The organism is Staphylococcus sp. IVB6181 (assembly GCF_025561445.1).
GTDB lineage: Bacteria > Bacillota > Bacilli > Staphylococcales > Staphylococcaceae > Staphylococcus > Staphylococcus simulans_B.
Map to the genome: position 1 here is coordinate 2,076,170 of NZ_CP095096.1, position 57,671 is coordinate 2,133,840.

Sequence of the window (57,671 nt, forward strand, 5' to 3'; positions counted from 1 at the left end):
TTAGCATATCGGGTTTAGGTTATAGAAATAGATAATGCCTAACTTTAAATTTGCGATAAATGTTAAGATAGTATGAAAATATTTTTATAGTGTGTTAATAAGTGTTATAATTCAGTGATGTTAGCGTCAATACTATTTAATATAAATGCAACATACGTTAAACTGTAGGCAAAGCAGTTGTACTAAAACAATTGCGTTCAAATAGGTAACACTAAATCTACTAACTGGAGGGTGGCTGCTTTCATGGTTACTCAAAATAAGAAGATATTGATAATTACAGGTTCTTTCGGGAACGGCCATTTGCAGGTGACCAATAGCGTTGTGAATCAATTAAATGAAATGAATCTCAAGCATCTTTCTGTGATTGAGCATGATTTGTTTTTAGAAGCACATCCTATTTTGACTTCCATTTGCAAGAAGTATTATATCAATAGTTTTAAGTATTTCAGAAATTCATACAAGCGTTTTTATTATAGCCGCCCACAAGACATTGATAAATGCTTTTACAAATATTACGGTCTGAACAAACTGATTAATTTGTTGATAAAAGAAAAACCGGATTTGATACTGCTGACATTCCCGACACCGGTCATGTCAGTATTAACCGAACAATTTAATATGAACATTCCGATTGCGACGGTAATGACAGATTATCGCTTACATAAAAACTGGGTCACACCCCACTCTTCACGTTACTATGTCGCTACAGAAGATTTGAAGCAAGAATTTAAAACTATCGGCGTACCACAAGATATTATAAAAGTTACAGGCATTCCTATTTCAGAACAATTTGATGAAGATATTGATAAAGCAGCTTGGATGCGTAAAAATCATTTAGATCCTAACCGTCCGACTATATTAATGTCTGCAGGTGCTTTTGGTGTATCTAAAGGATTTGAAGCAATGATTTCAGATATTTTAGAACGCTCGCCTGAAACGCAAGTTGTCATGGTTTGCGGCAAAAACAAAGAATTAAGACGCAGCTTGAAATATCAATTCAAGACGAACAAAAATGTTTTAATCTTAGGTTACACACATCATATGAACGAATGGATGGCTTCTGCTGACTTAATGGTAACCAAACCAGGCGGTATCACAATTTCAGAAGCTTTAGCACGCAGAGTTCCTATGATTTTCTTAGACCCTGCACCTGGCCAAGAACTTGAAAATGCCTATTACTTTGAAGCTAAAGGTATGGGTAAAGTGGCTGATACGACAGAAGAAGCCATTGCTTTGATTACTTCACTGACACAAGATGAAACAGCGTTAAAAGCGATGTCAGCACGTATGCAAGAATTGAAAGTCAAGTACCCTACCTATAAATTATGCCGAGACCTTTTACATCTATTAGATGAATCTTCACAAGCTGAAGAAATTTATGGAAAGGTACCATTATATGCAAAGCTCTTCCTCAAGTAAATCCAACAATAACTATAAACGTAATTTCATAATTATGTTGTTTATCTTATTCTTTATGGAATTTGCACGCGGTATGTTTGTACTCGGCTACTTGCCTTTCTTGCCTACGGTATCCTCCGTAGCAGTCGGTGTAACGTCTGCGGCAGTTTCAATTCATTATATTTCTGATGCGGCAACGAACTTTGTTGTCGGTTTCTTATTGAAACGTTTTGGAGCGAAGCCGGTCTTAACACTCGGCTTCTTGCTTGCTTTCGGCAGTTTATTCTTAGTCATTTGGTTCCCATATAATCCTATCGTCTTGATTTTAAGTGCAATCTTATTAGGGGTTGCTTCAAGTCCGATTTGGGTCATTATGCTCTCTAGTGTCAGAGACGAATCACGCGGTAAACAAATGGGCCATGTCTATTTCTCATGGCTCTTTGGTTTACTTGCAGGGATGATCGGCATGCTGCTGATTGTGAAAGTCCATCCGACGCATTTCACATTCTTAATGGCACTTGTAGTGTTATTTGCATGGATACTTTACTACTTCGTAAAAATCCGTTTAACCAACTATAAAACACGCCGTCTAAAAGAACAGCTTGCACAAATTAAACGTGTAGCTCATTCCAACGGTGTACTCTTCCCGGGTATTATCTTGCAAGGTGCATCTATCAGTGCATTGGTCCCTATTTTGCCGACTTATGCAACAAAAGTAGTTAAAGTCAGCATGGTAGAATATACCGCTGCTTTAATTATCGGCGGTGTCGGTTGTGCCATTTCAATGCTGTTCTTATCTAAAATCATCGACCATCATGGCAGAAAATTCATGTACAGTGCAATCTTTACCGGCTTTATCCTGTACACACTTGCGATATTCAGCTTATCTATCATTACACAAATTTATATCGTATGGGGTGTAGCACTGTTCATCGGTTTAATGTATGGTTTCTTGCTGCCTGCTTGGAACACCTTTATGAGCAAGTTCATTAAGAAAGATGAACAAGAAGAAACATGGGGTGTTTTCAACAGCATCCAAGGTGTCGGTGCAATGATCGGACCATTAATCGGCGGTATGTTATACCAATTCACCAACAATTTGAATATGACTTTCTATTTCTCAGGCGGTGTCTTTGTTTTCCTAGCTGTATTCTACGGAATTTACTTCTTGCGAATTTCAAAACGAGAACAAACATAATCATAACGCATACAATAAATTAGGCAACCTATTCAATCAGAGCATTGGATAGCTTGCCTTTTTTAATTTCTATTTATAAATGCGTTGCTTTTAACAGTTGAATAATCGCATTCGATGGCATCCCCATGTGTGTCAAAATGAATGCTTTCAATAATTGTACAACGTATTCAACAATATGATCATCCGTATCTTGTTCATAGACGGGCTTTTGTTGACTAGGAAAATAATGCGAGTGATAGTTTCTATAATTTTTTAGGTCCTTATTTAATGAGGTATGATAATTGACGCAATTCCTTAAATAGTTTTGTAAGGGTTCATCTAATCTATAAAGCAGCTCTTTGTATCTTTGAACTAAAGTGGTACCCTTTTTACTTGTAAATCTGCGATGCATCCCTCTTGTTATGAAATCATTGCTAAAATTTGAATAATTAAATCTTTCATAAATTTATCTAGTAGTGGATTTCGAATCTCTTCATTCATCATAGGTAAACTCGTTATCATTAATTGAACTTCTTTATCTTTTAAGTAATTAACTGTTTGAATTATTTCAGCATAATTTCGTCCTAGTCTATCAATAGATTCAACAATTAAGCTCCCTTTCTTAAAAAATTTAATACTTCTTGAAAAACAGGTCTGTTTTCTATAGATTTACCTGATTGTTTTTCTGTGAAAATTTTTTCAGCACCAAAAGATTGCAAATGTCCAATTTGTCTATCTAAATTTTGGTCAATGGTCGAAACTCTTGCATAACCAACTATCATTTTTAACACCCTTTCTCATACACCCTAAATAACATAAATTAGTAACTTGCAAAAGTTGCATTAATAAGTTATAGTTAATACATCGAAAAAAGTTGATGTATTGTTTTAGTATTTTATAAAGGAGTTCGATTTTATGAGAATAAATCATGCAGGTACCCTATCTGTTGATTATTTTGTTAGTTACTTAAATCTAATTATGATATCAAGAGAAGTTTCTTTAAAAGAAGCTATTTCATATATGAAAAATGAGTTTTTTAAAGGAGAATCTGACATGTATGGTAAAATAACAGAATCTCATTTTAATAAAGCAATACAAGAACTCAAACAAAAATAGAAATATCTATATATAAGAGAGGTGATTATTCAATGGAAGTCATTAAGTCCAGTCCTAATAGAACTGAGGAAGAACAATTAGACTTTTATGAACAAATGTTTAATGCGCTCGCTGATAAAATCAGGCTTAAAATTCTACATTCAATACGCCAAAGCGATTCAAAATCTTTATGTGTTTGTGATTTAGAAGAATTATTAGCGTTAAAACAATCTAAACTTTCCTATCATTTAAAAAAATTAGTAGATGCAAATATTCTTATTCCTGAAAAACATGGCACATGGAATTATTATAAAATTAATGAGCAACAAATACAGGTGGTTTTAAATGAAGATACTTGCTGTAAGATACTTTAAGTATCTTCTTTTTAACATAGAATAAATCAACTTTTTTTGATTAATACATCAAGAAAAGTTGATTAAATAAATTCGGAGGCGTTATACTAATGGTAGATTCAATTATGGAATTCATAAAAACATTTCTGATGTTATTTTTTGAATTATTATTACTATTTATAGTAGTGAGTTTTATAGTAAGTCTGATTCAACAAGTTGTTTCAGAAGAAAAAATTAAAAAGCTTTTGAGCAAACCTAATAAAGCCGTCAATTATATATTTGGTATGATAATTGGTGCTGTTACACCATTTTGCTCTTGTTCAACTATTCCAATACTTGCAGGTCTATTAAATTCCAAAGTTCCTTTTGGTCCAGCAATGAGTTTCTTAATTGCTTCACCGTTAATGAATCCATTAAAGATATTTATGTTATGGGCATTATTAGGGTGGAAAGTAGCTGTTGTTTATTTTGCAGTACTAGCAATTTTCAGTATTTTAACAGGCTTAGTATTTTCAAAAATAAATTTAGCTGAAAGTTATAAAGGGGTCAATGTTAAAGGTGATGGATTTTTTGCTAATAAATCAGGATCTCGTTTTAAACAAGCATTAAACGATGCGTGGGCATTTTTATACCCAATGTTACCTTATCTACTTATTGGTGTATTTATTGGTGCCTTTATATACGGATTCATACCTGAAGAATTTATAACTAAGTATGCAAGTGGTACTGGTTTTATATCGGTCTTTATTGCTTCTGTTATAGGTGTCCCTATGTATATCAGACCAGAAACAATGTTACCTATAGCCGAAGCATTAGTATCAAAAGGTATGTCGCTAGGAACAGTAGTTGCATTAATAATTGGTGGTGCTGGCGCGAGTATTCCAGAGGTCGTATTGCTATCTAAGTTATTCAAGAAAAAATTTGTAATATCATTCGTTATCGCAATTTTAGTTGTAGCCATTGCTACAGGACTAATTGTTAATATGATTATTTAAATTTAAGGGGGATAAATTAATGAATCAAGAAACGTCAGTAATTAGCAGATATGGAAATGCTGCAAAAAATCATGAAGAAAACCTATGTTGTCCAGTAGAGTATGATACAAAATATTTGAAAATAATACCAGATGAAATCATAGAAAAAGATTATGGTTGTGGTGATCCCTTAGGCAAGATTAAAGAAGGTGATACTGTTTTAGATTTGGGATCTGGCGGAGGAAAAGTTCCTTATATAGTTTCTCAAATTGTTGGTGAAACAGGTGAAGTTATTGGAGTAGATATGAATGATGATATGTTACACCTTGCTAAAAAATATCAGAATCAAATGATTGAAAGAATAGGTTACGACAATGTTAGTTTTTATAAAGGTAAGATACAAAATTTAAAATTAAACTTAGAAGTACTAGATAGTTATTTACAAGAACACCCTGCTAGCGATTTAGATACTTATCAATCTATCAATCAATATATTGCTTACTTAGAAAATGAAATGACTATGATAAAAGATAATAGCATAGATGTGGTTATATCTAATTGTGTTCTAAACTTAGTTTCAACAGAAGAAAAAGAGTCTCTTTTCAAAGAAATTTATCGTGTTTTAAAAGATGGTGGTAAGGCTGTTATTTCAGATATCGTTTCTAATATGGAAGTGCCAGAGAAATTGAGGCAAGATAAAGACTTGTGGAGTGGTTGTTATTCAGGTGCTATTGAAGAAAAGTCTTTTGTTGAAGCTTTCGAAAATGTTGGCTTTTATGGTGTGGAAATAGATAAACGTGAAAGTACATGGACTACTATAGAAGATATTGATTTTAGAAGTATGACGGTTATAGCTAATAAAGGTAAAGAAGGTCCTTGTATTGATAAAGGACAATCAGTAATATATAAAGGGCCATTTAAACATATTGAAGATGATGATAATCATATATTTGAGCGTGGAGAAAGAACTTTTGTATGTGAAAAAACATTTAATATATTACAACAAAATCCATATAAAGATGTGTTTGAATTTATCAATGAAAATGAAGAAGCTATTGATATAGAAGAATGCTGTGACACATCATGTGGTTGCTAAAAAATAATTAAAGGAGGTGTTAAAATGAAAAAAAATGCATTTAAAAAAGCTATTTCTAAATTAAAACCTAAAGAGCAAGCTTGTTGTTCCGTCGAAATTGAAGAAAATAAAGAGAGCAACAAAGAGAGCAACAAAGAGAATACAAGTAACGATCAAAAGAATAATAAAAGCTGTTGTTAATGGCGTATCATTAACAATAAATTAGGGAGCATAAAAGTATGCTTCCTTTTTTAATGGAGGTGCTGAAATGATTCAAAATTTAGTTGGCTTTACAGAAGAAGAACGTAAAAAAGCTATGGAAAGATATCATGTCCTTGAACCTTATTTAAAAAACTTAAAATCAGTTAGGGCAGTTAGCAAATCAGAAAAATACCAAATCGTACGCTTTATAATTGGAATAATAGATACAAAAATGATGGATTAGCTGGCCTAATAGATGCAACGAGAAAAGATAAACATCGAATTAAGACAGATAAAGATACTATTAGTTTTATTCAAAATGAGTATTTCAGTAACAGAGGAATTTCTATAACTTCTATATATCGGAAAACAAAACAGTGGTGTAACAATAAGAGACTCCCTGAACTTAGCTATTACCAAGTTTATAATATTATTAAGCGAATACCTGAAAATTTAAAAGCTTATTCAAAAATGAACTCAAAAAAGTATGCTGAAAAATACGATGGTATATATAGACGTGAGTGCCAACGTCCTAATGAAATTTGGCAAGCTGATCATACCATGTTGGATATAAAAGTATTAAATGAAAAGAATGAAATTGAAAGACTTTGATTAACAATCATTTTAGATGATTATAGCAAATCAATCGCAGGTTTCAGAATAGCGTTTGGAGCACCAGACACCGAAAGAACAGCACTTGTTCTAAGACAAGCAATATGGAAAAAAGGAAATTCAAAATGGCCAATTTGTGGCATACCAGAAAAATTCTATACTGATCATGGCAAAGACTATACCTCAGAACATATGCGACAAGTATCAGCTAACCTTAAAATAGAACTGATATATTCCAAAATAGGTATACCAAATGGCAGAGGAAAAATAAAACGTTTTTTCAAACAGTTAATTTAATGTTTCTTAAATTACTTCTTAGTTATACCAAAAATAAAAAATCAAGAAAACATCTTACCTTAAAAAGAACTTAATAATAAGTTTAAATACTTTATATTAAACAAATATCATTATCGTCAACATGGAACAACAAAAGAAAACCGATGCAAAAATGGAATCAACCAGACTTTCTCCCCCCATTACCTGAATCTAGAGAATTATTAGATTTACTATTATTAACTACAAGTAAACACAGAAAAATATACGGTGAAAACTTCATGTCCTAACGACATGCTATGCTTTCACCTTGAATAAAATATGTATTTAAAAGCAAGAGGGTAAGACATTGAAGATAATGATAGTGAATACTTAGTCTATCGCTGCCCTCATATGCACAATGTCTCAGCCTCGTACTTTTCTTTTATGAACTACATCGCGTCTAATACGGATGCGTATTATTTAAAATTGAATGTGTCGATTTCCACCCATTTTTCTTCTTCATCGTCGTATTTCATCAATGTTAATGCACTGATTGTTTCTTCATAGTCAATACCTGCCAGTTTAACTTGGCCGAAGATATCTTCGAATTCTTGGCTTGTTAAACCTTGAGCAATTGTAAAATGCGGAACAAATGAATGTTCTGGTTGGCCATGGAAATCACCGTTGTTGAAACGATCATTCAATTCTTCTAATTCTGGTGTTTTTTCAACTTTGAAATAAATCACATTATTCACAGGCGCAAAGTTAGAAGCTTTTGTCGCATGAATGTATAGTGGTTCAATACCTTCGATACGTGATTTGATTTCTTCTTTTACTTTATCTAAATCTCCTTCTTCAACCTCAAATGAATCTTTGATTGTGATATGAGGCGGAATTTGTGCATAGCGTTCGTCATAGCGTTTACGATATGCATCAATTTTTTCACGGAACGTTTTTGATGGAATTAATGCTAACCCTAAAATCATTTGAATTCCTCCTTAATTGAACTATATGGCCATTATAGCAAATATTGAATGAAATCGTTACCAAAAACCGAAACTTTACAGAATTAACTGAATAATTTATTCTGCCAAGAAATATAATAATAAAGGTTCCATTAATTTTTTCCAGTATTTCCAGCGATGTCCCCCATCAAACTCTTCATAATGATGTGTGACTTGAAGCTGTTCGAATAATGCTTTAAGTTCCCTATTCGGTGTTAAGAAATCTGCACGTTCGCCTGTTGTCGGCAGCGCAAAATCAATTTCTTCTTTACCGACTGCATGCCATACATTCAATTGATCAATAAATTGGCAGCGGTTTGCGAGCAAATCCACTACTTCATTGAACATCGGACTGAACATGCCGACTTGATTAAACAAGCGCGGATAAGATAACGCAGTCATCAATGCAATCGAACCCGCTAGGCTGTCCCCTAATAAAATACGTCCGCTTGCGACTTTGAAAGTCGGGAAAGTTTTATCGATATAAGGCAAAATTTCTTGTCCCATTGCCTTCACTGTTAATGGCGAACGGCTGCCGTCAGGTGAAAATTCTTCTCTGCGTTTATCTACCGTTTCATAATGGAATCCGATAATAATGGCACGTTCGACTTCTTCATTTTTTCTTAAACGTTCATAGGCACGGTGGATTTGTCCGAAACGAAAGAAATCCAAGCCGTCAAAACAAAAAACAACTTTATATTTAAACAAAGGCGTGTAATTTTCAGGTAAATATATCGATAACGTAATATCACGTTCTAAGATATCACTGTGAAAAATAGTTTTATTAATAGTACCTGCTTTTAATTCTGTCACAATACTCTCTCCTCATTTTTGTCATATTTTCATTTTAACAATTTTTACACGGATTTGGTATTAACCCAGATTCCATCTAAGTTTATCGCGTTATTCCGATTAATCTAATGCGGTTTTCATTATTAATTTTAATCTTTAATTTTGTTAAAACTGTTGCACGGAATCTTTAGCCACAGTATAATTATAAAAAATCACTGTAACTAACGCATGTCGAAACACATACAGAAGTTGACTAGGACAGCTTATTTTTTAGGGGTAAAATGTAAGCGTTTTCTTTTGTTCGCTTCATAAGGGGGAAATCATTATGCTTGAAAGTTTTGTAGCTTGGTTTAATGAGGTTGTGTGGAGTAAACCGCTCGTTTATGGTTTATTGATTACTGGAATTTTATTTTCATTGATGATGAAATTCTTCCAAGTCAGGCATTTTAAAGAAATGATCCGACTGATGTTTCATGGGGAAAAATCACCTACTGGTATCTCAAGTTTCCAAGCCATTGCGCTCTCGTTAGCCGGGCGTGTCGGGACTGGTAACATTGTGGGTGTATCAACAGCTATCTTTATCGGGGGTCCCGGTGCAGTATTTTGGATGTGGATCACTGCATTCTTAGGGGCAAGCAGTGCATTTATCGAATCCACTTTAGGTCAAATCTTCAAACGTGAAGAAAAAGGCGAATACCGCGGCGGGCCTGCTTACTATATCGAATATGGTATTAAAGGCAAACTGGGTAAAATCTACGGCTTGGTCTTTGCGGTTGTAACAGTTATTTCCGTTGGTTTATTGTTACCGGGTGTACAGTCTAATGCGATTGCAAGCTCAATGAATAACGCTTTCCAAATTCCGAATTGGGTTATTGCGATTACCATCGCAGTTATCTTAGGTTTGATTATCTTCGGCGGTGTTAAATGGATCGCAAATGTAGCGACAGCTGTCGTACCATTTATGGCTATTCTTTATATCTTGATGGCAGTCTTTATTATTGTGATTAATATTCAAGCTGTCCCTGCCCTATTCGTTTTAATCTTCAAATCGGCTTTTGGGATGCAAGCCGCATTCGGCGGTATCTTCGGTGCGATGATTGAAATCGGTGTAAAACGTGGTTTATATTCTAACGAAGCTGGTCAAGGGACTGGACCGCACGCAGCTGCCGCTGCAGAAGTATCGCATCCGGCAAAACAAGGTTTGGTTCAAGCATTCTCAGTATATGTCGATACATTATTCGTATGTACTGCGACAGCTTTAATCATTTTAATCTCGGGTACTTACAACACAACTAATGGTGAAGTAGGACCTGGCGGTATTCCGAAATTAATTAAAGATAATGGTATTTTTGTGCAAAGCGCGGACGGTACAAAAGATTATTCAGGTACTGCCATGTATGCACAAGCAGGTATCGATAAAGCCCTTCAAGGCGGAAGCTATCATTTTGATCCTGCATTCTCAGGCTTTGGTTCTTACTTCATTGCGATTGCGTTATTCTTCTTTGCCTTTACAACAATACTTGCCTATTACTACATCGCAGAAACAAACATTGCCTATATGACACGAAACAGTTCTGTCTTCACTTCAAAAATCTGGATTAATGTTGCGCGAATTGCATTAATCTTTGCGGCATTCTATGGTTCGATTAAAACTGCAGATGTAGCTTGGAGTATGGGCGACTTAGGTGTAGGTATGATGGCATGGCTCAATATTATCGCAATCTGGATTCTGCATCGACCAGCAGTAGATGCCTTAAAAGACTATGAATTCCAAATGAAGAAAAAAGGTTCTGGGAACTTTGCGATTTATCATCCAGACCCTAAAAAATTACCAAACGCAACTTTCTGGCTCGAAGACTATCCGAAACGTTTGAAAGAAGCACATATCAGCGAAGATGATGAAGATACGTCTGATGATCCGTCTATTCCTGTAAAAGGAAAACTAGAAGAGGTTTAAAAAATGATCAGAGAAGGTACTAAATAAGGTACTTTCTCTTTTCTTTTATTTTCACAAATATAATACATAATCGACATTTCGTTAAAATTATTCCTTTTTCATCATTATGAAGTAAGCTATAATGATGTATAAGTCTATTTCTTTAGGAGGACGCTAACAATGCTGAATAAAGTATGGTTCCGAACGGGAATCATGTTAATTATATTATTTCTATTAATCAAATTGATAATGGAAGTACATGTAATATTTGAACCGTTCATTATTATTATTCAATCTGTGTTATTGCCATTTATCCTGAGCGGCTTCTTATTTTATGTCTTCTTACCGCTTCAAAAATTCTTAGAAAAACATAAAATACCGCGTTGGGGCAGTATTTCGATTATCTTCGTTATTTTAATCGGTTTGACTGCGACCGCAGTTACAGTGGTTGTGCCTTTAATCGCCAACCAAATCAATGGTTTAATCCAACAAGCACCGCAGCTTCAAAAAGAAGCACAAGGGATTGTAACCTATGCGCTTGATCAAATGGACAAATTGCCGAATGATGTTTCAGACCGTATCAATAAAGTCGTGAAATCATTTGGGGATAATGTGACAAATATCTTGTCTAACTCTATTTCGATCGTATCGCAAATTATCTCAACATTATTCTTATTAATCATGGTGCCGTTCTTCTTAATTTATATGTTGAAGGATCATGAAAAATTCATCCCTTCTATCGCAAAATTATTCAACGGCGACCGTAAAGTCTTTGTGACTAACCTTTTAAAAGATGTTAACAATACGCTGCAATCTTACATTCAAGGTCAAGTAACAGTCAGTATTATTTTAGGTATCATTCTTTATATCGGTTATACAATTATCGGTTTAGAATATACATTATTACTCGTCCTCTTTGCGGGTGTCGCAAACATGATTCCATTCTTAGGACCATGGATGGCCTTCTTACCGGCTGCAATTATCGGTATCATTCAAAGTCCCACAGCATTCATTTGGGTCTGTGTGGTCACTTTGATTGCACAACAATTAGAAGGTAATGTCATTACACCTAATGTCATGGGTAAATCATTAAGCATTCACCCATTAACTATCATCATTGTCATTTTAGCTGCAGGCAACTTAGGCGGTTTCGTCTTAATCTTAGTTGCAGTGCCATTGTACGCAGTGATTAAAACAGTAGTTCGCAATGTCTTTAAATATCGACAAGAGATTATGTTAAAAGCGAAAAGCGAAGTAAAAGATTAGTATGATAAATTATAAAAACGTTCTGTCCGCAAACTTTCATTTGCAGGCAGAACGTTTTTTGTGTTTTATATTCTTTTATGTCCTAAATAGATTTTCAAACTTATTGATGTGTCGCATGTCTGCCTCTCAGCGGCATATTTCTAAGCGATAACATCATCACAAGTGAAATCATGTATAAGCATGCCAAGAAGACCATGGTTGCTGTCATGCCGTATATGTCCATTAAGAAACCGATCGCAATCGGAGATAAGCCCCCTAATGCACGTCCAATATTAAAGATAACATTATTTGCGGTACTTCTGATATGTGTCGGATAATAACTGCTGATGACAGCGCCATAACCTGCAAACATACCGTTGACGAAGAAGCCGACAAGTGCACCGCCGATTAATAAAGCAATAGCACTTTGTGCAAATACATAGATAAAGACAGATGCTGCTGAAGCGATTAAGAAAATAGTATAAGAAAGTTTGGCACCGAAGCGGTCTAATATTTGTCCGAACGCAAACATGCCGATACTCATACCGATAATGGTACTGATAGTCCATAACGATGAGTTAGAGACACTTAAATTGTGCTGTTTCTGCAAAATCGAAGGCAGCCAGTTCATTAAGCCGAAGTAACCGGCTACTTGCACACTCGACATGATTGTAAGTGCAATGGTTGTATGTGCAATATGTTTTGTATTAAATAACAGCCCAATCGGCGAATGGTCTTTCTTTTCTAATGTATGGTTTGCTTTAGATTGTTTCCATGATTCTGTTTCGTCTAAATTACGACGGATATAAAATGCAAGTATCACAGGAATGACACCGATTAAGAATAAAACTCTCCAGCCTAAATGCGGTAAAATAGCGGCCGCTAAGAGTGCCGCAATCAAAGCCCCGATTTGTCCTCCGATCGCAACTACAGATGACACACGACCAAGTTTTTGTTTCTTAAATACTTCCGCTACCAAAGCCATTCCGATACCGAATTCACCGCCGCCGCCCATACCGGCGATAAAGCGTAAAATATATACCATGTATATATTATGTGCGACAGATAGCAGCGCTGTAGCTACCGCAAAGATAAAGATGGTGTACGTAAAGATGCGGATTCTGCCGTATTTATCCGCCAGTACGCCGAAAATAATGCCCCCGAATAACATTCCGAAGTTAGTAATTGATGCGATTAATCCCGCTTCAGCCGAAGAAATATGGAATTCATTAATAATACTAGACAATGCAAAGGCTAAAAACATAATATCCATATTTTCCAGACCAAAACCCAGCATAGAAGATGCTAAAATCTTATTTGAATAGGATTGATCTTTTTGATGAATTTTCTCTGACACAATGTCCACCCACTTTGTGTATTTTCATTTTTTCAAATTTCCTGTCCTCTATCATACACTTGATTGAGACAAATGAATAGATGCACTGTTCATTTATTTTTGACTTTGCTTCAAAAAATCCCTTGCTTAACAATTTTGCTAAACAAGGGATTATCAATCGTCGTATCTTATTTAATTGCGTGGAAACCAGCATCAACGTGCAGATTTTCACCTGTCACACCGCTTGCTAAATCACTAAGTAAGAAAGCAGCTGCTTTACCTACTTCTTGTTTATCTACATTGCGTTTTAATGGTGCGCGTTCTTCAACTTCTTTTAAGATTGTATTGAATCCGCCGACACCTTTTGCACTTAATGTACGGATAGGACCTGCAGAAATAGCATTCACACGAATGTTATCTTGGCCTAAATCTAATGCTAAGTAGCGGACATTCGCTTCTAAACTTGCTTTAGCTACGCCCATCACATTGTAGTTAGGTACAGCATATTCGCCGCCTAAGTATGTTGTAGTCACGATGCTGCCGCCTTCAGGCATTAATTTTTTCGCTTCTCTTGAAACGAGTGTTAAAGAATAAGAACTGATGTCTTGCGCTAATAAGAAACCTTCTCTTGATGTATCAGAGAAGCGGCCGCGCAATTCTTCTACATTCGCAAATGCGATTGAGTGGAAGACGCCGTCGATGTTGCCAACAGCTTCACCGATTGCTTTGAAACCATTCTCAACTTCTTCATCGCTTTGTACGTCGATTTGATAAGTTAAGTGTTCCTCTTGGTTTAATTGATCTACTAATTTATCTAATTCTTTTTTGCTGCGTTCTTTGCGGTATGTAAACACAAGTTTCGCGCCTAATTCATCTAATACTTGCGCTACACCAAAACCAATACTGCGTTTGTTCGCAACTCCCATAATGACATATGTTTTACCTTCTAAACTAAACATGAAAACGCTCCTTTAACTCTTATAATGATTCATTGATAGATTATTAGTTATTATAACATTTTTGTGTGCATTCGACTTGTTTCAGCCATTTCTAAAAGAAAAAAGAACGAAAGTCTCAGCATTCACTTCAACTTTCGTTCTTATTAAATTAAATCGGCCCGAGTGAATAATACTCTAATTCACGTTTTAATTCATCCACATATTCTTTAGAGCCCGTTACAATGAGACGATCACCATAGCGCAGCATTGTATCACCGTGCGGTACGATAGACTCATTATCACGTACAATACGTACGAAAATGATGTCCCCATCGAATGGGAAGTTGCGTAATTGAATATTGTCGAATTTGTAGTTAAGCATTTGAATTTCATAAAGAGAAGTTTCAACGTTGCTTAATAAGTTCAACATGTTCGGTGTTTCGATTAAGCCTGTCAGCAAGATCTTATTACTTAAGAAGCTGCTGAAGATTTCAACACCTTGTTTACGCAATTCTGCTTCTCTCTCTCCGCCTGCTTCAAAACGGCAAATCACACGATTGACACCATGTGCTTTTGCAAACTGTGCTACTTTATAGTTCAACTCATCTTCATTGGTTGAACACACGACAATATCGCTGTCAAAGAGACCGAGCTTTTCTAATAACGCTTCATCGTAATCCGCAATCTCAACTGTCGTAATATCATTCGATAAATTACGTTTATCACTTAAGTCTTTACGATAATATAACGTAATCGCATAAAGGTCAGACATTAAGTTCTGAGCAATAGGAATCGTCAATTGGTTCTTGCCGATTAAGCTGACATTAATACGGCGTGTCGCTTCATCCGGCATTGGGAACATTTTCTTAAATACAATCGGTACAAAGACACATGTAATCACTGCACTTAAAATCAAAATACCTGATATCTCAGCAGAGATTGTATGCAGCTGTTCTGCGATTTTCGCTGCTGCGATAACTAACGATAATGTCGACGTTAATAAGAACGCAGAAGAAATCGTAGTCTTTTGGTCGAACCAGCGTCTGATTGCATAAACCGGAACAATTTTAGACACTAAGAATGCAAAAATCAATACTGGAATAATAATCAGAATCGACGGTTCTTTGATAAGTGAAGGAATATTCAAGTCCACACCTACCATGACGAAGAAAATCGGAATAAAGAAACCGTAACCGAATGAGTCCAGCTTCTCTACCATATCTTCATCCGGACGAAGCAGCGATACAATCACACCTGCTAAGAAGGCACCTAAAATATTTTCAGCACCTACTCCTTCAGCAAGCGCAACCAATAAAATAATCAGTGCAAAGACAGCACGGATACCAATCTGTGTCGTACCATCCATCAGCTTTTGAAGAAATTGTGCTTTCTTGAAAATACCGCCTAGGAAATAAAAGACGATGGTGAAAACAATCAAGATTGAAATCAGCCATAATGTGCCGCCGCCTTTTGCGTTGATAGCTCCGTAAACAGTTAACAAAATCATAGTAACTAAATCAGCAAGTACCGCCGTCAGCAAGATAAACTGACCGATGGTTGTACGCATGATATTCATTTCCTTCAATGTCGGCACAACTACACCGAGAGAAATCGTCGAAATAATGATTACCATTAATAAGACATCATCAATTAAGCCGAACCATTTAAAGGCATAAGCTAAAATAATTGAAACAATCATAATTAATGAGAAGACGACTAATGATAACTGTAAATGGCCGGGTGCTTTCTTTTTGTTTTTGGATTTTTCTGATGTATTCTCATCGCTTTTGAACGCATTGAAATCAATTTCCAAACCGCTTAAGAACATTAAGAAAATAAAACCGAGCGTCGATAAAATACTAAGTACATTGTCACGTTCGACTAAATGGAATCCGGATTGTCCGATGATTAATCCCATTAATATTTCAGCGACAACAACAGGCAAAAAATTAATATTAAGTCTGTTGACAATAATCGGCGTTAAGAACGCTGCCATGACAACGATGACGAGTGATACAAACTCCATGTGTCCCTCCTTATGTGAGATATGACATAAATGTTGTGGCTAAACCAAAGTATATTAACATACTAATAATATCATTAATTGTAGTGATAAATGGACCGCTGGCAACTGCAGGGTCGATTTTTAATTTATTCATAACCAGAGGGATAATTGAACCCATCAAAGTACCGACTGTCATCGCAATCGTCAAGCTTCCAGCAACAATCAGACCAAGCAGCGGTGTTTGGTAAAGAATGACGATGATAGTAAAGAGTACCAACGCACATACTAAACCAGAAAGGAACCCCGCTCCTGCTTCTCTTGTTGTAATTTTGAATTTGCTTTGATTTTCAATTTCACCAGTAGAAATATTACGTACAGATACCGCTAATGATTGTGTACCTGAGTTCCCGGACATCCCGCTGATAATCGGAATAAATGCTGCGAGTAATGCGACTTTTTCTAACGTTTCCTCAAAGGAACCTAAAATTGTCGCAGTAATCATACCTAAAAATGTTAAGATGAGCAGCCAAGGCAAACGCTTGGATGCAGTCTTAAAGATTGAATCGTTGGTAGAGTCAATGTCAGATACACCGGCTAAACCAGAGTAGTCTTCCAATGCCTCTTCATCCATAACATCTAAGATGTCATCGATTGTAATAATACCGAGCAAGTGGTCTTGATAATCCACAACCGGCAATGCGATAAAGTCATAGTCGCGCATAATCTGTGCGACATCTTCTTGGTCATCTGCGACGTTTACACTTACAACACGTTCGCTCATAATGTCTTCAATATATGCGTCGTTTTCTGCGACGATTAAATCACGCAGTGATAACACGCCGACCAGTTGTTTATCATCGTTGACCGCAAAGATGACATAAATCGTCTCTGCATCCGGCGCTTGTTCTTTGACTAACATCAACGCTTCTTTGACAGGCGTTGTAATTTTCAACGAAATATACTCCGTTGTCATGATACCGCCGGCAGTATCTTCTTCATAATGTAACAATGCTTTGATTTCTTTTGCATCTTCTTTATTCATCAACGCAAGCAATGTCGCAATTTTACTCTTATTTAAATGACTCATGATATCTACAGCGTTGTCATACGACATGTCTTCTAAAATGTGTGCCGCATAACTGGCTTTCATTTGGTCAAAGACATCATCATAGTCGTCATCATCTAATTCTAATTGATCGAAGAAATCCGCAACCTCTTTTGGTGATAATAACTGATACATTTTGTGTCGGATATCATCGTCGCTGTCTTCGAAATACTCACTTTGTTCGTACGTATGCATAGATAAGAATTCTTCTCTGAAGGCATCTATATCATTTTCCAGCAATAAGTGATCAAGCAGCTCTTTGTTATACACATCTTGATCATCTATATATTTTTCTTCATCTCTTGCCAATATGGCCCCCTCCTAACTTATTCTTTGTCGTTACTAAGTTGTCTAAAAAGGCGCTCAATTAAAGCATGCCTTGCTTCATCTTTTAATACAACATGCTTGTTTTCAACTGGATGCTTGAAACTTAAATCTGTACAAACAAGCGATTGGGCATCCGCTTTTTCATGATAACCGCCGTAAAGGCTGTCACCGACAAGCGGATGTCCGATATATTGAAAATGCACACGGATTTGATGTGTGCGTCCTGTATGCAATTGTACCCGGCACAAAGCATAATCTTGGTTTTGTGTGATTAAGGTATAACTTGTTTTCGCATATTTGCCCGCTTCGCTCACTTCGCGATTAATAATACTGTCTGACGCTCTGGCAATCGGTGCGATAATTTCACCATGCGGTTCTACCTGACCGAAACAGATACAATGATAAACCTTCTCCATCTCGACATCTGAGATTCTATGGTGAAAATGGCCATGTTTCGCAAACAGCACAATACCGCTCGTATTGCGATCAAGGCGTGTAATAATATGCGGTACAACCCACGGTGCTTGCTGGTTCGGATTTAAATAAGCCAGCACTTGTTCGAGCAAACTTTCATGCGGATGCTCTCTCGACGGCGCACAATTTTGGTGCGGCGGTTTAGAAACTGCGATGTAGTAATCATCTTCATAAAGCGGTGTAATCGGCTTTGCGAAACACTCTAAATTGACACTCGGCACCTCGCTCGGCAAGACCACTTCTAAATAATCGCCTTGTACCATTTGCTTTCTGACCGTTACAGGTGTGTCGTTAACAAGTAAAGCGCCACTTTGTTTAATGGCACTTATCATTTTCTTAGAATATTGATTTTCTTGTAAAAACGTTCTTAACAGTATCGGTGTTTCAATTATATATTGAAACTTCATGAATCTCTGCCGTCTGATATGAACGAATCATGTACACGTTTCCAAAATGGAAATGGTCTGAATCGTGCAAAGCGTACATTTTGTTTCGCTACGCGATACTCAATACTCTCTACATTATGATGCTTTGTCGTCACGTGGTCGATAGAAGTCATAATGACCTTTTGATCGACTGGTGTAATCACACAATAGTGATGATCCGGCATAACAATAGGCGACCCTACTGTACGGAACACTCTATTATTGATAGAGGCAATTTCAGTTAACTGAATCGCACGTAATGAAGGATGGATCAACGCGCCGCCTAATGCTTTGTTATAAGCAGTAGAACCAGATGGTGTTGAAATACACAAACCATCTCCTCTGAATCTTTCAAAATGCTGACCGCGCAAGCTGACATCCGCAACCAAAGTCGTATTATCTTCAGTCTTCATAGTCGCTTCGTTTAATGCGATATGGTGTGACGGTGCTTTATCGTCGTTATAATTCACGATGATATCTATCAGCGGATATTCAATCACTTCATAATCACCATCAACGATTTCTTCAATCAGTTTATCTGATTCGTGCGGCAGCCAATCCGCATAAAACCCTAGATGCCCTGTATGTACACCTACAAAGGCAGTTTCAGAAACACGATGGCAATATTTGTGGAATGCTTCTAATAAAGTGCCGTCTCCGCCTACTGAAATTACGATTTCCGGTGTTGCGACATCTTTGACCATGCCCTTTTTCGTCATTTGTGCTTCCATGTTTTCTTGGATGCTGTTCGATTTGTAGTCTCCCTTTGATACGATATTATAACGCATAAAGCACCTCACTCTTGATTATGTTTTTTAGCACGTTTTTTTGAATAATAACGTTGCGCTTCTTGGATTTCATCTTTAATCTCAGACATTTCTTCATCTAATGAAAACGCTGCTTCAGCCGCATTTTCCAAACGTTTTTGAATTTCAGGAGGATAATCCCCATCATATTTATAGCGTAATGTATGTTCGATGGTTGCCCAGAAATTCATCGCCAATGTTCTGATTTGTATTTCCGCTAATATTGCACGCTGCCCATCCAGCGTTTCAATCGGATATTCTATAATGACATGATAAGAACGATAGCCGCTTTCTTTCGTATTATTGATATAATCCCTTTCTTCTACCACTTTGAAGTCTTTACGCTGTCTCAATAAATTCACGACAATTGCGATATCATCCACAAATTGGCACATGATACGCAATCCGGCAATATCATACATCTCTTCATGCAAACGATCGAATGATATTTCTCGTTCAGTGGCTTTTTCAATAATACTTGTTAAAGGTTTTACGCGGCCTGTGACGAATTCAATCGGCGACGCATCTGCTTCTAAATCATAGATTTTACGCAAACCCTTTAATTTAACTTTCAGTTCCTCGACTGCTTGTCTGTATGGTGCTAAAAATCGATCCCATTGATTCATTGCGTTTCACTCCGCTTCACTCTAGCTCAAACGTTTTTTCGACTTCTGCCACAAAATCCTTGCCGTAGTTTGAGTTCCCTTTGATATTGCTTAGTATATAATCTAACTCTTGATCAAATTGTTCTAACTTCAAGTCATCATTAACATAGATAGCTTTCCCCTTATTTTCATGAAGCATCGACCATGTTTCTTGCACAAAGATAAGATAGGAATATGATTGTCCATCGTCAAGGATATGGGCAAACCCATAATTATCGCTATCGACCAGCATTTGCCCTGCTTCAGTCAATCCTTTTGTTGGTTTATCTGTATAGCAATAAATGCCATCATCTTTCACTTTAATTTCATTCACATAAATTCGCATAACCTAAATCCTCCTTGTGTTATTCCTACTTATTTTAACATATGTACATCACTCATAACACAACCTAAATACCTTGGTCGTTCACCTGCAATTTGAAATACTTTCAAATAGATAACAAATCATCCATAATATATAAGCAAAGAGGTGAACCTATGGCTATTAACCAAGAAATTGAATACAAACAACTTTTGACGCGTGATGAATATGATGCATTGCGAAACGAATATTTTAATACATTAAAACCTTTTACGCAAAAAAATCACTATATTGATACACCTGATTTTGCGTTGGCAGAACATTTAATGGCACTGAGAATTCGTGAAATCAAAGATGATTACGAAATGACATTGAAAGTACCTGCCGAAGTAGGTTTAACAGAATACAACCACATCACGACAGTCATACCGAAACAAGACATGCATCTCTCACCAGATCAGCTGCCGGATGATATCTTATCAGTCTTGCAAAATGCTGAAATTGATGTCGCACAGCTGTATGTCTTAGGTGCCTTAACGACACATCGCATGGAAACAGAAATAGAAGAAGGCTTACTTGTGCTGGATCACAGTGAATACCTTGGTACTGAAGACTTTGAGCTTGAATTTGAAGTAGAACAGCCTGAAGCAGGTTTGAAAAAATTCCAGCAAATCCTTCAAACGTTTAACATCGAATCCTATATTCCTAAAAATAAAGTCGCTCGCTTTTTTGAAGCGAAAAACAAATAATCAGTACACACAATTCGATAGCACTCGGTCAAAAGTCGTATTACTTTTAATTGTAAAAATTCATGTTATATTAGATATATATTAAAGAAACAGGGTGAATATATGGCTTTGACACCTTATGAAGTAATAGGCCAAGAACGTTTATACAGCATGATCGATTACTTTTATTCACTAGTAGAACAAGATGATAGAATCAACCATCTCTTCCCTGGTGATTTCGCCGAAACCAGCCGCAAACAAAAACAGTTTCTCACACAGTTTTTAGGCGGCCCTTCTCTTTATACTGAAGAACATGGGCATCCTATGTTGAGAATGCGGCACATGGATTTTCGTATCACCCCTTATGAAAGAGATGCTTGGTTAGAAAATATGAATAAAGCGATTCAACATGCAGAACTGCCTGCAGGTGTTGATGAATACCTATATGAAAGACTGCGATTGACCGCAAATCATATGGTTAATTCTGAAAATTAATTGTAGGTGAATGAGATGTCTGAAGAATTAAAGTTAATATGTAATCATAGACAAGATGAAACCAACCTTTCACCTGTGAGCAAAATAGAAATATACTCTTTCTTCGATCCGTTTGATGAAGATTGTTTTAAACTGTCTGCCATCCTATCGAAGTTGCGCGTGGAATATAAACAATATATCCGTATTCGTCATATTTTAAACCCGTCGTTGCGTATTTTGACAAAGTGCCAAGCCCAAAGCAGTTCTGAAAGCGACAATATCGCCTTAGCGTATAAAGCAGCCGAATTGCAAGGCAGAGCACGTGCAGAACGTTTTATCCACTTGATGCAGAATGAAATTATCTCTAAACGAGATATTATTACTGAAACAATGATAGAAAGTTCTGCTAAAAATGCAGGAATGGATTATGACGTCTTTAAAGGGGATTTAAAAAGCGGCAAGCTCACTGAAAGTCTCAAAGTCGATTTGCATATTGCACGTGAAATGGAAGTTGAACAAGCACCTTCACTCGTCTTTTTCAACGAAGATGTCACAGAAGAAGGATTAAAAGTCGAAGGCTTGTATCCTTATCATATTTACACATATATTATCAACGAGCTGATGGGAACACCTATTGAAAAAGAATTACCGCCGAAATTAGAAACCTATATTCAAGAGCAGCAATTCGTCACTTTAGAAGAACTGCTTACGATCTATGAATGGCCGGAAAAACTACTATTAAAAGAGTTGAAGAAGCTCGTTTTACAACAAAAAATAGAAAAACTCAGCAATCCGGATGGAGAGTTCTGGAAAGCGAAGTGAAATACATTTTTCCTTGCACTTGTCTTTAAGACAAGTGTTTTTTTATGCTTTCATACAATTCAATCGAGTTTAACTGGTTAACTTATATCAAATTATTAATTTTACTTATCGTAGTTGTTAATGTAATTTAATATTTGAATATTTAGACGATTAACTATTTTATAAATGAATCTATGTTATATTTAAAAACGAGATACTTCTCAAAATTAAATGTAATTGAATGGAGGAATAATGATTGAATAACAGAACAACCTTTATCAAAGCCGCTTCCATCTTACTCTTATCTATAATCATGGTCATCAGCGGCGCATTTTCAAGCCCCGACTCAAACAACATACATGCGGCAGCTTCTGCTTCAGTAAAGATTAAAGTCAATCATACTGAAATACCGTATAAAGCAGAACAAGAAGCTAAGGCACACTTTGCAAGTTATGCACAAGCACTCTCCCAAATCGATAGTTCCGGTAATCATGGCCGATTCAGATTAGGCAAACCGTTTAAAATCTATAAATTTGACGGTCAAGAAGACGGCAACTATTACTACCCTATTATGCAAGGTAATACAATCCACTATATCTTAACTGTCAGTCCAAAAAACACATCCGATGTACATACAGATAAAAATCAAGCGAACTACAGTGTACGTGTTTCGAAATTCATCTCAGATGCCCTAAACCAATACAGAAACGGCAACCAGCCTATCACGATCTACACAAACAAGAACGGTTATTACATCGAGCAGCACCAGCAGCTCAAATTGATTAAACGTACAACACTTCCAAATCAACCCACACAGCCAGATCAGCCCGCAGCACCTAAAAAGCAATTAGCACAAACAGTCGATACGACACAAACACAATCAGAAACTCAAAATTACGGCACAAAATATGTGAACTTGCTGCCGCATTTCAAAATCCGCGAGCAACAAGGTTATAACGGCTGGTGTGCAGGATATTCTATGGCCGCATTATTAAATGCGACGAAGAACACATCAACGTATAATGGCGAGTCTATTATGCATCAAGTGCATCCTAACCTTACAGGCCAACAATTCCAATTTACAGGTTTAACGATTCAAGAAATGATAGACTACGGCAAATCACAAGGCCGCAATACATCTTATTATGACGGTATGCCAAGCTATGATGTTGTTGATCAGCAAACGAAACAAAATAAAGGTATGGTAGTCTTAGGAGAACAAGTCGAATCGTCACAAGGCTTGCATGCAGGACATGCAATGGCTGTTGTAGGCAATGCGGAATTGTCTAACAGCGAAAAAGTAATTGTCATCTGGAATCCTTGGGATCAAGACTATACATTGCAGCCTGCAGATAGTAATATCATCCCTGTTTCAAACGGCGACCACTATCAATGGTTCGGTTCAGTTACAGGCTTCTAAAATGAAAGAATAAGCTTTCGTTTCATTCAATAAGCTATGTACAATCTATATTAGGGTATAGGATAAATGAATGTTGTTTCATGCGATGCATGAGCAGCTGTAAATTACTTTTGCATACAAAGGATGAATTTATAATGGAAAAGACAGTCATCAATATTCAATATGACAATAACCTGTCAGAAGAAGCATCAGAGTTTCTGACACAATTAAAAGGAGAATGGATGAGCCGCGAGGAAGATTTAATTGTCGATTTGCGTGTACTCTTTGATGCGGCTGAAGACACTGAAGACTTATTCAATATTAAATCATTGGATGATTCAAAAGATGAAATCACGCTCGTGTCAACAGAAGATGAACAAATCGCATTATTGATTGCTTTAAGTGATCCTTTCCATATTCAATATCAAGTCACAAATATTGAAAGACTCGGTACATCTCGTTCATTAACATTAGAAAAAAGATAAAAACACGAAGCTTTAATCAGCCGGTACAGTCTTACTGTGCCGGTATTTTTGTGTTAAAAAAGCGCATAAAAAAACGCCGTGTCTGAATACACGGCGCTAAACAAAGGGGATGGGAGAAATTTTTCACTTCAAACAAAGGGGTATGTTTGTTATGTGATTAATTTCATGGTCATAATATACCACGCGTTCCCACCCTTTTCAAGACGGTGAACCTATGAAAACGTTTTTGTCACAAACTTGTCATATTGTAAACGATTTCACAAAGTTTATTCTTTAATTAGTTTTTCAAACTCGTCTAATTTTTTCTCGAACATTTTGCATGCTTGCTCAATTGGTTCTGGTGTTGTCATGTCTACACCTGCATTTTTAAGAATCTCAATCGGATAATTTGAGCTGCCTTTTTTCAAGAATTCGTTGATATAACGTTCTACTGCAGGTTTGCCTTCATTAAGGATTTGATAGCTTAAGCTTTGTGCTGCACTGTAACCAGTCGCATATTGATATACATAATAGTTCATGTAGAAGTGCGGAATACGTGACCATTCTTTACTGATGTCTTCGTCTGTTTCTACAATATCTCCGAAGTATTTACGGTTAAGTGCCGCATATTCTTCATTCATACGGTTCGCAGTCAACGGTTCTCCTGCTTCTTCAATTTGATGGATTTTGTGTTCGAATTCTGCGAACATTGTTTGACGGAATAAAGTCGCACGGAAACGTTCTAATTCTTGGTTCAATAATAATAAACGACGTTCATCATCTAAGTGTTTTTCCATATAATCGCTAAGCAATGCTTCATTAGTTGTTGAAGCAACTTCTGCCACGAAAATAGAGTAGTCACTATGATTAGATGGTTGGTTTTTGCGGCTGAAGTAACTGTGTGCAGAATGACCGAATTCATGAATCAATGTGAATAAATCAGACACTGTATCTGACCAGTTCAATAAGATGAATGGGTTCGTTAAGTGTGCACCAGATGAATAACCGCCTGAACGTTTGCCTTTGTTTTCATAAACGTCTACCCAACGATTATTCAAGCCTTCTTTAACCACATCTAAATACTCATCGCCCATTGGTTCTAAAGCTTTCAACATCCATTCTACTGCTTCATCATAAGGCATTTCGAATTTAATATCTTTAACTAATGGTGTGTATAAGTCATACATTTTCATGTCGTCTAAACCTAATACATCTTTTCGTAATTGTGTATAACGATGTAAGAGCGGTAAATATTCATGAACAGTTTTAACCAAGTTATCATAAACGGCTTCAGGGATATGGTTGTTGCTTAATGCTTTTTCGCGCGCTGTTTTATAATTATGCGTACGTGCATTGAAGACATGTTTTTTAATTTCCCCTGTTAATGTTGCCGCAATAGTATTGTTAAATGCACCGTAAGCTTTATAAAGGTTTCTGAACGCTGAACGGCGTAATTCACGATCATCAGATTCAAGATATTTGATGAATGTACCTTGTGTTAATGGATGTTTTTCTCCATTTTTATCTACCGCATCTTCAAATTCTAAGTCAGCGTTGCTGAACATACCGTAAACATTTGAAGGTGTAGATAATGCATCTTGTGCTTCTGTTAATAATTTTTCTTTATCTGCACTTAATACATGCGGACGCTCCTCATTAATTAATTTCAAATCAAAGGCATAGCGTTCTAAGTTTTTATTTTCATCGATGAATTTTTGGATTGTAGCTTCATCGATTTGTAAGATTTCAGGTACTAAGAAACTCCAGCTTGAGCTTAATTTAATTGCTAATTGATGTGCACGTGCTTCATAGCCCGTATATTTATCATTACCTGTATCTTGGTCTTGTTTTAAGTGTGCATAAACATAAACTTTTTCAAGTTTCGTTTCGATTTCATCTTCTAAAGCTAATGCTTCATAAAGTGTTTGTGCACTATCAGCTAAGTGGCCTTTAAATTTTTCTTCGGCACCTAAATAGCCCTCTACTTCTTTGAAAGCAGCTTCAAAGGCCTCATCGCTTTCAAAAATCGTTGTTAAATCCCAAGTATACTCAGGATGTTTTTGTTCTTGTTGTTCTCTTGTTAATTGTTGACTCATATTAAAAAGCCTCCTCTTATGCTAATATCAATAATTTAATTTTCTCATTATTTCGTTGATTTTGCACGTTATTGCGTCTCATGGATAAGAGACGGTCAAGAAAACGCACAATTTTAAGGTTTTATTCCGGGTTATTCAAAAATTGCAAATAAAAAAGCCCATCCAACTAAGGATAGGCTCAATCTATATCTTATTACTTATGCTTCTGTTATATCAGTAAAGAAGCGGCGTACTTGTGCTGTTACGTTATGACTCATAATGATTTTACCGTAATCGTTCAAGTAAACTTCTGAACGATCGCTTGGTGCAGCGAATTCTAATAATTGACTATAGAAGTCATTAATTGTTTCTTCTACTACACTTTCATCAAAATGAATTGCGTAATAGTACTCATTATTCAACATATATAATAAATCTTCAAAGCCTTCAGTAGGCTGATTGTTATGATGTGCATAATCAATAACAGACTCTAAATCATCGAATTTGACGATGACAAGACGACCGTTGGTATGACGTGCTTTTTTATTGAATTGATCTCTTGATTGAGAACGTTTTGAATGTTGTCTTTGTTCTGCTTCTTCGTGTTCTTCTTCAAACGTTTGTTCAAGTAATTCATTTAATTGGCGATCAAATTCATTATTCATACTTTCGTCATTCATGTTCATCATTTCTTCGTTCTTAGATTTAGAAATAGTGACTTCCACACCTTTTTCAAAAGCATGTACTTGAATCCATAATGGACCTTCAACAACGAAATCTTCTTCCTCATTGATTTCTTCCATCATTGACCAGAAGAATTCTTCACCTCGTTGACGGTTTGTCCATAAGTCTTCTCTTTTGAAACCTCTTGCTTCAATGTCACCATACGTTATGAAAAGTTTAACAGTTGTATCATCTACGCGCTCTATTCTCATATCATCTCACTCCTTACAGTCGATGAATAGCAATATCTAGACTTTAGACAAACTTTTCTAGAGTCTAGGCAGCGTCTACTTTGTCGACAACCTAGAATAGTACCCATATTGTATTAAAACGGTGTGCAAATTACAATCTATTTGTTTATAACATAAAACATGACTTACCGTTGACTTATTATAATAACATATTACCCTTTAATATTCCACGGAAACCGCTCGAACATTGAATTAATTACTCAAAGCACATAAAAAGCCACAGCACATTGTACTGCAGCTCTTTCGTATTCATTGAGTTTTGAATGATATCTTATAAATCTACCATACGTTGTGCTTCTTGTAATTGGAACGTACGCACTTTTCTTGGTAAGAAACGACGAATTTCATCTTCGTTGTAACCAACTTGCAAACGTTTTTCATCTAAGATAATCGGACGGCGTAATAAGCCTGGGTTATCTTGAATGATTGTATATAATTCTTGTAGTGGTAATGAATCAATATCCACGTTTAATTTTTGATATGTTTTAGAACGTGTTGAAATAATTTCGTCTGTTCCGTCTTCTGTCATTTTTAAGATTTGTTTAATTTCATCAATTGTTAAATGTTCTGAAAAAATGTTACGCTCCGTATACGGAATGTCATGTTCTTGTAACCATGCTTTCGCTTTACGGCAAGATGTGCAGCTTGGTGATGTGAATAGTGTTACCATACATCTCACTCTCCTATTTATCATGAATTTTATTCATTGATTTTGTAGTTTCAGTTAAGAAATTTTACTTAAAATCAAAACGCTATACTCATCTATGTCTAAACAATGAAATGTTTTATTTATGATCAACGCTCGAATTCTTCTCTCTTAACTCTATGATTATAGTATACCCCTTCAACATTAAAATTAAATGAGAAAAACGGGGATATTAATAGAAAATTTCAAACATATCGAATTCTCAAATTTGAGCCCCCAAAACAACGGCTTTTGTTCAAACTTTTAAGAAAAATTGTTACGCTTGCGATATGTTAAAAAATTAGCTACATATATATTTTAACACACATTACAAACAATTAAAATACTGCTATAATAAAACTATTACTACATTATCGTAAGAAAGTGGGCATCATAAATGGAAACTCTATTCTCAGGAATTCAACCGAGCGGAATTCCAACTTTAGGCAACTATATCGGTGCGCTAAAACAATTCAGTGAAGTACAAGACGACTATAATTGTTTCTTCTGCATCGTAGATCAACACGCAATTACAGTACCGCAGGACAGATTGAAATTGCGCGAACGTATCCGTCAATTAGCTGCAATTTACTTAGCATCAGGAATCGACCCAGAAAAATCAACTTTATTTATTCAATCAGAGGTTCCTGCACACGTCCAAGCCGGATGGATGCTGACAACAATTTCTTCTGTAGGCGAACTAGAACGTATGACACAATTCAAAGATAAATCTTCTAAACAAACAGAAGGTATTCCTGCAGGACTTTTAACTTATCCGCCATTAATGGCAGCTGATATTGTACTTTACAATACCAACATCGTACCTGTCGGAGAAGACCAAAAACAGCATCTTGAATTAACACGTAATCTTGTAGACCGCTTCAACAGCCGCTACAATGACGTACTTGTAAAACCAGAAGTACGCATGCCGAAAATCGGCGGCCGTGTCATGAGTCTTCAAGATCCTACTAAAAAAATGAGTAAAAGCGATGATAACGCTAAAAACTTCATTTCTTTATTAGATAACCCTAATACAGCAGCTAAAAAAATTAAAAGTGCTATCACTGACTCAGACGGTATCATTAAATATGATAAAGATAACAAACCAGGTATCAGCAACCTTCTCTCTATCTATTCAAGCTTGACTGACGAATCATTCGCAGAACTTGAACAACGCTACGAAGGTAAAGGTTATGGTGATTTCAAAGGCGACTTGGCAGAAGTTGTTAAAAACTTCTTAACAGAATTCCAAGAACGCTATAATGACTACTATCAATCAGATAGACTTGATGAAATCTTAGACCTTGGACGCGACAAAGCAATCAAAGCTTCTTCACGCACATTGCAAAAAATGGAAAATGCGATGGGCTTAGGTCGTAAACGTAAAAGATAATCAACACATATCTACCGTATATTCTCTTCTGAGGATATACGGTTTTCTTTATCCTATTTTAAAACATTACACCACTTTAATTCCTATACCTTTAACACATTAAATACTATATAATGAATGTATACAATAAATGTGAGGTGCTTCCTATGCTTTCTGCTATCATTCGTACGATTGCTTGTATCGCAGCAACGCTTTATGTCATTTACAGTCTGTTTGTACATTACAACCCAGCAATCAATATCATTTTATTTGTCGGCTCTTTCATTATCTTTGCCTTCTTTGTCGGCAGATCTATTTTCTTTAACGGTAATTTTCCCTTATTTCATAACGCACAAGAACGTGCCAAATCCAAAGGAACAAACTACTTTTGGATTTACGCGAGTTTAACTTTTTATCTCGGTACATTGTTTATCGCTGTATTTCATACTATAAAGTAACTAAAAACAAGCCGGTATCTGCCCTATTTGAGCAAATACCGGCTTTCATTAATTTTAGACTTATATTGTCAGTTTATTGATAAATATGACTGCCTTGTTCTACAAAGTCTTTTGCTTTTTCTTTCATCGCTTCTTGTCTTTCTTGTTCATCAAAATGGTTTTGACGCAAATCATGAGAAATTCGCATTGAACAGAATTTAGGGCCGCACATACTGCAGAAGTGTGCAACTTTTGCTGCTTCTTTCGGTAAAGTTTCATCATGATATTCACGCGCACGTTCAGGATCTAGTGATAGATTGAATTGGTCGATCCAGCGGAATTCAAAGCGTGCTTTACTAATTGCATCATCACGATCAGAAGCACCTGGAAGGCCTTTTGATAGGTCTGCTGCATGTGCTGCAATTTTATAAGTGATAACACCTTCGCGTACATCATCTTTATTCGGCAAACCTAAGTGTTCTTTAGGTGTCACGTAACATAACATAGCTGTTCCGTAGCTTGCTATTTGTGCTGCACCGATAGCTGAAGTGATATGGTCGTATGCAGGTGCGATATCAGTTGTAAGCGGTCCTAATGTATAGAATGGTGCTTCTTTACAATAGAAATCTGCTAGATCTTGGTTTTCTTTAATTTTATGCATTGGGATATGTCCTGGTCCTTCAATCATAACTTGAACATCGTGTTTCCATGCAATATCAGTCAATTCGCCTAATGTTTTCAATTCAGAGAATTGGCTTTCATCATTCGCATCATAAATAGAACCAGAGCGTAAACCATCTCCTAATGATACTGCGATATCGTATTGATTTAAAATGGCACAGATATCATCGAAGTGTTCGTATAAGAAGCTTTCTTCATGATGTGCTAAACACCATTGTGCCATGATGGAACCGCCGCGTGAGACAATACCTGTTAAACGATTAACTGTTAACGGTACATAGCGAAGCAAGACACCTGCATGAATAGTAAAGTAATCGACACCTTGTTCGGCTTGTTCGATTAAAGTGTCGCGATAAATTTCCCAAGTTAGATCTTCAGCAACACCATTCACTTTTTCTAACGCTTGATAAATCGGTACAGTACCGACAGGAACTGGTGAGTTTCTTAATAAATATTCACGTGTCGCATGAATATTTTTACCTGTTGATAAATCCATAATTGTATCTGCACCCCAGTGTGTCGCCCACACTAATTTTTCAATTTCTGCTTCAATTGATGACGACACCGCTGAGTTTCCGATATTCGCATTGATTTTCACTTGGAAATTTTTACCGATAATCATCGGTTCTGATTCAGGGTGGTTGACGTTATTAGGAATAATCGCACGTCCTCTTGCAATTTCATCTCTGACAAATTCAGGTTCTACCCCTTCACGTACCGCTACGAATTTCATTTCTTTTGTGATGATACCTTGTTTTGCATAGTGCATTTGAGTAATGCGTTTACCTTCTTTTGCACGTTTAGGCTGATAATTGAAAGGTGTTTCTACAAATTTATGATGGCCTTCTTTTTTAAAGCCGTTATCAATCGACTGTACTTTACGTCCTTCATAAGCTTCTATATCATCACGTGCATCAATCCAGTCGGTACGTAATTTCGGAATCCCTTTTTGCACATCTACTTCATAACCTTCTTCATGATAGACACCTGCTGTGTCATAGACCGTTAATGGCGCATTCTTTTGTGTGCTGTACTCTGTTACTGTATCGCTTAATTCGATTTCTCTGAAAGGCACACGAATATCCTCATCTGCCCCTTGCTTAAATACACGTTTGCTTGCTGGAAAACCTTTTTTTAATTCAATGGCTTCTTGTTTCATAAAAATTAATCCTCCCTGCTTCAATGCTAGGAGGTATACCTTAAGACACGACAAATAAGAAAACGCATTCATAAATTTATGAATGCGCAAAGATTTATACATACTGAACTTGATACAAACATACACCATGCATGTTTGTATTTATTCGTTTGATTACTTAATCGTCTATGTACGCTTCCCTACGCTAGTACTAACTAGATCAGGTTCAAAGGGTTGATTTGTATATCTTTCAGCCTATAGGGCACCCCTAGCAATGAAATATTTAATTTACATTTTTATACTAACACTCAACAATCTAATATACAAGTCAATGCGATAGTTTGTATTAAACACCTTTTATTGTAGAATTTCAGTTTAAATATTTTCTCATTTTATTCAAAGTTACTCTGACTACTGTCGTCTCCCCGACCTTTTCATAGCCTAACTTTTTATATAAAGCATTCGCTTTGTCATTGTATTGATTGACCGTCAGTGAAATTTTATCAAACCCTTTTTCTCTCGCTATGTTTTCAGCTGCTTTCAACAGCGTTTGGCCTACGCCGCGGCGTTGAAAATCTGAAGATACAGACAACATAGAAACATGATACTCATCTTCTTCTGCTTCTTTCAAGTTGATTAAAGAGAAAATAGATTTGTAATATATCATCAACTGCGGTACAACAAATATCCGCTTCAATGCTACAATCTCCACTACCGTCGGTACTAATGCTTTTTCTAATTCTCGGTACGGCATACATGTGATTAGTCCTGCCACTTGTCCATCAATCATCGCGGCAAGTGTATGCTCATAACTGAAACGATTCTTTCTCATTTGGTAAAGCTTTTGCATATAGTGTTCGATCACACCTTGATTATCGCTCCCTACCATCACATGGCATAAATTGCCGATAGCGATGTAGTTTAATGCGCCCGCCTCTTTAAATTCTGGTCTTGCAGATGTAATTTGTATTGCGTTGTTCACGTCAAAAATCTCCTTTGTTTCTATCAAACGTGCTCGGGTGCTAATTGTCTGACTGTGTTCATTCTCAACTTATGATTTGGAATCGGCATATGCAGCATCCATTCATCTATAAGTCCGCTTCGATTAATTTCATCTAATTTGCTAACTACTTCTTCCTTATTTCCGCTCATAATATGCATACGTTTCTCAACAACTTCAAATTTTTCATTGCTTTCAGAAAGATATGCATCGACTTGTGCTTTTGTATTCAAAACCGTACGCCTGCCATCTTCTGAAATCAGCTCATAATGTCTTTGAGAAAAACGAAACGGTAATTGATTGCCGTCTCTCGTAGTAATCATAACAGGTACGCTGACAATAAATCTTCCTTCAGGGTAGCGAGATTTATAAGCTTTTAATGCTTCTTCTAAATCTTCTTGACTCGAATTAATGAAAAATGCATATATAATACCGACTTTAGCTTCCGCTGCTTGAATCGCAGCATTTAAACTCGTCCCAAGCAAATAAATCGGAACACTTGGGTGGGTACTGTCTCTTTTAGCTGTTTTAAGTCCAGCATATTTTGAGTCTGGGTCGAAATTTTGTGTATTCAGTCCTCTTAAAGTCTCAAACTTTTCATTAAACGAAAGTCCATGCTCTTTTAAATCTTCTTTCAATATACCTGTTACTTTCGGGAACCCGCCAGGTGCTTTGCCCACCGCTAAATCTGCACGATGGTTTGATAATTCGTCAATCAAATGGAATTGTTCTATCACCTTCAACGGATGATAATGCATCAGCATGACACCGCCTGATCCAATGCGCATGTGCTTTGTCTGATTCAATAAATGCATCGTCAAAATTTCTGGTGATGTACCGATGACATCATTTAAATTATGATGTTCTGCGACTAAATAGCGGGTATATCCCAATTCGTCTGCAAGTTGTGCCAATTCTACCGTCTGACGCAGTGCTTCCTTTGAAGTTTGTTTTTTTGTAATTGGTGTTTGATCTAATATACTCACCGGCAGCATGTAACCCTCTCCTATTCTCTGCTCTTAAATTCATGCTATGGCTCAAAGATGAGAAAGTCAAAAACTATGATTTCACCATAATGACGAAAAAAAGAAAACACGGCCTAAATCGACCGTGTTTTCGATATTTAAATCCCCTTATTTTGTGAAAAATTTATCCCTTTGTTGATTACTCTTTATCTTTCTTTTTCTTGCCTGTTTCTCTATCGATACTATTATCGATATAGGCATGTTTTAAGGTTGTTTCTCCACCGATTTCATGGTAAACAATACCTTTCAGCTGAGGGTTGCGCAAACTTGCTGCACCTTGCTGATAAATCGGTGCGACTGGTGCTTCGCTTAACATCAGTTCTTCCGCATCTTTCAAATGATCGATACGTTTTTTTGGTTGTTTTAATAATGAACCGTTCGCTTCTTTTAACATACTATCGAATTTTTTGCTGCTCCAGTCTGTGTTGTTTTGAGCATTATCTGTTGTCATCGTATCTAAATACGTCATTGGGTCTGGATAGTCAGGTCCCCAACCAGATAAAGACATAGAGTAGTTCATTGTTAATTCGGCTGTTACCCTTTGTTTGAACGGTAATTGTTTGATATTTACATTCACACCTGGCAAGTTCTTTTCAATTTGTGATTTGATGAATTGGGCTGAAATTTTTGAACTTGGGGTATCTTCTGTATTTAATGTAAATGTAAATTCATTTTTGCCAAGTGCTTTTTTGGCTTTATCCAAATGTGCTTTCGCTTCTTTCGGATTATATTTCAATGGTGATTCAACCATATCAGCGTAATCTTTGCCATCAGGCAAGATTGCTGTTTTCTTCGATGTAAAGCCATCAAATGGTTTTGAACCATCGCCTAACACATTATCAACATACGCTTTTTTATCTATAGATTGGGCTATAGCGTAACGCATATCTTTGTTTTGGAATTCTTTTTGTTCTTTTTGATTTAATTTCAAGAAGAAAGTAGATGCTTTCAGGCGTTTGAACAATGCCGGGCTGTCTTTATATTTCTCTACTTGCTCTGATGTAATCCCTGCATTATCTACAGAACCAGTATCATATAAAGATGCACCTGCTTGTTGGTCTTTTAACACTTTGTAGCTGACTTTATCTAATTTAACAGCTTTTTTGTCCCAATATTTCGGGTTCTTTTTCATTAGAATTTTGTCTTCAACTTTCCAATCTGTTAATTCGAATGGTCCGTTGTAAACTGCTTTATCTGCAGTTGTCCCATACTTTTTACCATATTTTTTTGCTACTTTTTCATTTTGCGGCATATATGTTCCGAATGCGAGCATTTGATCAAAGTAAGGTAATGGTTTGTTCAGCTTAATTTGAAGTGTGTAGTCATCCAGTGCTTTCACACCCAATTTACTTGCTGGCAGCTTACCTTCGTTGATTTTTTGCGCGTTTTTCATATCGTACATAATGTATGCATATTCAGAAGCTGTTTCCGGCTTCAATGCTTTTTGCCAAGCAAATACGAAATCATGCGCTGTGACAGGGTCGCCGTTTGACCACTTCGCATTTTTACGCATTTTAATTGTTAATGTTTTACCGCCATCACTTTTCTTAGGCATGCCTTTGGCAATCGCCGGAATCGCTTGGTCGTCATCATCTAATGCATATAAACCTTCATAAACTTGGTTATAAATATTAAATGATACGGTATCTGTTGCAAGTACACTATCCAGCGTACTCATATCTTGTGCTAATACAGAACGGTAAACTTGTCCCTTGCCATCATAAATACCGCCGCCTTGACTGCAACCACTAAGTACAAGGGCTGCGATAATCAAAGTCATAGCAAATGAAATTAATTTTTTCTTCATCGCTTTATCCCCCTTACACCGTTTGTTGTAATCTTTGTCTTAATTCTTCTGCTTCTTCATCTGTCACAAAGACATAATGTCCAGCACTGACTTCCTGCAGCGTACGTCCCTTGTCTTTCTCTTTATCTTCTTTATAAGTCAGACGTGTTCTTGTACGTTCGCTTTCAGGATCTGGCTGCGGTACTGCAGATAACAAAGATTTTGTGTACGGATGTAAAGGATGGTTATAGATTTCATCCGCCGTACCTAGTTCTACGATTTTACCGAAATGCATCACTGCAATTCTGTCTGAAATGTATTTCACCATAGATAAGTCATGGGCGATGAATAAGAACGTAATCCCCTTTTCACGCTGCAATTTCAACAATAAGTTGACGACTTGTGCTTGTATCGAAACGTCTAATGCTGAGATAGGTTCATCTGCGATGATGAATTCTGGTTCTACAGCCAATGCGCGGGCAATACCAATACGTTGTCTTTGCCCACCTGAGAATTCATGCGGATAACGATTGGCATGTTCTTTGTTCAGCCCTACTGTTTCTAACAAGTCGTAAACACGCTTTTTACGTTCTCTCGTATTTTTTGCTAATTTATGAATATCAATACCTTCAGCAATAATATCCATGACTTTCAATCTTGGGTTCAATGAAGCGTACGGATCTTGGAAAATCATTTGGATTTTCTTATTGAATTTCAGCATATCTTTGCGTTTCTTAATATCTTGTATATTAACCCCTTCGTAATATACTTCTCCTGCTGTTGCATCATTCAGTTTGATTAAAGCTTTGCCGGTTGTCGATTTCCCGCAACCTGATTCGCCTACTAAACCGAATGTTTCCCCTTTGAAAATTTTGAATGAAATATCTTCAACTGCACGTACTTCATTGCGTTTGCCGACATTGAAATATTGTTTTAGATTTTTAACTTCTAACAATACATCTTGTGACGGCGTTTCATTGCGTTGTGCTTGAAGCGCTGCTTGTTCATGTTTTGTTTCTTCTTGCTGCTTAAGCGCTGTTTCTGATTCTGTAAATTGCTGCTTGTGATTATCCTTCATTGAACGCCACCCCCTTTTGTCGTTGCGGCTTATCGAACTTATTAGCCAGTTTTCTTTGACGCTGCTGAACCAGCAATGGCGGTTCAACTTTCGGTGCACGTTCATCCAACAACCAAGACTTTACAAAATGTGTCGGTGAAACTTTGAACCAAGGCGGCTCTTCTTTAAAATCAATATCTAAAGCATATTGGCTTCTAGGTGCGAAAGCGTCTCCTTTCGGCGGATGCAATAAATCCGGCGGTGTTCCTGGAATCGCTGTTAATTCAATATCATTGCCAGTTTCTAAATCAGGCATTGATGACAGCAAGCCCCAAGTATATGGATGCTGCGGATCATAGAAGATTTCATCGATTTCTCCTCTTTCAATCATTTGACCGCCGTACATCACTGCCACACGGTCCGCAATATTAGCAACTACCCCTAAGTCGTGCGTAATGAAAATAATCGATGTATCAATCTTTTTCTGCAATCTTTTCATCAAGTCTAAGATTTGTGCTTGCATCGTTACGTCAAGTGCTGTTGTCGGTTCATCCGCAATCAATACTTTCGGTTCGCATGCAAGTGCTGTCGCAATGACAATACGCTGTCTTTGCCCGCCTGAGAATTGGTGCGGATACGCTTTAAAACGTTCTTTCGCATTCGGCAAGCCTACCATTTCTAAAATCTCTAAAGCGCGTTTTTTCGCTTGTGATTTACTGTAATTTCTATGTTTAATCAGAGGTTCCATGACTTGTTTGCCGATTTGCATCGTTGGATTCAAAGATGTCATCGGATCTTGGAAAATCATAGAAATATCTTTGCCTCTTAATTTGATTAATTCTTTTTCAGATTTCTGTGCTAAGTCTTCGCCAAGGAATAAGATTTCTCCTTTTTTGATACGTCCTGCATCTCCTTGGAAGAGTTTTGTCAGTGCTTTTGTAGTCACTGACTTGCCAGAACCTGACTCTCCTACAATGGCAAGTGTTTCCCCTTTTCTTAAATAAAAATCAACACCGCGCACTGCCTGCACTTCTCCTGCATCAATATCAAAGGAGACATGCAAGTTGTTTACTTCTAATATTTTATCTGACATACCTTTTGCCTCCCTTTATTTACGCATTTTCGGATCGAATGCATCACGTAATCCATCACTGAATAAGTAGAAGAATAAGATTAATAAACTTAATACAACTGCTGGTATGAATAGTTCGTGCGGATGAATCAATAACATGGCACGTCCGTCATTTACAAGCGAACCTAATGAAGTTTTAGGTGCCGGCACACCAATACCGATGAAGCTTAAGAATGCTTCGAAGAAGATAGCACTTGGTACTGTGAACATTGAAGTTACAACAATCGCGCCAAGTGTGTTCGGTAAAATATGACGGAAAATCAATTTCCATTTAGAAGCGCCTAATGTACGAGAAGCAAGGACGAATTCTTGTCCTTTTAATTTTAAGAACTCTCCGCGTACCACACGGCTCATTCCGATCCATCCAGTAATCGCCATCGCTAAAATAATCGTCCAAATCGATGGTTCAAAAATCAATACGAATAAAATCACGACAATCAAGTTCGGAATCGAGGCAATAATTTCTATAATTCGCTGCATGACGTTGTCGACACGTCCGCCGAAGAAGCCGGATATCGCACCATAAACTACACCGATAAAGATATCGAGTGCTGCTGCGACAACCCCGATGAATAATGAAACTTGTGCACCTTGCCAAGTACGCGACCATAAGTCACGTCCTAGTTGGTCAGTCCCAAACCAGAAATTCTCTTTGACCCCTGCATCTTTATAAGCATCCGTGCCATCTGCCCCTTGTCCATCAAATGGCAAAAACGGAATTTTATCGAGTATAGGAATCTTAGCAGGAAGGTTACGTCTGTCGACATCTTGTTCAGCGTAATCATGACCACTCATCATCGGCCCTAACAATGCCATGATGATAATCAAAATCAAACCGATCATCCCGATAACTGCTAATTTATTGCGTCGCAACTGACTCCATGCATCTTGCCAGAAGTTCTTGCTTTCACGCTGAATCTCAGGTTCTCTTTCGATATCTTGTTCAGCTAAGATAAAGTTCGGCGCATTTTCCCCATCTGTTGTATGTGTAAGTGCCGCATTAGAATAATCTTCTCCATGCAGCTGGTCTCGTTTATCTGCCATTATTTCTTACCTCCTTGTACTCTAATACGCGGATCGATAATACCGTAGAGAATATCTACAATGAAAATCGATACGATGAATAACGTACTGAATAAAAGTGTGGTTGCCATAATGACAGAGAAGTCATTCGTTTGAATCGATCTTACGAATTGATCCCCTAGTCCTGGAACCCCGAAAATATTTTCGATTGTTAATGTCCCTGTTAAAATCCCCGCTAACATCGGTACGATGATAGTGATAACTGGAATTAACGCGTTTCGTAATGCATGTCCGAATAATACACGCATCATCGAATTCCCTTTAGCTCTTGCAAGCAAGATGTAGTCCGAACTCAGCACTTCGATCATTTCCGCTCGTATGTATCGTGCGACTGTCGCAAGTACTCCTGCTGAAAGTGCGAGTGACGGTAAGACTGCTGTGGAAATACCTTCCCAACCAGCTACCGGGAACCATCTTAATCTTACAGAGAAAACATATTGTAATAATACTGCTAATACGAATGATGGTACTGAAACTGCGATAACTGAAATTACAGTTGCTGAATAGTCCACCCATGTATTTTGTTTAGTTGCTGCCGCAACCCCTAAAATCAAACCTAGAATAATACCGATAACCATAGCCGCAAAGCCCATCTCCATCGATGGAATCAATCTCGGCTGAATTAAATCCCACACAGGCTGGTTATGATATTGGAATGACACCCCAAAGTCTCCTGTGACAACGTTTTTAAGGTAATGCAGATATTGCACGATGACCGGATCATTCAGACCATAAGTTTCGTTCAAAATCTCCTTTTGGTCTGCGCTCAGTTTCGCATCATTAAACGGTGAACCCGGCATCAATTTCATTAAGAAGAAAGTGATGGTCATGATAATGAATAGAGAAACAAGCATGTACCCAAAACGCTTGAGTATATATCTAAGCATTGACAATCCCCCTTATAAATACAAATTAAACATTCCCTTCTAATTATCAGAAATATTTTAATATTAGTATATCGGTAGTTTACATTTAAAATCAACAAAATTTTTTGAATAATTATAATGTTATAACAAAATGTTCCGCTATACATGTATAATAAAAGTTGAAGTATCAAGGTTTTGAAAAGATTTCATAATCCTGTATTTCTATGAAAAAACTTTATAGTTATGTTTAAATTATAGCAGTAAATTACTTTATAATTTTAATGTATTAAAGGAGCATAGTGTAATGCGTAAACATTTTCAGTGGCTTTTTTGGGTACTCATTTCTCCCCTTTTAAGCTTGGTCATTTGGCTTTTCAGAGAACATACTTGGAGCGGCTTTGTGGATGTCTTTTTTGTAGTCAGCATGCTGCTGTTTATTACAGGCTTTATCTTTGTACTGGTTCAAGACGGTATCTTTGATGCGACAAGCTATGGATTCAGACGCATCCGTTATCAAATGTCGAGTGCTAAACATCGTAAAGCACATGTCGATGACGAATTCATCAACCCTAAAAAAGTTAAACGAGACGTATACATCGTAGAAAAGTGGACAATTTATATGACACTCGTCAATGTCATCTTTGTTATTTTATCTTTATTAGCCATCTTTACGTTTTAACTCATTTTTAAAGCGCCGGAGTTCAATACTCCAGCGCTTTATTTTGTTGCTCGTATTTTATTGTTTTGCTGCTTGCTTTTGAAACAATACGATATACATAAATATAAATCCGATCAGTACAACACCCCCGGTGAACACAGACATCATCCAAGGAGTTAAGAAAGCACCTAGAATCAAACCGAATCTCGCCAGTATGTTTGCACTCCTTATAGAGAGTCCGCTTACTGAAGCATAGACACCTCTTTGGTCTTCAGGTGTCATTTTAAAGCGTTCTGCATTATAAATCGGCGAATACACCAGCTCTCCTAAAGTCGCAATAAAAGCAAACACCAAAATCCAAAGTAAATCGTTCGATGAAGTCAGCCAAGCATAACCTGCGGTATACAAAATAATACCCGCAATAAAAATACCGCGTTTAGAATAACGTTCCACCCATGCATTCACTTTGAAAGTCAACAACACAACCGTGATCGTATTCACAATCATAATCAAAGTAAAAATACGGACACTGCTGATTTCAATACCGAGTATTTCTACAGGAACAAATGTCTCTTTCAGACGGACAATTACATAAGAGTCTAATGAAGCTTCTGCCATGAAGACAAAAGCAAAACCTATCATCAGCATCATATATGATTTATCTTTAAATACATTCAAATACCCTTTCGCAAATTTCTTTACGACTGAGTCTAATGAATCATGATGCACTGCATATTTTTGCTGCACGTCATAGAAAAAGATAAACGCACCCCAGCTCAATAATGTTGAAACCAGCAACAACCCTAGCAGCAGATGACGATGTTCTTCATATAATAACGCCCCTAAAAGCATACCTAACGCCATGGCCACATTGCTGATCCAGTAAAAGAGTCTAAAGATATAGTCTCTCAAATCAATAGGGATTGCATCCATGATTGCTGCTTCAAATACAGGCGATTCTAATGACATCAATAATTCATATACAAAGAATGCCATACAAAACAGTACTAGCCCTAACTGATGCTGATTAATCGTCAGCAGCATTACCGCCAGTGCAATGACTAAAACCAAATGAATCCAGCTGATTGTCTTTTTACGTTCAAAATGATCTGAAATATAACCGCCTAAAAATGCTAGAAAGAATCCGGCGATAATCGTCGTAATTAAAAAAGTTCCCGCAAACACCGCATTGACCATTGTAGTTAAATACAGCGCCATAAACGGTAATATTGCAGAAGAGGTCACTGTGAAAATAAAGTCGCAAAATATTCTTGCCTTCAATGTTGAAGAGAGTTGTTTAAATTGATGCATAGGCTTCTCCTTTTCTCTGACAGAGTAATTTACATTATACACGATTATTTCTTAACTAAAATAACAAGTTATGACTTCGTAAAATTTTCCCACTATTATATAGAAGAAACTCGAAATATTTACCTCTTTTTTCTAAATAAACCATGCAATTTCATGCTGAATTTTATCAAAGCATACCATATCTTTATTTCCCCTGAGGGCTATTGTACATCTGAAAAGGACAAAATAAAGCTAAAAAAGCGTTTGAAACACTATTTTAGAGCTTCAAACGCTTTGAAAAATGATTAAATATATTAATTAGTCTTCGAATTTTTTCAATACTAATACCGCGTTATGACCGCCGAAACCTAAGCTGTTGCTCATAGCATATGTGATTTCTAGATCTTGCGCTTCGTTTGGTACGAAGTCTAAATCACATTCAGGGTCTGGTGTTACGGCATGAATTGTCGGTGCGACTTTGCTGTCGCGGATAGAAAGTGCTGAGAAAATAGCTTCTAAACCGCCTGTTGCACCTAATAAGTGACCTGTCATTGATTTAGTTGAGCTGACTTTTAGAGTTTTCGCTGCATCGCCAAATGTATTTTTGATGGCTAATACTTCGTTCAAGTCGCCGACAGGTGTACTTGTACCATGCGCGTTCAAGTATTGAACGTCTTTTGGTTCAATGCCTGCATCATCCATAGCTGCTTTCATTGCACGAGAGCCGCCTTCGCCTTCTGGCGCTGGTGCTGTGATATGATAAGCGTCGCCTGTAGAACCGTAACCTACGATTTCTGCATAGATATTGGCACCGCGTGCTTTTGCGGATTCTAATGATTCAATCACTAAAATACCTGCACCTTCACCCATTACAAAGCCGTCGCGGCCTTCTTGGAATGGTCGGCATGCTGTTTCTTTATCATCATTTGTAGATAAAGCACGGCTTGCGCTGAATCCAGCAATTGCCATGTGTGTAATCGGTGCTTCACTGCCGCCTGTAACCATCGCATCTGCATCGCCGCGTTGGATGATTTTGAAAGCTTCTCCGATTGAGTTAGTACCTGTTGCACAAGCAGTAACTGTAGAACCGTTAGGTCCTTTAGCACCTAAATCAATAGATACTTGTCCAGTTGCCATGTCAGGAATCAACATTGGTACGAAGAAAGGACTGACACGACGCGGTCCGCGATTAAGCAATTGACTGTGGGCAACTTCGAATGTTTCCATACCGCCAATACCTGAACCGATCCAAACACCGATTCTATCCGCATTCGTGTCGTCAATATCTAATTTTGCGTCTTGAACAGCTTCACGTGCAGCAACGACTGCATATTGTGTGAAACGGTCCATACGACGTGCTTCTTTTCTATCAATATAATCTTCAATATTGAAGTCTTTTAATTCTCCGCCTAAATGTACATTGTAATCAGATGTGTCAATACGAGTGATCTCATCAATTCCATTAACACCTTTTAAAGCGTTTTCCCATGACGTATTTGCATCATTACCTAGTGGAGATAATGCGCCAACTCCTGTAATTACAACGCGTTGCTCTTTGCTCATACCTTATCCTCCTATTTTCCCCATCTTAATGTGATTGCGCCCCAAGTCAGGCCGCCGCCGAAACCGACTAATACTAAGACATCGCCGTCTTTAATTTTGCCGTTTTCGAGTTCTTGTCCAATACTTAACGGAATAGAAGCCGCTGAAGTATTACCGAATCTATCTACTGAAACACTCATTTTCTCTTTTGGAATGCCTAAGCGTTCACGAGCTGATTCCATAATTCTGATGTTAGCTTGATGCGGAATGAACATATCAACGTCATCCGGAGTAATACCTGCTTTTTTAACGACATTCAAAGATGCTTCCGGCATAATACGAACCGCAAACTTAAAGACTTCTCGGCCGTTCATAAAGATCTTGCCGTTCTCTGGATTTAAATATAAATATTTTCCGCCTCTGCCGTCAGAACCCATTTCATAACTGATAATACCGTGTCCTTCAGATACTTCACCTACTACTGCAGCACCAGCGCCATCACCGAATAAAATGGCAGTCGAACGGTCTGTTAAATCCGTAATCTTAGAAAGTTTATCTACGCCGACTACTAATATATTGTGATAGTCTCCTGACTGTATGTACTGTTTTGCAGTGATTAATGAATACATAAATCCTGAACATGCTGCTAATTGGTCCATTGTTGAAACTTTACCTAATCCCAATCTTTCTTGCAGCATATTGCCGACAGTAGGAAATGGATAGTCTCCTGTTGAAGTTGCGACAATAACCATATCTATATCTTCAGGTTCAATACCTGCATCTTTGATTGCTTTTACACTAGCTTCATACGCAAGGTCAGATGTTTCTTGATCTTCGCTTGCCCATCTACGTTCTTTTATACCAGTCATTTTAGAAATCCATTCATCTGATGTTTCTAAAAAAGACTCAAAATAGGCATTGTCTACTACTTTTTCTGGAACATAAGTCCCAAAACCTTTAATACCCACATTCATGGTTTTACACCTTCTTAAAAATAATTTTAATACCAGGTATTAATTTATCATATTCTACTTTTTGAATACAAGTGCTTTATCATCATTCATTATGGAATTACTTATCCTATTATAATATTTGATTGTCCGTATCACAATAAATGTGATATTTTGAATAGCAAACACTGCATTTATCGTAACCGATTTCCTGATTTCACTATACAAAGCAACCACTCTAATTTATAATTAAAGTAAAGATATTTTATGGAGGCACAACAGATGAGATACATTATGGTACTATTCTGGTCTATTTTGCTGCTAGAAATGGTTAACTTCGTATTAAACAGTTTAGCCGGCGGCGGTCCGTTAAATATGATTCTTCCATTAGTATTAGCGGTAATTTTTACAATTGTTGTCGTTATCTTAGATGCTCTTATGAAACCGATTAAACAATCTGCAGCATCGGAAGATAACCATCATTAATTTTATGAACGATCAATCCAGCATATATTGCTGGATTTTTCTTTTGCCAAAAAACAAACAGCCCTATCGTCTGATAAGGCTGTTCTTTCATATAGCATATTAAATTTGTGCTTCTTTAACATTGAATTGCAAACCGTCATCATCTAAATCTACAGTAATTGTAGTACCTTCAGGTAATGATTCTTTAATCATCATGCGTGCAAGCGGTGTTTCAATTTGACGTTGTACAAAACGTTTTAATGGTCGTGCACCGAATTGCGGTTCATAAGCTTCTTCGCCTAACCATTTTTTCGCTGTATCTGATACTTCGATTGAAATACGTTGATCTAATAATCGAATATTCAATTCTGTTAAAATTTTATCTACAATCATACTCATATCATTAATAGATAATGGACGGAATAATACAATATCATCCATACGGTTCAGAATTTCTGGTTTGAAGTATTGATTTAAGCTGTTCATCACTGCTTTTTCTGTTGATTCAGTAATGACACCTGTTTCTTTCACTTGTTCTAACAAGATTTGAGAACCGATGTTGCTTGTCATGATAATAATTGTGTTTTTGAAATCTACATTGCGGCCTTTAGAGTCTGTTAAATGACCTTCATCCAACAATTGAAGCAATACGTTAAAGACATCTGAATGTGCTTTTTCAACTTCATCTAAAAGAATTACTGAATAAGGATTGCGGCGTACCGCTTCTGTTAATTGTCCGCCTTCATCATGACCGACATAGCCTGGAGGCGCTCCGATTAAACGAGAGACAGAATGTTTTTCCATATATTCACTCATGTCGATACGAATCATGTGTTTCTCTGAATCAAATAATGAAGAAGCTAATGCTTTAGCTAATTCTGTTTTACCTACACCCGTAGGTCCTAAGAATAAGAAGCTTCCGATTGGACGATTAGGGTCTTTAATACCTGCGCGTGCACGAATAACTGCATCAGATACTAAGTCCACTGCTTTATCTTGACCTACGACTCTTTCATGCAAGATATCGCCCAAGTGTAATAATTTTTCACGTTCGCTTTCTACAAGTTTAGTCACTGGGATACCTGTCCATTGACTGACAATATCTCCGATTTCTTCATCTGTAACAATTTCACGGATAATACGATCACTGTCTTCTGATTGTCCATCTTGGAAAGCATCTTCTAATTCGCGTAATTCTTTTTGTAATTTAGGAATTTTACCGTGTTGCAATTCAGCTGCTTTTTCTAAGTTGTAATTGTTTTCAGCATCCTCTAATGCTTTACGGCTTTCATCTAATTCTGCACGTTTTTCTTGGAGTTTAGAGATTTTTTCTTTCTCTTGTTCTACACGTGATTGGATTGCTGCTTGTTTTTCTTTTTCGTTAGATAATTCTTCTTGCAGCTCTTTTAAGCGTTGCTGGCTGACACTGTCTGATTCATGTTGCAACGCATTTTCTTCAATTTCCAACTGCATAACACGACGGTTCACTTGGTCAAGTTCTGTCGGGTTAGATCCCATTTCTGTACGAATCGTTGCACACGCTTGGTCTACTAAGTCAATCGCTTTGTCCGGTAAGAAACGATCCGTAATATAGCGGTCTGAAAGTTCTGCCGCAGCAACTAACGCACGGTCTTGAATACGTACACCATGATACACTTCATAGCGTTCTTTTAAGCCGCGCAGAATTGAAATGGTATCTTCAACATCTGGTTCAGATACACCTACTTTTTGGAAACGGCGTTCTAATGCGGAATCTTTTTCGATATATTCACGATATTCATTTAAAGTTGTCGCACCGATACAATGCAATTCACCACGTGCAAGCATAGGTTTCAACATGTTGCCTGCGTCCATCGCACCGTCTGTTTTACCGGCACCGACTAACATATGAATTTCATCGATAAAGAGAATAATACGGCCATCCGCATCTTTGATTTCTTTAAGTACCGCTTTCAAACGCTCTTCGAATTCACCGCGATATTTCGCACCTGCCACAAGTGCACTTAAGTCTAATTCAAAGATTGTTTTATCAAGCAGTGATTCCGGTACGTCTTTTTTAACGATACGTTGTGCCAACCCTTCGACAATAGCAGTTTTACCTACACCAGGTTCACCGATAAGTACCGGGTTGTTTTTAGTTTTACGGCTTAAAATACGAATCGTATTACGAATTTCTTCGTCACGTCCGATGACAGGATCCATGTTTCCTTTTCGGACTTCTTCTACTAAATCACGACCGTATTTTTCAAGCGCTTCATAGTTTGCTTCTGGGTTTTGAGATGTCACGTGATTTCCCCCTCTTATTTTCTTAATGATTTCTTTGATTACTTCATCTTTGTTTCCGACATGTTGTTTAGTTGTATCGTCGACTGCCATAGCAGCTAATAAGACATGTTCCATTGATACGAAGTCATCATCATATTCTTGCATAATCGCTTCTGCTTTATTAAACAGTTCGTTGGTTTTGCTGCCGATATATTGGCCATATTGAATATTATCGCCTTTCACTGTTGCGTGGCGTTTTAGTTTATCTTCATACGCTTTTGATAAAGCATCTGTATCAATATTTGCACGTTCTAATACACTATTGAATAAACTTTCTGGTTCTTTTAATGCGGCAGTCAGTACCGCTTCAATTTCCACATTTTGCTGTTCATGTGCTTGTGCAATCTGAATTGCCTGTTGCAATGCTTCTTGCACAGCATAGGTCATCTTATTTGCATCCATTGACTTCACCTCTGTTACTCAGTATGCTAAGCAAGTTTTCTTTTGACTTTGACTTACTTTGACCTTACACCTAGTATAGAGCATTCGTGCTTTTGATTTCAACTTATAACGCTTTAGAACCACTACTTTTTTTACCCTTTTTCTCTTAGTCATAACATCTTTGACTTTCGCATACTCAATCCTGTAAATATAAAGAAACTGAAGTCAGGCGTTGATCCCGACTTCAGTAGTTTAAACATTATTTATCTTTTTTATCCAGACCCATTGTTTTGATAATTTCATCTGATAAAGCTTTAACACCCGGATATTCTAAGTGGATACCATCTGGTGCAAAGTATTCAGAATGGCCTGCAGAGCGTTTATACCAATCGACTAACTTAACATTTTTATGTTCTTTTGCGGCTTCTTTCATCAATTGGTTGACATGTCCTTCATATGAACGCGGTACACGTGTATTGACTAAATAAACATTAGCTTTGCCGAATGAAGCAATGACATCATCTAATTGTTCTTTATTAAAGTCGCCGTTTGTACCTAATTCAATAATGACATTGTCGCCTTTTTGATTATAGTGACTGTACTTTTCATTGATAAGCGGTTTGGCTTGGAACATATTACGTCCGACTTTACCGTCAATCACGGAATTCGGAACTTGTTCTTTAAATCTTTCGCCGATATCAACCATTACAGAATCACCGATTAATAATGGCTTGACATCTGTATAGACATCAAGTTGTTCTTCTTGCTGCTTGCCGCCGCCATTGCCGAGGAAGTCCATTTTGCCATAAGGCACTGGGCGCACAACAAACTTATCGATTTCATTCGTATTGAATTGTGTCGCTTTATCCTCTGTTTTATCTTTACCGTAGTGATCAAATACTCCAGCCAATATAACAGCAAACGGAATAGTAATCACCAGCAAGCAAATCCAGCGAACCAAGACACGTTTTGATTTTGCTTTCAATGACAGCATTTTGAAGCCTTGTTTTCTAAATGGAGTTTCAACATATCGATAAGAGAACTCTGCCATACCTAATGTAAGCAGAACGTCCACAATGTATACCCATGCCGGAATTTGACCTGCCACAAAATGGCGATGTATCAAGACAGTGACTGGGAAATGCCAAAGATATAAACTGTATGAACGCTGTCCGATATAAACAAATACCGGGTTGCCCATAAATCGTGCTAATAAACCGCTTGGATGTACAACACTTGCGATAAGGAACAATGTAATTCCTGAGATTAAATAGAATCCGCCATTGTAAATCCAATAGCTTTGGTCTTCAACTACGACAAACAGACCAAGCAGAATAATTAAAGCTAACGTTCCCATAATATCTACTGCCGAACGTACCGCAAGCGGCGGATCTTTTTTCAATCTGTTCGGCGGCCAGAAGAATGCTAAAATGACACCCAAAAGCAATGTCTGCAAACGTGTATCCGTACCGAAATAAACACGTGAGAAGTTCATGTCGGGTTGTGCAATCACTACCATTGCTAATAATGATGCTAATGATACAATCCAAAAGATTAATACCACTTGTTTATGTTTTTTAATTTTTGCCAACAATAATATAAGTACTAACGGGAAGAACAAGTAGAATTGTTCTTCAATCGCTAATGACCATAAATGTTTTAAAGGTTCAAATGAAAACTGATCAAAGTAATTCACATCTTTTGCGATATACCACCAGTTAGATACATAGAAAATGGCCGCAATCGCATCGTGTTTCACTTTCACAATTTCTTCTCGTTGGAACAGCAGCGTTAATATTGTTGTGACACTCACCACAAACAACATAGCTGGAATCAGACGTTTTACACGTCTATACCAGAAACGCTTTAAACTGATTGTACCTGTTTGCTTATACTCAATTAATAAGAGACTTGTGATCAAATATCCTGAAATAACAAAGAACGTATCTACACCAAGAAATCCGCCAGATAACCATTGTTTGTTCAAATGGTAAATGATTATCCCGATGACTGCTATAGCTCGTAATCCATCAAGGCCAGGCATATAGTTCATTTTTTTCGGTTTCGCAGGTGACGTGCTGTTCTTAGATGAACTTCGTTTCAAATTACTCATGCACTTACCTTTCTTTCTATTATTAGATTTTCCATTACTCAGTACAGTTCACTACTCGTACCGCTTTTTTACTTCTTATTTACCAATTGTAATAATAATGTAATAATCTTGCAATATCAAGATATTTTATGCTCATGTAATTAATTCTTTTATTTAGAAAGAGCCACACAACCAAATGTAACAATTTTGTGAACTTTTTCCTGATAACACTATAAATAAAAAGAAACGACCTATCGTTTTCAGCTGTATTTTTCGCTTTAAACAAATAAGTCGTTTCTGTATATTTATCTCACTTACGCAATAGCAATCCTTAGCTCACGCCTAATGCAATTTTAGCGTAACGTGACATCATGTCTTTGTTCCATGGCGGATTCCATACGATATTAACTTCTGTATCTTGAATCTCAGGAATTTCCGCAAGCACCATTTTGATTTGTTCAATGATTTGCGGTCCTAAAGGACATCCCATTGACGTTAATGTCATTTCAACTTTACATAAACCGTCATCTTCAAGATTAACTTTATAGATTAACCCTAAGTTAACGATATCAATGCCTAGTTCAGGGTCGATTACGTTTTCTAATGCACCTAAAATATTATCTTTTAATGCTTCCTCCATTATATTCACCTCTCTAAGCAATAATCATTAATAACAATATATCAAATATCCGACAAAACTCCAATAAAATGCTATTATAGGAATACACTCAATTAATGAGTCTTACCATCAGCAGCAACAATGTTTTGTTTAACTGAGCTTGGAAGAATAAGGCAATTCAGCCTTCGCTCCGCTCTATGTTTATTGACGTTTTACAACGTTGCTTGATTATAATTTCAACTTAGCATTAAGGAGAATATATTATGGAACCTTATTTAATTTGTTTGGATTTAGACGGAACATTATTGAATGACGAGAAAAACATTTCACCTTATACATTTAAAGTTTTACAAACACTCAAAGCACAAGGCCACCACATCATGATTGCGACAGGCAGACCTTTCAGAGCCAGCCGTCCTTATTATGAGCAATTAGGATTGACAACACCGATTGTCAATTTTAACGGCGCATTTGTTCATAATCCGACGGATTCAGATTTCCCAATCACGCATGAAACTTTGGATCCTGATTTAGCTTCAAGCATTATTGAATCGTTACGTACGATGCAAGTTAAAAATATTATCGCTGAAGTAAAAGATCATGTGTATATCGATACTTATGATGAACACCTATTTGAAGGTTTCTCGATGGGGAATCCGAAAATCGAAACAGGCGACATTGTCAGCCAGCTGAATGAAGCACCGACTTCAATCTTGATTGAAGCTGATGAACATATGATTCCAAGAGTAAAACAAATGTTATCACGCTTCTATGCTGAAAGTATCGAACACCGCCGCTGGGGCGCACCTTTCCCTGTTATCGAAATTGTAAAACGGGGTATAAGCAAAGCAAGAGGTATTGATAGTGTGACAGAAGTACTCGGTGTCGACCGTAACCACATTATCGCTTTCGGTGATGAAGATAACGATACTGAAATGATTAAGTATGCCAAACACGGTATTGCGATGGAAAACAGCTTGAACGAGCTGAAATATATCGCAAACGAAGTCACATACTCTAATAACAATGACGGTATCGGACGTTATTTAAATGACTTTTTCAGTCTCAATATTCCTTATCAATCCAATGCCAATGTGCATTCTTACTAATTTATAGATTTTAACTTATTCAAGGTTTGCAAGTGTAACATTCGTATTTTCATCCCACACTTCGCATCAAACCTTGTTTTTTTATACAATCATATCTTTTATGGAGGTTATGCAATGACACACATTATTATTGTAGGCGGTGTAGCTGGCGGAGCTACAGCGGCCAGCCAATTACGCAGATTAAATTCCGACTTTAAAATTACCGTGTACGAAAAAGATAGAGACGTCACTTTCGCAAACTGCGGTCTGCCCTATTATTTAGGCGGTATCGTTCACTCGCGAGATGAGCTTTTAAATTATACACCAGAAGACTTTAAAGCAAACAAAGATATCGACGCTCACGTTTATCACGAAGTCATCGGTGTCAATCCGCAAAACAAAACTGTTACAGTAAAAAACAGAACGTCAGGCGAAACATTTGAAGATAGTTATGACAAATTAATTTTAAGTCCCGGGTGCCGTGCAAACCGCTTACCGCTTGATACTGATATGGCCTTCACATTGCGTAACTTAGAAGACACAGATGCGATTGATCAATTTATCAAGCATCATGATGTGAAGAAAGTCTTAATTGTAGGTGCCGGCTATATATCATTGGAAGTACTTGAAAACTTGCATATCAATGGTTTAGAAACGGTATTGATTCACCGCTCAGAAAAAGTAAACAAATTGATGGATCAAGATATGAATCATGTCATCTTTGATGCGATGGATGAACGTAATATTGATTATCGTCTTAATGAAGAAATTGATAAGGTAGAGGGAAAAACTGTACACTTCAAATCTGGCAATGCAGAAGATTTCGATATGATTATTGAAGGCTTAGGTATTCTGCCGAACACTGAGTTCTTTGAAGACACTGATATAACATGTAACGAGGATGGCTATATTCCGGTCAATGAGTATTTCCAAACGAATTATGAAGATATTTATGCTATCGGAGATATCGCATCTTATTACTATCGCCATGTCGATTTGCCGACAAGTGTCGCATTAGCTTGGGGAGCCCACCGCGGTGCAAGTATCGTTTCTCAGCATATTGCACACCAAACAGCACCGCCATTCAAAGGCTTCCTAGGTTCAAACGCTGTAAAATTCTTTGATTACACACTGACAAGTGTCGGTGTTACACCTGATGACTTAGAACACTTTGATTATGAAATGGTAGAAAATGAACAGCTCAGTCATGCAGGTTATTTCCCAGGTGCTGAACGTATCCACTTGCGTGTTTACTTTGAAAAAGGATCACGCCGTATTTTAAGAGCAGCCGCAGTCGGCAAAGCTGGTGCAGATAAACGTATTGATGTATTATCCATGGCAATGCAAAATCAACTTACAATTGATGAGCTGACTGAATTCGAACCTGCCTATGCACCGCCGTACAGTTCACCAAAAGACATTATTAATATCATAGGTTATAAAGCACAATCAAAATAATCTTTAAAAATTTGTATTAAAAATTAACGTGAAACCGTTCATCTTTCACATTCTATACAAAATCCAACATTAAGAACATTATAATAATTATAATCAAGCACTGTATGTATGTTATGATGAATACGGAATATCGAAGAAATGGGGAAAATACATGTTACATTTACACATTTTCAGTTGGGTCATCGGTATTATTTTATTTATCGCAGCATATTTAAGTTTTACATCTTCAGGTGCCCCTAAAAAAGCTTACAAACCATTACACATGGCATTACGCTTATTCCTATTACTGATCTTATTCAGCGGTGTTTGGCAAATTGTTGTAGAATTTGCGACAGCGACAGGAAGCGCACACATGCTATTAACATTGAAAATGGTATGCGGTGTTGCAGTTGTGGCATTAATGGAAACTACATTAATCCGCAAACAACGCGGCCAATCACATAACAGACTTTTCTGGGGTGTTATTGTCTTAATTATTATTACTATGGCATTAGGTATTATCTTGCCTGAAGGTCCGATCTCAAGTATGTTCGGTATTGGCCAATAAGCAATAGGAACTCATCACAATTATGTGGTGAGTTTTTTTATGTCGACACAAAAAATAAAGCAGCAAGCCGAATGCAGTTTTCCACTGCAATCAACTTGCTGCTTTTAATCAACTGCTGTCTCAAACAGCTTGATGAAAGTAAGGTATTTATATTTTATTCTTCTTCTTTTGCGATAAAGTTTGTTAATGTACCGATATTATCGATTGTCACTTTCACTTCATCACCTGGTTGTAAATATTGCGGAGGATTCATGCCTGCACCTACACCAGATGGTGTACCTGTAGCGATAATATCACCAGGGTGCAATGCGACGAATTTTGAAATCTCAGCAATTAATTCATCAATTTTCAAGATCATTTGACTTGTATTGCCGTCTTGACGGATATCATTGTTGACTTTAGTCACAATGTTTACGTCTTCAGGTGTCGGCAATTCATCTTTTGTGACGATATAAGGACCCATTGGGCAGCCGCCTGTTAAACTTTTAGATAAGAATGCTTGGTCTTGCTGGCGTTGTGCTGTACGGTCTGTAATATCGTTAATGATTGTATAGCCGTATACATAGTCTAATGCCAGACCTTTAGGAATTTTCTCTCCAGATTTACCGATTACAACCCCTAATTCACCTTCGTAATCAAGTGTATCTGTAATATCTTTATGGTTTGGAATTGTTGATTCATCACCAGTTAAAGATGATGCTGCTTTAGTGAAGACATAAAGTCTTTCAACACTATGATTCAACTCATCTGCATGTTCTTTATAGTTACGGCCAAAAGCAATGACATTATTCGGCGGAGTAACCGGCGGTAAAAATTCTACATCCGCAAATTGTACTTTATAGTCTTCAGAGTTCGGACTATCTGTTGCTGCAACAACTGCTTTACGCACTTGTTCTTGGAAATCTAATGTATGGTTTTGTTCTAAACCTTCTAATAATGTCTTAGGATGGAAGTCGCCTTCGCCAAAATCAGCTAATACTTTTCTTAAATCCCAAGCTGCTTCTTCACGTTTTACTTTTACACCATAAGATGTTTCATCATTATGTTTGAATGACAAGAATTTCATTCAATATCAGCTCCTCATCTCAATCTTAACTTACATTATAACTTTATTTTCAGAAAAATAACAAATATTTCATTAATTCTCTCAATAAAAAGTAGAGATAATCAAACTTTATGGTACTTTGGCTAATAGCGTATACCAATTTCCCTTTAATTATCTCTACCCTATCTATAATTCCTTAATGGTTTGAGTCATCGAGTGATAACGTACCAAATTTGAAGAAGTATAAGTAACCTTTCACTTTTGTATTCAAAATTGTTTCTAAAGCTGCGCGATAATAGTGCATTTGTACTTTATAACGGTCTTTTAATTGCTGACCCATTTCCTCATCAGACACACCTAATCTTTGGTGGAAAGCATCTGTTTTGTAATCTACAAAGTAGTATTGATCACCTTCGCGATAAATCAAGTCAATCATCCCTTGAATAATGGATACCCCTTCATTCGGATCCATATTTTGGTCGACTTCGCTTTGATTGACCACAAACGGCACTTCGCGCATTACTTGATTGCTTTGTGCAATTTTCAGATACAAATCACTATTAATAAAGCCCATGACCTCACTTATTCGAATATCTGCTTTAGCATCATCTTCTATAATATTCAGCTGAACTAGTCCATCTATATATGCATCTAGTTCCGCTTCTGTTAACCGCTCTGTTTTAAACGGCAGATGCTGCATTACAGTATGCATCAACGTACCGATTTCATTAGCTTTTCGTTTTTGATGCTGACGCAAGAATTGCGGACGTTCATAAGTGGATGCCCCTAATCTGTATTGGCGCACACGCTCGTAGCTTGTCCCGCTTTCTTCTGTTTCAAGCTGGCGTTTCAACTCTGATACAGATTGTTTTGTCGGTTTCACCATATCTTTTTGATACGGATATTCGAATGCAAGTTGTGTTTCAATCTGCTGCTGAAGTGTCGGCTGTTCAGTTTGATAGTTTTGGATATCCGCTACTGTGCGGTAATCTTCTTCTGTATTATCCGCTATATCTGCTTTGATATCTTCATAATAATCAATGTGCGTTTCGACAGAAGGTCGAATCGATGCCTCTATTGTTTCAATATTATTTTCAAACTTCAAATCGTTCGTAATACTTGAAGATTGGTATTTAGCCAAGATTGGATAAATCAAATTGAATGGACTAGGCGCACTCAAACGATAACTCATTTGCAGCATATTGTTTGAAATCGGTGCTTTTTCTAATTTTTCCAATGCTTTTTCATCTTTCACTCGTCCTATTAAGAAGAGCTGTTCTTTTGCACGTGTCAACGCAACATACATCAAACGCATTTCCTCGGAAATTAATTCATTTTCGTTAATTGCCTTTAATGCTGTCGAGGCTAAAGATGGATAAACAATATCTTTTTCTGTATCAAAATAATTCAAGCCAGCGCCGTATTTTTGATTAAGTATGACAGGCTTGCTTAAATCTTGCTTATTAAACTTAGTTGTTAATCCAGAGTAGATGACAAATGGAAACTCTAAACCTTTACTAGCATGAATAGTCATCATTCTAACCACATCATCATTCGGCCCGACAATATTTTCTTCACCGAAGTCTTGTTTTCTTTCGATTAATTCATCGATAAAACGAATGAATTGGAATAACCCTCTAAAGCTGGATTTTTCAAACTCAACTGCTTTGTTGAACAAGCCGTATAAATTAGCACGACGCCCTTTTCCACCGATTAATCCGCTGAAATATTGAATCACAAAACGATCATTATAGAAGCGATCGATTAATTGGTATACAGGATGTTTTAAACTGAAATCTTGATAGAATGCTAAATCCTTCAAAAAGTCTTGCAGTTTTTCGACCAGTTTTGCATCTGCTGCTTCATGTTGAATATAGTGCTGAATGGATTGATAGAAATAGTCGTCATTAGGACTCAATATACGAATATGTGCTAATTCATCTTCTGTAAACTGATAAATCACTGAACGCATCAATCCGACTAAATAAATATCTTGCAGCGGATTGTCTACCGTTCTTAAGAATGAAAGTACCAATCTGACTTCAGTTTGTTCAAAATAACCTTCCTTGCTATTTACATGGAAAGGAATATCTCTATCTTTAAAAGCTTGTTGTAGTTCTCTGGCATGACTATAAGCTCGTTCTAAAATCACAATATCTTTATACGTCGGCTTGCGATAAGTCTTCGTCTTCGTATCATATACTTCATGATGATTTAATATCGTTTCAACTTGATTCGCAATATACTCTGCTTCTTGTTGAGTGCCGGTTAATTCAGAGGCTTCATCTTCTACCAAGACATTTAAATGCAGCGGATGCGGTTGTTTATCAAACGGCGCACCGAAATAAAGCTGTGCCGCTTCGTCATATACAATTTCACCTACTGATTCATCCATCATGTGTTTGAATATATAGTTCGTAGTTGAAAGCACTTCAGGTCTTGAACGGAAGTTTTGTGATAAATCAATACGCATACCTGTACTTCCGTCTGCTAAGAAACGATTATATTTTTCAATGAACAAGCTTGGATCTGCTTGTCTGAATTTATAAATCGATTGTTTTACGTCCCCTACCATAAAGAGATTGCCGTTCGTTTCATCGCCGCGTTTGATACAACTTAAGATTTGTTCTTGAACACGGTTGGTATCTTGATATTCATCGACTAAAATCTCATCAAAACGGTCTCTGTAATGTTGTGCAAGTTCAGTCGGATGACCTGTTTCGTCCATTAAAATCTTCAATGCAAAATGTTCATAGTCTGAGAAATCCAAGATATTACGGCTGCGTTTCTTCTCACCGAACTTATTGATTACATCTTGTGTAATATTTGCCAGCACTTTTACTCTAGGTGCTAAGCGCTGCATATCTGCTTTTAAGTCTTCAGCTGAGCGAGAGTAATATTCTTGCTGCACTTTTTGCACTGCAGCTTTATAGTCATCATAATATCCTTTCGCACTTTCAAGGTCTGCCTCATATCCTTCATTGGCCTCTTTAATCTTTTTAACGGCACTTGGGAACCTTTTTTCAAATTGATGATTTCTGATAACTTCGGTATTAAGCAGCCCGCCTTCCATTGCACGCTGCATAAAAGCACGTTCTCCTTCTACCACTGCGAGTTGCTTATCTACAAGCGCAAGTTCACTATAAAGGTCGTAACTTTTATTAATATTTTCCAATGCCGTCTGCATAAATACACCTGCAAGCTCTGTCAGCAACTGCAGATATTCTTCTTGTACCGCTTCATGTTCATAAGGTTGTGCTAGTGAAGCCAGCCACTGCATCGGATTCGGGTTAGCGACTGAGAAGTAATACATACTTTTGATAATATTTCTGAAAGCATCATCGCTTCTATCCGATGAAAGATGTTCAGTCAAATCAATGAAAGCAGGATCAAGTGCTGCATAATAATCTTCAAGCACTTCATCAATCGTTTGTTCCAGCAATAAGATATTCTCCGCTTCGCTGCTGGTTCTGAAATTCGGATCTATATCTAAAACATCATAATGCTGCTGGATTAATTTCAAACAAAAGCTGTG

General features: G+C 37.0%; 53 protein-coding genes, 1 pseudogene and 1 riboswitch (1 of these 55 cut by a window edge). Of the genes and pseudogenes, 23 read left to right on the plus strand and 31 right to left on the minus strand.

All coding sequences use genetic code 11. The annotated features are described in order from the left end of the window. Positions 1 to 243: 243 nt before the first annotated feature. Together MUA90_RS10105 and ltaA are read left to right on the plus strand one after the other, a co-directional pair. Complete coding sequence (locus MUA90_RS10105; protein WP_262586680.1) at positions 244 to 1,419, plus strand: diglucosyl diacylglycerol synthase; 1,176 nt, start codon at positions 244 to 246, stop codon at positions 1,417 to 1,419. Further along, a complete protein-coding gene (gene ltaA, locus MUA90_RS10110; protein ID WP_262588834.1) occupies positions 1,397 to 2,596 on the plus strand; it encodes a lipoteichoic acid biosynthesis MFS flippase LtaA in 1,200 nt (399 codons plus the stop codon). Before MUA90_RS10105 ends, ltaA begins: the two co-directional genes overlap by 23 nt. 73 nt (positions 2,597 to 2,669) lie before the next feature. Here the strand turns inward: ltaA and MUA90_RS14100 are convergent, their stop codons facing one another. Together MUA90_RS14100 and MUA90_RS10115 are read right to left on the minus strand one after the other, a co-directional pair. Then, complete coding sequence (locus MUA90_RS14100) at positions 2,670 to 2,987, minus strand: HEPN domain-containing protein (protein WP_398577349.1); 318 nt, start codon at positions 2,985 to 2,987, stop codon at positions 2,670 to 2,672. Between the two features lie 11 nt (positions 2,988 to 2,998). Further along, positions 2,999 to 3,357, minus strand: a pseudogene (locus tag MUA90_RS10115) (recombinase family protein); the annotation flags it as partial. 133 nt (positions 3,358 to 3,490) lie between these two features. Between MUA90_RS10115 and MUA90_RS10120 the strand changes: the two are divergent. From MUA90_RS10120 to MUA90_RS10150, 7 genes are all read left to right on the plus strand, one after another. Beyond that, positions 3,491 to 3,691: a hypothetical protein gene (locus tag MUA90_RS10120; protein ID WP_262586682.1), complete on the plus strand. Its 201-nt coding sequence runs from the start codon at positions 3,491 to 3,493 to the stop codon at positions 3,689 to 3,691. A gap of 32 nt (positions 3,692 to 3,723) precedes the next feature. After that, positions 3,724 to 4,044, plus strand: a complete 321-nt coding sequence (locus MUA90_RS10125; protein ID WP_262586684.1) for an ArsR/SmtB family transcription factor — start codon at positions 3,724 to 3,726, stop codon at positions 4,042 to 4,044. A gap of 89 nt (positions 4,045 to 4,133) precedes the next feature. Next, positions 4,134 to 5,018, plus strand: coding sequence for a permease (locus tag MUA90_RS10130; protein ID WP_262586686.1), 885 nt, complete (start codon positions 4,134 to 4,136; stop codon positions 5,016 to 5,018). Between the two features lie 19 nt (positions 5,019 to 5,037). Further along, entirely contained in the window at positions 5,038 to 6,093 is a 1,056-nt protein-coding gene (locus MUA90_RS10135; RefSeq protein ID WP_262586688.1) for a methyltransferase domain-containing protein, read from the plus strand. Positions 6,094 to 6,117: 24 nt separating this feature from the next. After that, positions 6,118 to 6,273, plus strand: coding sequence for a hypothetical protein (locus tag MUA90_RS10140; RefSeq protein WP_262586690.1), 156 nt, complete (start codon positions 6,118 to 6,120; stop codon positions 6,271 to 6,273). 67 nt (positions 6,274 to 6,340) lie between these two features. Then, positions 6,341 to 6,517, plus strand: coding sequence for a hypothetical protein (locus MUA90_RS10145; protein WP_262586692.1), 177 nt, complete (start codon positions 6,341 to 6,343; stop codon positions 6,515 to 6,517). Between the two features lie 416 nt (positions 6,518 to 6,933). After that, the gene (locus MUA90_RS10150; protein WP_262588835.1) at positions 6,934 to 7,182 is read left to right on the plus strand and encodes a transposase family protein; all 249 of its coding nucleotides are present in this window, start codon (positions 6,934 to 6,936) and stop codon (positions 7,180 to 7,182) included. 434 nt (positions 7,183 to 7,616) lie between these two features. On the opposite strand, the gene MUA90_RS10155 is transcribed toward MUA90_RS10150, so the two are convergent. Both MUA90_RS10155 and MUA90_RS10160 read right to left on the minus strand, forming a co-directional pair. Then, positions 7,617 to 8,126 (minus strand): YjcG family protein, encoded by a 510-nt coding sequence (locus tag MUA90_RS10155; RefSeq protein WP_105993715.1) that lies wholly within the window; start codon positions 8,124 to 8,126, stop codon positions 7,617 to 7,619. A 96-nt stretch (positions 8,127 to 8,222) separates the two neighbouring features. Continuing rightward, the gene (locus tag MUA90_RS10160; protein ID WP_262586694.1) at positions 8,223 to 8,957 is read right to left on the minus strand and encodes an esterase family protein; all 735 of its coding nucleotides are present in this window, start codon (positions 8,955 to 8,957) and stop codon (positions 8,223 to 8,225) included. A 304-nt stretch (positions 8,958 to 9,261) separates the two neighbouring features. Here MUA90_RS10160 and MUA90_RS10165 point away from each other — a divergent pair, with 304 nt between their 5' ends. After that, on the plus strand, positions 9,262 to 10,893 hold the full coding sequence (locus tag MUA90_RS10165; protein WP_262586696.1) for an alanine/glycine:cation symporter family protein: 1,632 nt from the start codon (positions 9,262 to 9,264) through the stop codon (positions 10,891 to 10,893). A gap of 159 nt (positions 10,894 to 11,052) precedes the next feature. Next, entirely contained in the window at positions 11,053 to 12,138 is a 1,086-nt protein-coding gene (gene cozEa / locus MUA90_RS10170) for a lipoteichoic acid biosynthesis protein CozEa (protein ID WP_262586698.1), read from the plus strand. Between the two features lie 100 nt (positions 12,139 to 12,238). On the opposite strand, the gene MUA90_RS10175 is transcribed toward cozEa, so the two are convergent. From MUA90_RS10175 to MUA90_RS10210, 8 genes are all read right to left on the minus strand, one after another. Further along, complete coding sequence (locus MUA90_RS10175) at positions 12,239 to 13,474, minus strand: MFS transporter (protein WP_262586700.1); 1,236 nt, start codon at positions 13,472 to 13,474, stop codon at positions 12,239 to 12,241. Positions 13,475 to 13,641: 167 nt separating this feature from the next. Beyond that, positions 13,642 to 14,412 carry an enoyl-ACP reductase FabI gene (gene fabI / locus MUA90_RS10180; protein WP_105993710.1) on the minus strand — a complete coding sequence of 257 codons (771 nt, stop codon included), beginning with the start codon at positions 14,410 to 14,412 and terminating at the stop codon, positions 13,642 to 13,644. A gap of 148 nt (positions 14,413 to 14,560) precedes the next feature. Then, on the minus strand, positions 14,561 to 16,417 hold the full coding sequence (locus MUA90_RS10185; RefSeq protein WP_262586703.1) for a monovalent cation:proton antiporter family protein: 1,857 nt from the start codon (positions 16,415 to 16,417) through the stop codon (positions 14,561 to 14,563). Between the two features lie 10 nt (positions 16,418 to 16,427). Then, entirely contained in the window at positions 16,428 to 17,810 is a 1,383-nt protein-coding gene (gene mgtE, locus MUA90_RS10190) for a magnesium transporter (protein WP_105993708.1), read from the minus strand. 17 nt (positions 17,811 to 17,827) lie between these two features. Continuing rightward, positions 17,828 to 18,709 carry an RluA family pseudouridine synthase gene (locus MUA90_RS10195; protein ID WP_262586705.1) on the minus strand — a complete coding sequence of 294 codons (882 nt, stop codon included), beginning with the start codon at positions 18,707 to 18,709 and terminating at the stop codon, positions 17,828 to 17,830. Beyond that, positions 18,706 to 19,515: an NAD kinase gene (locus tag MUA90_RS10200; protein WP_105993706.1), complete on the minus strand. Its 810-nt coding sequence runs from the start codon at positions 19,513 to 19,515 to the stop codon at positions 18,706 to 18,708. The genes MUA90_RS10195 and MUA90_RS10200 overlap by 4 nt, the downstream gene beginning before the upstream one ends. 8 nt (positions 19,516 to 19,523) lie before the next feature. Continuing rightward, positions 19,524 to 20,159: a GTP diphosphokinase gene (locus MUA90_RS10205; protein ID WP_114603719.1), complete on the minus strand. Its 636-nt coding sequence runs from the start codon at positions 20,157 to 20,159 to the stop codon at positions 19,524 to 19,526. A gap of 16 nt (positions 20,160 to 20,175) precedes the next feature. Further along, complete coding sequence (locus MUA90_RS10210; RefSeq protein WP_114603720.1) at positions 20,176 to 20,523, minus strand: UPF0738 family protein; 348 nt, start codon at positions 20,521 to 20,523, stop codon at positions 20,176 to 20,178. A 152-nt stretch (positions 20,524 to 20,675) separates the two neighbouring features. On the opposite strand from MUA90_RS10210, the gene MUA90_RS10215 reads away from it, so the two are divergent. The 5 genes from MUA90_RS10215 to MUA90_RS10235 all read left to right on the plus strand — a co-directional run bounded on the left by MUA90_RS10215 (position 20,676) and on the right by MUA90_RS10235 (position 24,386). After that, the gene (locus MUA90_RS10215) at positions 20,676 to 21,248 is read left to right on the plus strand and encodes a CYTH domain-containing protein (protein WP_262586707.1); all 573 of its coding nucleotides are present in this window, start codon (positions 20,676 to 20,678) and stop codon (positions 21,246 to 21,248) included. 102 nt (positions 21,249 to 21,350) lie between these two features. After that, positions 21,351 to 21,722 (plus strand): truncated hemoglobin YjbI, encoded by a 372-nt coding sequence (locus MUA90_RS10220; protein WP_105993703.1) that lies wholly within the window; start codon positions 21,351 to 21,353, stop codon positions 21,720 to 21,722. A 15-nt stretch (positions 21,723 to 21,737) separates the two neighbouring features. Next, positions 21,738 to 22,523: a protease adaptor protein YjbH gene (gene yjbH, locus MUA90_RS10225; protein ID WP_262586710.1), complete on the plus strand. Its 786-nt coding sequence runs from the start codon at positions 21,738 to 21,740 to the stop codon at positions 22,521 to 22,523. Between the two features lie 235 nt (positions 22,524 to 22,758). After that, entirely contained in the window at positions 22,759 to 23,922 is a 1,164-nt protein-coding gene (locus MUA90_RS10230) for a cysteine protease staphopain (RefSeq protein WP_262586712.1), read from the plus strand. A 134-nt stretch (positions 23,923 to 24,056) separates the two neighbouring features. Beyond that, positions 24,057 to 24,386 (plus strand): staphostatin A, encoded by a 330-nt coding sequence (locus MUA90_RS10235; protein WP_262586713.1) that lies wholly within the window; start codon positions 24,057 to 24,059, stop codon positions 24,384 to 24,386. A gap of 266 nt (positions 24,387 to 24,652) precedes the next feature. On the opposite strand, the gene pepF is transcribed toward MUA90_RS10235, so the two are convergent. The 3 genes from pepF to spxA all read right to left on the minus strand — a co-directional run bounded on the left by pepF (position 24,653) and on the right by spxA (position 28,084). Continuing rightward, entirely contained in the window at positions 24,653 to 26,461 is a 1,809-nt protein-coding gene (gene pepF, locus MUA90_RS10240) for an oligoendopeptidase F (RefSeq protein ID WP_262586714.1), read from the minus strand. Between the two features lie 197 nt (positions 26,462 to 26,658). After that, positions 26,659 to 27,375 carry an adaptor protein MecA gene (mecA, locus tag MUA90_RS10245; protein ID WP_262586716.1) on the minus strand — a complete coding sequence of 239 codons (717 nt, stop codon included), beginning with the start codon at positions 27,373 to 27,375 and terminating at the stop codon, positions 26,659 to 26,661. 310 nt (positions 27,376 to 27,685) lie between these two features. Further along, positions 27,686 to 28,084 (minus strand): transcriptional regulator SpxA, encoded by a 399-nt coding sequence (gene spxA, locus MUA90_RS10250; protein WP_002481951.1) that lies wholly within the window; start codon positions 28,082 to 28,084, stop codon positions 27,686 to 27,688. A 412-nt stretch (positions 28,085 to 28,496) separates the two neighbouring features. Between spxA and trpS the strand changes: the two genes are divergently transcribed. After that, positions 28,497 to 29,492 carry a tryptophan--tRNA ligase gene (gene trpS / locus MUA90_RS10255; protein ID WP_262586718.1) on the plus strand — a complete coding sequence of 332 codons (996 nt, stop codon included), beginning with the start codon at positions 28,497 to 28,499 and terminating at the stop codon, positions 29,490 to 29,492. A 146-nt stretch (positions 29,493 to 29,638) separates the two neighbouring features. Beyond that, entirely contained in the window at positions 29,639 to 29,929 is a 291-nt protein-coding gene (locus tag MUA90_RS10260; RefSeq protein WP_105993696.1) for a hypothetical protein, read from the plus strand. Between the two features lie 73 nt (positions 29,930 to 30,002). Here the strand turns inward: MUA90_RS10260 and thiC are convergent, their stop codons facing one another. The 8 genes from thiC to opp3b all read right to left on the minus strand — a co-directional run bounded on the left by thiC (position 30,003) and on the right by opp3b (position 39,697). Then, positions 30,003 to 31,748, minus strand: a complete 1,746-nt coding sequence (thiC, locus tag MUA90_RS10265) for a phosphomethylpyrimidine synthase ThiC (RefSeq protein WP_114603730.1) — start codon at positions 31,746 to 31,748, stop codon at positions 30,003 to 30,005. 159 nt (positions 31,749 to 31,907) lie between these two features. Further along, a riboswitch (TPP riboswitch) is annotated at positions 31,908 to 32,007 on the minus strand. 90 nt (positions 32,008 to 32,097) lie between these two features. After that, positions 32,098 to 32,709 carry a GNAT family N-acetyltransferase gene (locus MUA90_RS10270; RefSeq protein WP_262586721.1) on the minus strand — a complete coding sequence of 204 codons (612 nt, stop codon included), beginning with the start codon at positions 32,707 to 32,709 and terminating at the stop codon, positions 32,098 to 32,100. A gap of 23 nt (positions 32,710 to 32,732) precedes the next feature. Beyond that, positions 32,733 to 33,722, minus strand: coding sequence for an MsnO8 family LLM class oxidoreductase (locus MUA90_RS10275; RefSeq protein ID WP_262586723.1), 990 nt, complete (start codon positions 33,720 to 33,722; stop codon positions 32,733 to 32,735). Between the two features lie 169 nt (positions 33,723 to 33,891). After that, on the minus strand, positions 33,892 to 35,559 hold the full coding sequence (locus tag MUA90_RS10280; RefSeq protein ID WP_262586725.1) for a peptide ABC transporter substrate-binding protein: 1,668 nt from the start codon (positions 35,557 to 35,559) through the stop codon (positions 33,892 to 33,894). Positions 35,560 to 35,572: 13 nt separating this feature from the next. Beyond that, positions 35,573 to 36,616 carry an ABC transporter ATP-binding protein gene (locus tag MUA90_RS10285; RefSeq protein ID WP_262586727.1) on the minus strand — a complete coding sequence of 348 codons (1,044 nt, stop codon included), beginning with the start codon at positions 36,614 to 36,616 and terminating at the stop codon, positions 35,573 to 35,575. Continuing rightward, positions 36,606 to 37,688 carry an ABC transporter ATP-binding protein gene (locus tag MUA90_RS10290; RefSeq protein ID WP_105993690.1) on the minus strand — a complete coding sequence of 361 codons (1,083 nt, stop codon included), beginning with the start codon at positions 37,686 to 37,688 and terminating at the stop codon, positions 36,606 to 36,608. Before MUA90_RS10290 ends, MUA90_RS10285 begins: the two co-directional genes overlap by 11 nt. A 15-nt stretch (positions 37,689 to 37,703) precedes the next feature. Beyond that, a complete protein-coding gene (gene opp3C / locus MUA90_RS10295) occupies positions 37,704 to 38,771 on the minus strand; it encodes an oligopeptide ABC transporter permease (protein ID WP_262586728.1) in 1,068 nt (355 codons plus the stop codon). After that, the gene (gene opp3b, locus MUA90_RS10300) at positions 38,771 to 39,697 is read right to left on the minus strand and encodes an oligopeptide ABC transporter permease (RefSeq protein ID WP_105993688.1); all 927 of its coding nucleotides are present in this window, start codon (positions 39,695 to 39,697) and stop codon (positions 38,771 to 38,773) included. The genes opp3C and opp3b overlap by 1 nt, the downstream gene beginning before the upstream one ends. Before the next feature lie 283 nt (positions 39,698 to 39,980). On the opposite strand from opp3b, the gene MUA90_RS10305 reads away from it, so the two are divergent. Then, the gene (locus MUA90_RS10305) at positions 39,981 to 40,355 is read left to right on the plus strand and encodes a DUF3899 domain-containing protein (protein WP_262586730.1); all 375 of its coding nucleotides are present in this window, start codon (positions 39,981 to 39,983) and stop codon (positions 40,353 to 40,355) included. Between the two features lie 57 nt (positions 40,356 to 40,412). On the opposite strand, the gene MUA90_RS10310 is transcribed toward MUA90_RS10305, so the two are convergent. The 3 genes from MUA90_RS10310 to MUA90_RS10320 all read right to left on the minus strand — a co-directional run bounded on the left by MUA90_RS10310 (position 40,413) and on the right by MUA90_RS10320 (position 44,140). After that, the gene (locus MUA90_RS10310; RefSeq protein WP_262586732.1) at positions 40,413 to 41,645 is read right to left on the minus strand and encodes an MFS transporter; all 1,233 of its coding nucleotides are present in this window, start codon (positions 41,643 to 41,645) and stop codon (positions 40,413 to 40,415) included. Between the two features lie 297 nt (positions 41,646 to 41,942). Beyond that, entirely contained in the window at positions 41,943 to 43,187 is a 1,245-nt protein-coding gene (gene fabF, locus MUA90_RS10315; RefSeq protein WP_105993685.1) for a beta-ketoacyl-ACP synthase II, read from the minus strand. 11 nt (positions 43,188 to 43,198) lie between these two features. Next, positions 43,199 to 44,140: a beta-ketoacyl-ACP synthase III gene (locus MUA90_RS10320; protein ID WP_262586734.1), complete on the minus strand. Its 942-nt coding sequence runs from the start codon at positions 44,138 to 44,140 to the stop codon at positions 43,199 to 43,201. Between the two features lie 258 nt (positions 44,141 to 44,398). Here MUA90_RS10320 and MUA90_RS10325 point away from each other — a divergent pair, with 258 nt between their 5' ends. Further along, positions 44,399 to 44,602: a YjzD family protein gene (locus tag MUA90_RS10325; protein ID WP_105993684.1), complete on the plus strand. Its 204-nt coding sequence runs from the start codon at positions 44,399 to 44,401 to the stop codon at positions 44,600 to 44,602. 99 nt (positions 44,603 to 44,701) lie between these two features. On the opposite strand, the gene clpB is transcribed toward MUA90_RS10325, so the two are convergent. From clpB to MUA90_RS10340, 3 genes are all read right to left on the minus strand, one after another. After that, positions 44,702 to 47,308: an ATP-dependent chaperone ClpB gene (gene clpB / locus MUA90_RS10330; RefSeq protein ID WP_262586735.1), complete on the minus strand. Its 2,607-nt coding sequence runs from the start codon at positions 47,306 to 47,308 to the stop codon at positions 44,702 to 44,704. Positions 47,309 to 47,546: 238 nt separating this feature from the next. Further along, on the minus strand, positions 47,547 to 49,400 hold the full coding sequence (locus MUA90_RS10335; RefSeq protein WP_262586736.1) for an acyltransferase family protein: 1,854 nt from the start codon (positions 49,398 to 49,400) through the stop codon (positions 47,547 to 47,549). Between the two features lie 310 nt (positions 49,401 to 49,710). Then, a complete protein-coding gene (locus MUA90_RS10340) occupies positions 49,711 to 50,019 on the minus strand; it encodes a metal-sulfur cluster assembly factor (RefSeq protein ID WP_105993681.1) in 309 nt (102 codons plus the stop codon). A 242-nt stretch (positions 50,020 to 50,261) separates the two neighbouring features. On the opposite strand from MUA90_RS10340, the gene MUA90_RS10345 reads away from it, so the two are divergent. The 3 genes from MUA90_RS10345 (at position 50,262) to MUA90_RS10355 (ending at position 53,091) form a co-directional block, all read left to right on the plus strand. Beyond that, positions 50,262 to 51,107: a Cof-type HAD-IIB family hydrolase gene (locus MUA90_RS10345; protein WP_262586738.1), complete on the plus strand. Its 846-nt coding sequence runs from the start codon at positions 50,262 to 50,264 to the stop codon at positions 51,105 to 51,107. A 114-nt stretch (positions 51,108 to 51,221) separates the two neighbouring features. After that, positions 51,222 to 52,544, plus strand: coding sequence for a CoA-disulfide reductase (locus tag MUA90_RS10350; protein WP_262586740.1), 1,323 nt, complete (start codon positions 51,222 to 51,224; stop codon positions 52,542 to 52,544). A 151-nt stretch (positions 52,545 to 52,695) separates the two neighbouring features. After that, the gene (locus MUA90_RS10355; RefSeq protein ID WP_262586742.1) at positions 52,696 to 53,091 is read left to right on the plus strand and encodes a YisL family protein; all 396 of its coding nucleotides are present in this window, start codon (positions 52,696 to 52,698) and stop codon (positions 53,089 to 53,091) included. Positions 53,092 to 53,245: 154 nt separating this feature from the next. Here the strand turns inward: MUA90_RS10355 and MUA90_RS10360 are convergent, their stop codons facing one another. Then, positions 53,246 to 54,157: a fumarylacetoacetate hydrolase family protein gene (locus tag MUA90_RS10360; protein ID WP_262586744.1), complete on the minus strand. Its 912-nt coding sequence runs from the start codon at positions 54,155 to 54,157 to the stop codon at positions 53,246 to 53,248. 175 nt (positions 54,158 to 54,332) lie between these two features. Then, a protein-coding gene (gene addA / locus MUA90_RS10365) for a helicase-exonuclease AddAB subunit AddA (protein ID WP_262586746.1) crosses the window boundary here: on the minus strand, positions 54,333 to 57,671 show its 3' portion. It continues 321 nt past the right edge of the window; only the last 3,339 of its 3,660 coding nucleotides appear in the window; its start codon lies beyond the right edge, outside the window; the stop codon is at positions 54,333 to 54,335.

Excerpts from the sequence above, each read along its gene's own strand:
- MUA90_RS10105 (WP_262586680.1), top strand. The coding sequence starts at position 244 with ATGGTTACTCAAAATAAGAAGATATTGATAATTACAGGTTCTTTCGGG.
- ltaA (WP_262588834.1), top strand. The coding sequence starts at position 1,397 with ATGCAAAGCTCTTCCTCAAGTAAATCCAACAATAACTATAAACGTAAT.
- MUA90_RS14100 (WP_398577349.1), bottom strand. The coding sequence starts at position 2,987 with ATGCATCGCAGATTTACAAGTAAAAAGGGTACCACTTTAGTTCAAAGA.
- MUA90_RS10120 (WP_262586682.1), top strand. The coding sequence starts at position 3,491 with ATGAGAATAAATCATGCAGGTACCCTATCTGTTGATTATTTTGTTAGT.
- MUA90_RS10125 (WP_262586684.1), top strand. The coding sequence starts at position 3,724 with ATGGAAGTCATTAAGTCCAGTCCTAATAGAACTGAGGAAGAACAATTA.
- MUA90_RS10130 (WP_262586686.1), top strand. The coding sequence starts at position 4,134 with ATGGTAGATTCAATTATGGAATTCATAAAAACATTTCTGATGTTATTT.
- MUA90_RS10135 (WP_262586688.1), top strand. The coding sequence starts at position 5,038 with ATGAATCAAGAAACGTCAGTAATTAGCAGATATGGAAATGCTGCAAAA.
- MUA90_RS10140 (WP_262586690.1), top strand. The coding sequence starts at position 6,118 with ATGAAAAAAAATGCATTTAAAAAAGCTATTTCTAAATTAAAACCTAAA.
- MUA90_RS10145 (WP_262586692.1), top strand. The coding sequence starts at position 6,341 with ATGATTCAAAATTTAGTTGGCTTTACAGAAGAAGAACGTAAAAAAGCT.
- MUA90_RS10155 (WP_105993715.1), bottom strand. The coding sequence starts at position 8,126 with ATGATTTTAGGGTTAGCATTAATTCCATCAAAAACGTTCCGTGAAAAA.
- MUA90_RS10165 (WP_262586696.1), top strand. The coding sequence starts at position 9,262 with ATGCTTGAAAGTTTTGTAGCTTGGTTTAATGAGGTTGTGTGGAGTAAA.
- cozEa (WP_262586698.1), top strand. The coding sequence starts at position 11,053 with ATGCTGAATAAAGTATGGTTCCGAACGGGAATCATGTTAATTATATTA.
- fabI (WP_105993710.1), bottom strand. The coding sequence starts at position 14,412 with ATGTTTAGTTTAGAAGGTAAAACATATGTCATTATGGGAGTTGCGAAC.
- MUA90_RS10185 (WP_262586703.1), bottom strand. The coding sequence starts at position 16,417 with ATGGAGTTTGTATCACTCGTCATCGTTGTCATGGCAGCGTTCTTAACG.
- MUA90_RS10195 (WP_262586705.1), bottom strand. The coding sequence starts at position 18,709 with ATGAAGTTTCAATATATAATTGAAACACCGATACTGTTAAGAACGTTT.
- MUA90_RS10200 (WP_105993706.1), bottom strand. The coding sequence starts at position 19,515 with ATGCGTTATAATATCGTATCAAAGGGAGACTACAAATCGAACAGCATC.
- MUA90_RS10205 (WP_114603719.1), bottom strand. The coding sequence starts at position 20,159 with ATGAATCAATGGGATCGATTTTTAGCACCATACAGACAAGCAGTCGAG.
- MUA90_RS10210 (WP_114603720.1), bottom strand. The coding sequence starts at position 20,523 with ATGCGAATTTATGTGAATGAAATTAAAGTGAAAGATGATGGCATTTAT.
- MUA90_RS10215 (WP_262586707.1), top strand. The coding sequence starts at position 20,676 with ATGGCTATTAACCAAGAAATTGAATACAAACAACTTTTGACGCGTGAT.
- MUA90_RS10220 (WP_105993703.1), top strand. The coding sequence starts at position 21,351 with ATGGCTTTGACACCTTATGAAGTAATAGGCCAAGAACGTTTATACAGC.
- yjbH (WP_262586710.1), top strand. The coding sequence starts at position 21,738 with ATGTCTGAAGAATTAAAGTTAATATGTAATCATAGACAAGATGAAACC.
- MUA90_RS10235 (WP_262586713.1), top strand. The coding sequence starts at position 24,057 with ATGGAAAAGACAGTCATCAATATTCAATATGACAATAACCTGTCAGAA.
- pepF (WP_262586714.1), bottom strand. The coding sequence starts at position 26,461 with ATGAGTCAACAATTAACAAGAGAACAACAAGAACAAAAACATCCTGAG.
- mecA (WP_262586716.1), bottom strand. The coding sequence starts at position 27,375 with ATGAGAATAGAGCGCGTAGATGATACAACTGTTAAACTTTTCATAACG.
- spxA (WP_002481951.1), bottom strand. The coding sequence starts at position 28,084 with ATGGTAACACTATTCACATCACCAAGCTGCACATCTTGCCGTAAAGCG.
- trpS (WP_262586718.1), top strand. The coding sequence starts at position 28,497 with ATGGAAACTCTATTCTCAGGAATTCAACCGAGCGGAATTCCAACTTTA.
- MUA90_RS10260 (WP_105993696.1), top strand. The coding sequence starts at position 29,639 with ATGCTTTCTGCTATCATTCGTACGATTGCTTGTATCGCAGCAACGCTT.
- thiC (WP_114603730.1), bottom strand. The coding sequence starts at position 31,748 with ATGAAACAAGAAGCCATTGAATTAAAAAAAGGTTTTCCAGCAAGCAAA.
- MUA90_RS10275 (WP_262586723.1), bottom strand. The coding sequence starts at position 33,722 with ATGCTGCCGGTGAGTATATTAGATCAAACACCAATTACAAAAAAACAA.
- MUA90_RS10280 (WP_262586725.1), bottom strand. The coding sequence starts at position 35,559 with ATGAAGAAAAAATTAATTTCATTTGCTATGACTTTGATTATCGCAGCC.
- MUA90_RS10285 (WP_262586727.1), bottom strand. The coding sequence starts at position 36,616 with ATGAAGGATAATCACAAGCAGCAATTTACAGAATCAGAAACAGCGCTT.
- MUA90_RS10290 (WP_105993690.1), bottom strand. The coding sequence starts at position 37,688 with ATGTCAGATAAAATATTAGAAGTAAACAACTTGCATGTCTCCTTTGAT.
- opp3C (WP_262586728.1), bottom strand. The coding sequence starts at position 38,771 with ATGGCAGATAAACGAGACCAGCTGCATGGAGAAGATTATTCTAATGCG.
- opp3b (WP_105993688.1), bottom strand. The coding sequence starts at position 39,697 with ATGCTTAGATATATACTCAAGCGTTTTGGGTACATGCTTGTTTCTCTA.
- MUA90_RS10305 (WP_262586730.1), top strand. The coding sequence starts at position 39,981 with ATGCGTAAACATTTTCAGTGGCTTTTTTGGGTACTCATTTCTCCCCTT.
- MUA90_RS10310 (WP_262586732.1), bottom strand. The coding sequence starts at position 41,645 with ATGCATCAATTTAAACAACTCTCTTCAACATTGAAGGCAAGAATATTT.
- fabF (WP_105993685.1), bottom strand. The coding sequence starts at position 43,187 with ATGAGCAAAGAGCAACGCGTTGTAATTACAGGAGTTGGCGCATTATCT.
- MUA90_RS10320 (WP_262586734.1), bottom strand. The coding sequence starts at position 44,140 with ATGAATGTGGGTATTAAAGGTTTTGGGACTTATGTTCCAGAAAAAGTA.
- MUA90_RS10325 (WP_105993684.1), top strand. The coding sequence starts at position 44,399 with ATGAGATACATTATGGTACTATTCTGGTCTATTTTGCTGCTAGAAATG.
- clpB (WP_262586735.1), bottom strand. The coding sequence starts at position 47,308 with ATGGATGCAAATAAGATGACCTATGCTGTGCAAGAAGCATTGCAACAG.
- MUA90_RS10335 (WP_262586736.1), bottom strand. The coding sequence starts at position 49,400 with ATGAGTAATTTGAAACGAAGTTCATCTAAGAACAGCACGTCACCTGCG.
- MUA90_RS10340 (WP_105993681.1), bottom strand. The coding sequence starts at position 50,019 with ATGGAGGAAGCATTAAAAGATAATATTTTAGGTGCATTAGAAAACGTA.
- MUA90_RS10345 (WP_262586738.1), top strand. The coding sequence starts at position 50,262 with ATGGAACCTTATTTAATTTGTTTGGATTTAGACGGAACATTATTGAAT.
- MUA90_RS10350 (WP_262586740.1), top strand. The coding sequence starts at position 51,222 with ATGACACACATTATTATTGTAGGCGGTGTAGCTGGCGGAGCTACAGCG.
- MUA90_RS10355 (WP_262586742.1), top strand. The coding sequence starts at position 52,696 with ATGTTACATTTACACATTTTCAGTTGGGTCATCGGTATTATTTTATTT.
- MUA90_RS10360 (WP_262586744.1), bottom strand. The coding sequence starts at position 54,157 with ATGAAATTCTTGTCATTCAAACATAATGATGAAACATCTTATGGTGTA.